Source organism: Citrobacter sp. MGH103 (genome assembly GCF_001034475.2).
GTDB lineage: Bacteria > Pseudomonadota > Gammaproteobacteria > Enterobacterales > Enterobacteriaceae > Citrobacter > Citrobacter freundii.
In genome coordinates this window covers 1-57,671 of sequence record NZ_CP073044.1, presented here as the reverse complement: position 1 = coordinate 57,671, position 57,671 = coordinate 1, and the positions used below count along the sequence as shown (strand labels likewise).

Annotated in this window: 55 protein-coding genes (2 of these 55 only partly in view); 5 read left to right on the top strand and 50 right to left on the bottom strand. The window is 42.8% G+C overall.

All coding sequences use genetic code 11. From position 1 onward, the window contains the following. Positions 1-50, bottom strand: partial view of a hypothetical protein gene (locus SK33_RS23960; RefSeq protein WP_015063150.1) — the beginning only. Its footprint begins 295 nt before the window's first position; 50 of the gene's 345 nt are visible here — the first part of the coding sequence; it begins with the start codon at positions 48-50; its stop codon lies off the left edge, out of view. After that, positions 1-894, bottom strand: partial view of a hypothetical protein gene (locus tag SK33_RS23955; protein ID WP_022652181.1) — the 5' portion only. 15 nt of this gene lie to the left of the window's left edge; 894 of the gene's 909 nt are visible here — the first part of the coding sequence; it begins with the start codon at positions 892-894; its stop codon lies beyond the left edge, outside the window. Before SK33_RS23955 ends, SK33_RS23960 begins: the two co-directional genes overlap by 65 nt. A 10-nt stretch (positions 895-904) precedes the next feature. Continuing rightward, on the bottom strand, positions 905-1,864 hold the full coding sequence (locus tag SK33_RS23950) for a DNA replication terminus site-binding protein (RefSeq protein ID WP_022652180.1): 960 nt from the start codon (positions 1,862-1,864) through the stop codon (positions 905-907). Then, positions 1,854-2,462, bottom strand: coding sequence for a hypothetical protein (locus tag SK33_RS26515; protein ID WP_015063147.1), 609 nt, complete (start codon positions 2,460-2,462; stop codon positions 1,854-1,856). Before SK33_RS26515 ends, SK33_RS23950 begins: the two co-directional genes overlap by 11 nt. Beyond that, complete coding sequence (locus tag SK33_RS23935) at positions 2,455-2,901, bottom strand: hypothetical protein (protein WP_015063146.1); 447 nt, start codon at positions 2,899-2,901, stop codon at positions 2,455-2,457. The genes SK33_RS26515 and SK33_RS23935 overlap by 8 nt, the downstream gene beginning before the upstream one ends. 16 nt (positions 2,902-2,917) lie before the next feature. Continuing rightward, positions 2,918-3,454, bottom strand: coding sequence for a hypothetical protein (locus SK33_RS23930; protein WP_015063145.1), 537 nt, complete (start codon positions 3,452-3,454; stop codon positions 2,918-2,920). Positions 3,455-3,527: 73 nt separating this feature from the next. Beyond that, positions 3,528-3,785 (bottom strand): hypothetical protein, encoded by a 258-nt coding sequence (locus SK33_RS23925; RefSeq protein ID WP_015063144.1) that lies wholly within the window; start codon positions 3,783-3,785, stop codon positions 3,528-3,530. Positions 3,786-3,792: 7 nt separating this feature from the next. Further along, entirely contained in the window at positions 3,793-4,329 is a 537-nt protein-coding gene (locus SK33_RS23920) for a hypothetical protein (protein ID WP_223203164.1), read from the bottom strand. 109 nt (positions 4,330-4,438) lie between these two features. Further along, positions 4,439-4,708 (bottom strand): hypothetical protein, encoded by a 270-nt coding sequence (locus tag SK33_RS23915; protein WP_015063142.1) that lies wholly within the window; start codon positions 4,706-4,708, stop codon positions 4,439-4,441. Positions 4,709-5,116: 408 nt separating this feature from the next. Next, positions 5,117-6,073, bottom strand: coding sequence for a hypothetical protein (locus tag SK33_RS23910; protein WP_022652178.1), 957 nt, complete (start codon positions 6,071-6,073; stop codon positions 5,117-5,119). Between the two features lie 176 nt (positions 6,074-6,249). Beyond that, positions 6,250-7,185 carry a hypothetical protein gene (locus tag SK33_RS23905; protein ID WP_022652177.1) on the bottom strand — a complete coding sequence of 312 codons (936 nt, stop codon included), beginning with the start codon at positions 7,183-7,185 and terminating at the stop codon, positions 6,250-6,252. 73 nt (positions 7,186-7,258) lie between these two features. Next, positions 7,259-8,179, bottom strand: a complete 921-nt coding sequence (locus SK33_RS23900) for a hypothetical protein (RefSeq protein ID WP_022652176.1) — start codon at positions 8,177-8,179, stop codon at positions 7,259-7,261. Between the two features lie 77 nt (positions 8,180-8,256). Continuing rightward, positions 8,257-9,192 carry a hypothetical protein gene (locus tag SK33_RS23895; protein ID WP_015063138.1) on the bottom strand — a complete coding sequence of 312 codons (936 nt, stop codon included), beginning with the start codon at positions 9,190-9,192 and terminating at the stop codon, positions 8,257-8,259. A 67-nt stretch (positions 9,193-9,259) separates the two neighbouring features. Next, the gene (locus tag SK33_RS23890) at positions 9,260-10,138 is read right to left on the bottom strand and encodes a hypothetical protein (RefSeq protein ID WP_015063137.1); all 879 of its coding nucleotides are present in this window, start codon (positions 10,136-10,138) and stop codon (positions 9,260-9,262) included. 77 nt (positions 10,139-10,215) lie between these two features. Then, the gene (locus SK33_RS23885; protein WP_022652175.1) at positions 10,216-10,740 is read right to left on the bottom strand and encodes a hypothetical protein; all 525 of its coding nucleotides are present in this window, start codon (positions 10,738-10,740) and stop codon (positions 10,216-10,218) included. A 273-nt stretch (positions 10,741-11,013) separates the two neighbouring features. Next, entirely contained in the window at positions 11,014-12,246 is a 1,233-nt protein-coding gene (locus tag SK33_RS23880) for a DUF7146 domain-containing protein (protein WP_032610499.1), read from the bottom strand. A 114-nt stretch (positions 12,247-12,360) separates the two neighbouring features. Beyond that, positions 12,361-12,582 carry a hypothetical protein gene (locus tag SK33_RS23875; protein ID WP_015063134.1) on the bottom strand — a complete coding sequence of 74 codons (222 nt, stop codon included), beginning with the start codon at positions 12,580-12,582 and terminating at the stop codon, positions 12,361-12,363. A gap of 70 nt (positions 12,583-12,652) precedes the next feature. Beyond that, positions 12,653-14,665 (bottom strand): vWA domain-containing protein, encoded by a 2,013-nt coding sequence (locus tag SK33_RS23870; protein ID WP_022652174.1) that lies wholly within the window; start codon positions 14,663-14,665, stop codon positions 12,653-12,655. Between the two features lie 77 nt (positions 14,666-14,742). Beyond that, positions 14,743-15,870 carry a DUF3150 domain-containing protein gene (locus SK33_RS23865; RefSeq protein ID WP_015063132.1) on the bottom strand — a complete coding sequence of 376 codons (1,128 nt, stop codon included), beginning with the start codon at positions 15,868-15,870 and terminating at the stop codon, positions 14,743-14,745. Positions 15,871-15,941: 71 nt separating this feature from the next. Beyond that, positions 15,942-16,211: a hypothetical protein gene (locus SK33_RS23860; protein WP_032610391.1), complete on the bottom strand. Its 270-nt coding sequence runs from the start codon at positions 16,209-16,211 to the stop codon at positions 15,942-15,944. A gap of 38 nt (positions 16,212-16,249) precedes the next feature. Continuing rightward, positions 16,250-17,302 carry an ATP-binding protein gene (locus SK33_RS23855; RefSeq protein ID WP_022652173.1) on the bottom strand — a complete coding sequence of 351 codons (1,053 nt, stop codon included), beginning with the start codon at positions 17,300-17,302 and terminating at the stop codon, positions 16,250-16,252. A gap of 59 nt (positions 17,303-17,361) precedes the next feature. Next, complete coding sequence (locus SK33_RS23850; RefSeq protein WP_022652172.1) at positions 17,362-18,348, bottom strand: hypothetical protein; 987 nt, start codon at positions 18,346-18,348, stop codon at positions 17,362-17,364. A 60-nt stretch (positions 18,349-18,408) separates the two neighbouring features. Then, the gene (locus tag SK33_RS23845; RefSeq protein ID WP_022652171.1) at positions 18,409-18,786 is read right to left on the bottom strand and encodes a hypothetical protein; all 378 of its coding nucleotides are present in this window, start codon (positions 18,784-18,786) and stop codon (positions 18,409-18,411) included. A 58-nt stretch (positions 18,787-18,844) separates the two neighbouring features. Then, a complete protein-coding gene (locus SK33_RS23840; RefSeq protein ID WP_015063128.1) occupies positions 18,845-19,720 on the bottom strand; it encodes a hypothetical protein in 876 nt (291 codons plus the stop codon). A 373-nt stretch (positions 19,721-20,093) separates the two neighbouring features. Continuing rightward, entirely contained in the window at positions 20,094-21,902 is a 1,809-nt protein-coding gene (trhI, locus tag SK33_RS23835) for an IncHI-type conjugal transfer helicase TrhI (protein ID WP_015063127.1), read from the bottom strand. 182 nt (positions 21,903-22,084) lie between these two features. Between trhI and SK33_RS23830 the strand changes: the two genes are divergently transcribed. Next, a complete protein-coding gene (locus SK33_RS23830; RefSeq protein ID WP_015063126.1) occupies positions 22,085-22,957 on the top strand; it encodes a hypothetical protein in 873 nt (290 codons plus the stop codon). 28 nt (positions 22,958-22,985) lie between these two features. On the opposite strand, the gene trhN is transcribed toward SK33_RS23830, so the two are convergent. The 11 genes from trhN to parM all read right to left on the bottom strand — a co-directional run bounded on the left by trhN (position 22,986) and on the right by parM (position 37,826). Then, entirely contained in the window at positions 22,986-26,162 is a 3,177-nt protein-coding gene (trhN, locus tag SK33_RS23825; protein ID WP_015063125.1) for an IncHI-type conjugal transfer protein TrhN, read from the bottom strand. Between the two features lie 18 nt (positions 26,163-26,180). Beyond that, positions 26,181-27,236: an IncHI-type conjugal transfer protein TrhU gene (gene trhU / locus SK33_RS23820; protein ID WP_022652170.1), complete on the bottom strand. Its 1,056-nt coding sequence runs from the start codon at positions 27,234-27,236 to the stop codon at positions 26,181-26,183. 11 nt (positions 27,237-27,247) lie between these two features. Continuing rightward, positions 27,248-27,379: a hypothetical protein gene (locus tag SK33_RS26700; RefSeq protein ID WP_022652169.1), complete on the bottom strand. Its 132-nt coding sequence runs from the start codon at positions 27,377-27,379 to the stop codon at positions 27,248-27,250. A 1-nt stretch (position 27,380) separates the two neighbouring features. Next, positions 27,381-28,889: an IncHI-type conjugal transfer protein TrhW gene (gene trhW / locus SK33_RS23815; RefSeq protein WP_015063123.1), complete on the bottom strand. Its 1,509-nt coding sequence runs from the start codon at positions 28,887-28,889 to the stop codon at positions 27,381-27,383. Beyond that, entirely contained in the window at positions 28,876-29,388 is a 513-nt protein-coding gene (gene trhF / locus SK33_RS23810; protein ID WP_015063122.1) for an IncHI-type conjugal transfer protein TrhF, read from the bottom strand. The genes trhW and trhF overlap by 14 nt, the downstream gene beginning before the upstream one ends. Positions 29,389-29,666: 278 nt before the next feature. Further along, entirely contained in the window at positions 29,667-33,965 is a 4,299-nt protein-coding gene (gene rsp / locus SK33_RS23805; RefSeq protein WP_022652168.1) for an IncHI-type conjugal transfer protein RSP, read from the bottom strand. Positions 33,966-34,086: 121 nt separating this feature from the next. Beyond that, positions 34,087-34,644: a hypothetical protein gene (locus SK33_RS23800; RefSeq protein WP_022652167.1), complete on the bottom strand. Its 558-nt coding sequence runs from the start codon at positions 34,642-34,644 to the stop codon at positions 34,087-34,089. Positions 34,645-34,646: 2 nt separating this feature from the next. Beyond that, positions 34,647-35,081, bottom strand: coding sequence for a hypothetical protein (locus SK33_RS23795; RefSeq protein ID WP_022652166.1), 435 nt, complete (start codon positions 35,079-35,081; stop codon positions 34,647-34,649). Then, positions 35,071-35,523 (bottom strand): hypothetical protein, encoded by a 453-nt coding sequence (locus tag SK33_RS23790; protein ID WP_015063118.1) that lies wholly within the window; start codon positions 35,521-35,523, stop codon positions 35,071-35,073. Before SK33_RS23790 ends, SK33_RS23795 begins: the two co-directional genes overlap by 11 nt. Positions 35,524-36,087: 564 nt before the next feature. Beyond that, positions 36,088-36,765: a hypothetical protein gene (locus SK33_RS23785; RefSeq protein WP_015063117.1), complete on the bottom strand. Its 678-nt coding sequence runs from the start codon at positions 36,763-36,765 to the stop codon at positions 36,088-36,090. Positions 36,766-36,791: 26 nt separating this feature from the next. Then, entirely contained in the window at positions 36,792-37,826 is a 1,035-nt protein-coding gene (gene parM, locus SK33_RS23780; protein ID WP_015063116.1) for a plasmid segregation protein ParM domain-containing protein, read from the bottom strand. Positions 37,827-38,198: 372 nt separating this feature from the next. Between parM and SK33_RS23775 the strand changes: the two genes are divergently transcribed. The 4 genes from SK33_RS23775 to SK33_RS23760 are packed head-to-tail and all read left to right on the top strand — an operon-like array spanning position 38,199 to position 40,888. Further along, positions 38,199-39,146, top strand: a complete 948-nt coding sequence (locus SK33_RS23775) for a metallophosphoesterase (RefSeq protein WP_015063115.1) — start codon at positions 38,199-38,201, stop codon at positions 39,144-39,146. Then, positions 39,146-39,985 carry a hypothetical protein gene (locus tag SK33_RS23770; RefSeq protein WP_015063114.1) on the top strand — a complete coding sequence of 280 codons (840 nt, stop codon included), beginning with the start codon at positions 39,146-39,148 and terminating at the stop codon, positions 39,983-39,985. The genes SK33_RS23775 and SK33_RS23770 overlap by 1 nt, the downstream gene beginning before the upstream one ends. Then, positions 39,978-40,499: a hypothetical protein gene (locus SK33_RS23765; RefSeq protein WP_015063113.1), complete on the top strand. Its 522-nt coding sequence runs from the start codon at positions 39,978-39,980 to the stop codon at positions 40,497-40,499. The genes SK33_RS23770 and SK33_RS23765 overlap by 8 nt, the downstream gene beginning before the upstream one ends. Beyond that, entirely contained in the window at positions 40,496-40,888 is a 393-nt protein-coding gene (locus tag SK33_RS23760; protein ID WP_022652165.1) for a hypothetical protein, read from the top strand. The genes SK33_RS23765 and SK33_RS23760 overlap by 4 nt, the downstream gene beginning before the upstream one ends. 185 nt (positions 40,889-41,073) lie before the next feature. Here SK33_RS23760 and SK33_RS23755 read toward each other — a convergent pair whose 3' ends face one another. The 14 genes from SK33_RS23755 to SK33_RS23690 all read right to left on the bottom strand — a co-directional run bounded on the left by SK33_RS23755 (position 41,074) and on the right by SK33_RS23690 (position 57,671). Next, entirely contained in the window at positions 41,074-42,078 is a 1,005-nt protein-coding gene (locus SK33_RS23755; protein WP_022652164.1) for a ParB family protein, read from the bottom strand. Further along, positions 42,075-43,328 (bottom strand): ParA family protein, encoded by a 1,254-nt coding sequence (locus SK33_RS23750; RefSeq protein WP_015063110.1) that lies wholly within the window; start codon positions 43,326-43,328, stop codon positions 42,075-42,077. Before SK33_RS23750 ends, SK33_RS23755 begins: the two co-directional genes overlap by 4 nt. A gap of 2,360 nt (positions 43,329-45,688) precedes the next feature. Beyond that, entirely contained in the window at positions 45,689-48,370 is a 2,682-nt protein-coding gene (trhC, locus tag SK33_RS23745) for an IncHI-type conjugal transfer ATPase TrhC (RefSeq protein WP_015063109.1), read from the bottom strand. An 8-nt stretch (positions 48,371-48,378) separates the two neighbouring features. Then, complete coding sequence (locus SK33_RS23740; protein ID WP_015063108.1) at positions 48,379-49,329, bottom strand: TraV family lipoprotein; 951 nt, start codon at positions 49,327-49,329, stop codon at positions 48,379-48,381. 9 nt (positions 49,330-49,338) lie between these two features. Then, on the bottom strand, positions 49,339-50,091 hold the full coding sequence (gene htdT / locus SK33_RS23735) for a protein-disulfide isomerase HtdT (RefSeq protein WP_185757620.1): 753 nt from the start codon (positions 50,089-50,091) through the stop codon (positions 49,339-49,341). A gap of 105 nt (positions 50,092-50,196) precedes the next feature. Next, positions 50,197-50,703, bottom strand: coding sequence for a hypothetical protein (locus tag SK33_RS23730; protein WP_015063106.1), 507 nt, complete (start codon positions 50,701-50,703; stop codon positions 50,197-50,199). Between the two features lie 8 nt (positions 50,704-50,711). Further along, complete coding sequence (gene trhB, locus SK33_RS23725; protein WP_022652153.1) at positions 50,712-52,070, bottom strand: IncHI-type conjugal transfer protein TrhB; 1,359 nt, start codon at positions 52,068-52,070, stop codon at positions 50,712-50,714. Next, positions 52,060-52,500, bottom strand: a complete 441-nt coding sequence (gene htdO, locus SK33_RS23720; protein WP_015063104.1) for a plasmid transfer protein HtdO — start codon at positions 52,498-52,500, stop codon at positions 52,060-52,062. The genes trhB and htdO overlap by 11 nt, the downstream gene beginning before the upstream one ends. A gap of 1 nt (position 52,501) precedes the next feature. Next, entirely contained in the window at positions 52,502-53,740 is a 1,239-nt protein-coding gene (locus SK33_RS23715; RefSeq protein ID WP_015063103.1) for a TraK domain-containing protein, read from the bottom strand. Between the two features lie 2 nt (positions 53,741-53,742). Continuing rightward, complete coding sequence (locus tag SK33_RS23710) at positions 53,743-54,528, bottom strand: TraE/TraK family type IV conjugative transfer system protein (protein ID WP_022652152.1); 786 nt, start codon at positions 54,526-54,528, stop codon at positions 53,743-53,745. 11 nt (positions 54,529-54,539) lie between these two features. Further along, positions 54,540-54,857, bottom strand: coding sequence for a type IV conjugative transfer system protein TraL (locus SK33_RS23705; protein ID WP_022652151.1), 318 nt, complete (start codon positions 54,855-54,857; stop codon positions 54,540-54,542). A 51-nt stretch (positions 54,858-54,908) separates the two neighbouring features. After that, a complete protein-coding gene (locus SK33_RS23700) occupies positions 54,909-55,262 on the bottom strand; it encodes a hypothetical protein (RefSeq protein WP_015063100.1) in 354 nt (117 codons plus the stop codon). 289 nt (positions 55,263-55,551) lie between these two features. Then, positions 55,552-55,737, bottom strand: coding sequence for a hypothetical protein (locus SK33_RS23695; RefSeq protein WP_032610388.1), 186 nt, complete (start codon positions 55,735-55,737; stop codon positions 55,552-55,554). A gap of 1,058 nt (positions 55,738-56,795) precedes the next feature. Further along, positions 56,796-57,671: a RepB family plasmid replication initiator protein gene (locus tag SK33_RS23690; protein WP_015063098.1), complete on the bottom strand. Its 876-nt coding sequence runs from the start codon at positions 57,669-57,671 to the stop codon at positions 56,796-56,798.

The window sequence follows — 57,671 nt, the reverse complement described above, 5'->3', positions numbered from 1 at the left end:
GCTGCCAGTGAGAGTAACAACACGATGCACACCATAATGCCCAGTTCCATGATCCTCACTCCCCGTCGTTTTTATATTTTGTGTTTCTGATTTGCCTGCTTTGGTTTTGTTTTTCGCCTTCTTTTTGGGTTTGATATGGTGGAACAGGAAACAATCCACCAGCACCCAGCCATTGGCATACCGGGCCAACAGCAATTTCTGCCCCGGATAATGAGCATGAAAAAGCATTTTCACATCGGCGGTATTCATGATCTGTTGCTTACGCTTCAGCTCCTCCTCAGGCATCTCATATTCCTGAATAAATGGTGATGACAACCGCTGGCGAAGCATACGAATAGCGCTGGCATTTTCATCGTGTTTAGCCAGACGGCCAAAACGCACAAGCGCCTTATGAGACACCTGGACAGGTCCCAGATGGGAATCAACCAGTTCATACTGCCAGAAATATCGCAGATCCACTTTCACCCAGCTGATACTGTCTTCCTGTGCAGCTTTCATTATGGTTCCCGACATCGGGACCATTGTCAGTTTGGTCAGACGTATGTGAATATAATCAGCCAGGGTCCTGAGGGACTCCGGTACATTATTGTTCAGCAGAAGCTGCTGAAGCCCCGGGGTCGACGTCTGCCAGCTCAGGTTGCGGCCGTCAGGTAAAAATTCAAAGTTTTGATCCGCTGGCGCCGATTTCGCATTGTTTTCCTTCCTCATGAGAAAGTAATGGCCACACAGTAACTCGGACCGTACCTTATCCTCTCCCGGGTCATGTCGGGCTTTACTGAGATCCACCGTCAATACAACACGGTTAATAGCGTCCTCGTGGTATTTTTTCACCCAGACACAGACACGATAAAGTCTCTCATCGAGCTTCTGGCTGGTAGTGGAGATCCATTGCATGCTTTTCTCCTCAGACCTTACTCATAATGAAAATGCCAAGATCCGCACCGGGTACAAGCTCCGTGTAGCTATGGTTGATCCTTCGTGCATTTGACGGTGCGTCATCCGACGCAGGCACCCAGTTCTGAAGACCTTTAAATGCTGGCTTTTGTCCAACAGCGAAAATGGGCAGTGAGGCTTTCACCACCTTGTAATCCGTCTCGGCGTATTTGCTACTTCCACGCTCCGTGCCTTCAGGACGGTATGAGAACAGATGCGCGATCGGAACCGGGAAGGTATTGGTCCGACAAAGACGTAACGCATCCCCGTCTTGTAGGACCTTTCTTTCAAGTAATGCCTTCGCCCTATCGATGTTCGCAACCACTGTCAGGTCAGTGGTCGCTGGCGATTTGACCGCTGCCGTACGACGCTTATCCAGCATCGCGATGAGCTCACTGGCGTTGGTTTTTACCTGGTTCCGGTTTAGTCGCCAGCAAAAAGTAACTTTTTTAAGCCGTGCCTCCACAAACATAATTTTGCGAGTAGACGCCACTGTCACAAGGCCGGGAAGTTTACGGTGAACTTCCTCAAAGCGGATGTGTTTCTGATCATTTACCCTTTTCATAGCTGAGGCAAAGTCAGTTTTGGCGTCGTTGATATCGCGAATAATTCTGCTCAGCAGTTCGGCACCCTCAGGAACAATAATCAGCCCCGGATATTTGGTCGTTACTTTCGTTGAATTCCTGCTGAGTACATCGATGTCATCGATACAAAAATCCTGAAATACACGGATAATGTCATCTACAGAGGCATCAGAAATAGTACTCACCTCAATTGGGGTAACCTCTTTCAGCCGCTCTTCGTGGCGCGTGACGGCCCCCACAGTCATCAGTTCCGCCATCACCGGCTGATGGTTATTCAGAAAGGCTCTGAGCTGTTCAATTCGCTCCAGAATCCGATCACGGTAGAAAGGTAAATTTTCACTGGACATTCATCACTCCGGTTTCAATAAAACAGCGCAACACCGTTACATCCTCAACCACTTCTGAAGATGCGATACGCAGCCGGTAGCTGTACTTTTCCAACACCTTCCGCAGTTCATCGGAATTGCCTGTTGTATAAAGGGGCAGAGGTTCAGCCTGCTGGCCGTCATGCCTGAAACAACGATTAAGGTCGGACAAAAGGCCAAAACTGACAGGCCTGTGTTGCAGATTGATACGCTGCCAGTCCAGCGGTACACCGAACTTCACCCACCAGCCCAGTCCAATAAGTTCATTTCGTATACTCTGCACATTACCCAAATCCGATACTGTAACATCCGGGATAACGCCATTACCTTCCACCAGCAAATGCATCACGCTCTTAAAATCAGGCTGACGACACTTTCTGGCTTGCTTCAGAATGGTTCGGATCGAACGCAAACACTGACGAGAATGCAAATTACGACGTTCAGCCGAACTAAGCCATCTGTTGATGAGTTCATTCGAATACGCCACCGGGCATTCCCCGAGGCCTGACCTTCCGTTTTCACGGACATACAACAGACAGGAGGTAGCTGCACTCACTACAGCGTCATATTTTTCATTCATGTTTACCCCCGTTAATATCAGAAATCTGGTTATCCGGAGTCAGGAACAAAGGCTGATAATGCAAGCGCCACGGATAATGTACCGTTAGGCCATCCGTGCCAATACGGTTCAGCCTGTAGCGGCCGTTCATTCGATCAACAGACCAAATGCCGGGAACTACAGGACGGCTCCACCGACAAACCGGTAAACCTCCGAGCTGAAGGGTATTCACCAGCCCTTTATCAATCTCGGTCACGCGTACCTTCAACAAGAAGCATAACCAGGGAGAGCACCAGATAAACAGCCAGACGGGCGCTAGGACAAACTTGTTTAGCAAATGCCCTGTCATCAACATCGCAGATAACAGCATAAAACTGATGATCAACCAAAAAACCATCCATCCTAACCAGGCTCGTGTCTCACAAAGTTTCCATTCCAACAGGTAAAGTCGCTTTTTCATCCAGAGCCCCCGGAACTCAGTGAATGACTGAGGTGTGCTGCATCAAAATAGGTGTGCGTGGCAAGATCTCGTTTCGCCACAGCTCTTGCGCTGACGTCCATCCATGGAGAATTCCGTTGCCACAGTGTGAATTGAACGCCATTACCTCATCATTTAGCTGATAGACAAGCCTGTCTGGCATCTCAAGGTACTCAGGCAGAGAAAGCAGTACGCCGTGGATCATTTCGCCAGTCAGCCTGGATAACGTCTCTTCTTCGTCGAGATTTACTGTTGGCATTGCAGATAGTGGGATAGAGAAACAGCAGAGATCCATACCCACAGCGTCATAACCAACATCAAAACCATCATCATTAAGCACAAATCGAAAGATAGCCTCAGGTGCCTGACCCAACTCGGGCATCGGTGCTTCAGGCACCTCTGTGCCGGTAAAATATTTTTCGGTCCAGTTGCTAAAGGGACTGGTAAACATCCAACAGAGCAGCGACAACGCAATGTCCGTTTTGAGTACTCGTTTCGTGCCAGACGCTCCAAAAGGATGAAGATTGCTTTTCATGATTTACCTGTAGATTGCTTTATTTACAGCTATTTAAACACATTCCGGATTTTCCCCAATAGGTTGCAAAACGCTAAAATTCGCAGATGCTGGTCCCCTTCTGTTTTAGTCGATGCTCAAGATAGATGCTGGCCAGATCGAGAGGATGATTTTCTTCGAGGCATGCCCGAACGAGATCTTCAGTTGATACAGATTCCAGTCCCCGGGTTTCAAGAATTTCTTTCGCCGTCGTCAGCGCCCGGGAGGCACTTCGACTTAACTGAATTTTCACCTGAGAACTGCTTTCACACAGGGTGTCAGCTGGTACGGTCTGTGAATCGGTATTGTACATAGGGGTATCACTCCATATCAGGGATCGAATGAAAATTGACTGCAAGAGACGTCTCTGGTTCACCGTTTTCCACAGTGCTTAGCCAGGTTCGGGCAGGAAGTTGTTGCTCACAGAGAAGCAGGTAACCTTCGCCCATAAGATGCTTTTGTCCCAATGCATGCAGTAGATCCCCTGAATATGGACCCAGAGCAGTTTGGGTATAAAACAACGCGCCTGCGGGTATTTTTTTAGACAACATGCTCATTAATACGATCTTCTCGTCCTCATTTTCGGGTAAAACGAGGATTATCCTGAACCCCTTGTTAACGTGTGATTGCAGACCTGCAACCAGCGACCGAAACCTGAGCGCATAAATGACCATCCTGAATCGGGTCATTAACAGTGTTGTAGCAGCAAAAATAACGACGACTGAGCCGAATTTTGACCGGTAAAACCACCAGTTCAGGCCACCGGCCACAATCAAAACAACCAGAAGCACAATGCTTCCGTAAAAAAATGCAGCCGGGAAACGGGTTCTTTTTCCTTCGAGGAGCGCCGACGCCATTATTACGCCCGTGATGCAGTACACAACCCAGTCATAGAACGATTCAGTCATCATTAGGTGCTTGTGTCTCGTATTGTTATAAAATCGGACGCCTGCCTTTATAAAGCCCTCAGCAATCGTGTCCCATACAGCCATAGACTTCGCTAAAATTGTCGCAACTGTCTGTTGTCACAAAGAGTTCCCCACGGCCTAAACGACGCTGTAGATCGGCCTTTACTTCAGCTGCCGGTTTGAGAAAAAGATACTCCAGCTGTGAGTCACTTCCCGAAGAAAGCAGCAACTCAATACTGAAATCAACATGCCGATAAGAGAACTGGCTTTGGTCGTGGGAAAAGACCGAGTTCACAGGGATATTGCTCAGACTTATGGTGGCAGGCATAGTCACTCCTTTGTTTTAAACAGTATACAAATCTCTATCGTTCCATTTTTCGGATAAGAGACCTATTTTCGCGAAACTAAAACAAAGTAAGTAAATTTTATTTATGCAGTCTCCAGCATGTAGACTGATTGCGGCCGGAAACGGAAACACGTGTCAAAAAATTGAAACTAACCGGAGCAGGAAAGGAAGCAGCAGAAAGAGTGTCATTTTGGATTGGAGTTGATGCGGAAGGTAACGGATGGTTTATGAAGAGCTGTGACCGGAGAGCAATGCAGTTAATCATATCGGTCAATGAGTACGTTGAAATATAGCGGATTAAAGAACAGATTTGAGGAATAAAAAAAGGCACGGATAACCGTGCCTTCTTGGGAGTATAAAAAACTGAAGATATAAAACTATCTTCAGCACTCATGCCGCAACGGAGACTTTAACCTCTGTAGCGGGGATGAGTTTACGTAATGTGGAGAATACTTCATAAATTAGATCCTGACGGTCATGGATTTTAACCCGGCCACCAGTCAATTCAGATACATTCACCCCTTGGTAAAGTTCATTAACGACTTCACCATCTTGATCAAGGACTCGAACATGAGCAACCATATGAAAGTAAGATTTTGCAGCATAACTTTCATAAATATCAATAATCGATTCATTATTACGACGTAAAACTACTTTGCCGGACGGCAGCGTTGTTTCATCCATATAACAATCGGTTAATTGATCGTCGAAATCGTCCTCTTGAAGTGAAATATGCAGACTCAGTTCGTCGGTAATTCGACGTGAATATGAATACTCACTAAATGTATAAGCGGCCATGCTTATATCACTGAAAGTGCGATAAGCATCATGAAGACCGGATGTTATTTCATCTGATACATAGTTGATAAGCCCAATAAAATGCGTATTCCAGAATTGTTCCAGTGCAAAACGGGCGATTAAAACCTGTCCATCAACTTCCATCAGTTTTTTGTATTCTTCACGATCATAGCCACCAGGTTGTGTGCTATCCGCAGAAAGACTTAGGATATCACAACAGACATCATCGTATTCAAAGCGGCTAGTCGCGTAGTGTTTACCAGAGATATCCAGATACTGACCGGAAACTTGGTCGAAGACCTCAAGGAAGTAAACCAGGCGCTTCTTGAGGGTATTAGCATCCAGTCCATCCAGTTGAGTAGCATTAAGCGTTTCCGCATAATGGTCCACAGACTGTCTTAATTCACTGGCTGATATACTGCAAGAAAAAGAAACCTCGTCGCCCTGGCAGTGAGAGACATTGATATGAATCTCTGTCTCATCAAAATCAATGCCAATGTCTGCCAGTACTGCACGAACGTAGTTTTGATTATCAGTATAATTAGTCATTTTCACTTCCTCAGGAAAATTGAAAGGAAGTGCCCCATAGGGGAGCAACTTCCCCAGTGGGTGGATAAAAATATGTTTTTCTAAATCATTCTATCCTGCCAGTTAAACAGGAAAGTGAACGCAATCATTTAGTCGAACAAAGTTACTTTTTACGATGAGGTGAGAATGAGGACCGGTTAAACACCGTCCCGAAACTCTTCAATCGCTTCATGGATCAACGCTGCTCTGTCACAGATTTGTACTCGGCCACAAGGTCCCACAGAAGAGAAGGTTCCGTGCGAGGATTCACACTTAACACTCCCATCACTGCCAGTGAAACGAACGTTCATCATAACCGGCACATCGTGTCCGGAACTTACGCAGGTATAAAGACGAATGAGTTTTTCATCATCGCAATACGCCCCCGTCGTGCCTTCAGACTCATTGAAACCAATGTAAAGATCAGGCATGCAAGCCGGGTATTCATCAGTGTTCAGCTCAAGATGCAACATCAGTTCATGATTTACACGACGGTGATATTGATATTGACCTAAACTATGAAATGAATTTTTAACAGACTTGATAACCTGAAGAGAATTAAATAGACACTCTGTTATTTTTTTCTCAAACTCATAGATAAAGTCGCCAAAATCAGAATGGAAAAATTGCTTCAGTGCATACCGGGCAATAAGAACTTTCCCGTCAACACTCATTCTATTCTGATAAATTTCCTTTCTGAGACCTTTCTGAAATTCATCATATTCAGGCAACGATTCTGAGGCCGCCAATATTGATGTTGCTATATCGAAAAATTTCATAGTGCTATGCGCATTATGATAACCACGAATTGTTATTTTCTGAAACCCAGACTTTTCATATACTTTAAAAAGGTATTTGATTTTATTCCGGAGAACTTCGGTTTCAGAATACGGCGCTTTATGTTTTATCAACTCTTCGATATATGAATCAAGATAGAATAACAAATCATCAGTCGCCACTTCTGCTTTGAATGAGAGTTGTTCAAAGAAATTAGACTTATCAAACAGTTTAATATCCTGTTGAATTACTGTCAGACCAAGTTGTTTTTTAAGCATGGCGCTAACAAAATTTATATCATCGTTTTCATTAAACATATCTACTTCCTCTTGAAAGAATAAAGGAAGCATCCCCTAAAGGGATTGAGCTTCCCTTAGGGTTATTTATTAATTACATGTAAAGCAGATCATCCGAATGCTCTGGAGCATACGAATTGATTTGCTTAAGCGAGTTATTTATAGCCTTTCTGTACAGCGATGAAGAATGCGATTGAACCATTTTGTACTCAGTGACGAGAAGAGGTGAAGTAAAGCAACCTAGATTCGCGTCGAGAGTTAAAGGGCCATCGTTGCAAGATTCAATAACAGCGTAAATGCGCCGCTTCATCACCCTACCCGACAGGTAACGATTAACATGGTTCAGGAACTTGTCAGCCCCAGAAATACTACTCACATCCCAGTTGGCAGAAATTATCTGGTCTGCAACTGAAACGGGTACCGGTTCAACTACTATCTGAGTATTGATTTGATGGTCAACACTGAAGAACCTGGTTAACACTTGTGGAACTGAACTTTCCGCAACCTTTTCTGTAACTGCGAAAATAAGCGGAAGAACCTGAGATAAGCGTGACCGTAACTGGCCATGAAGATGGCTGATGAAATTGTGACCGTTTTCAACCATACCAAGGATTAAATCCTTGTCTGCATTGCTGGAACGATAATAGACATAGTCCAGTTTTTCACGGTTCACACCTTCATTCAGCCAGTCTGGCTCAACATCAACAAGACGCAGGTGAGCTGCTGACACTGAAACCTCAAACTGCAAGGTTTCAAGAGTGACCGGCCCAGCCTTCAACAACGCAGCTCCTGAGCAATATTGTGCAACAGGATGGTTATCCACGTCAGGGCCCCATAAAGGCTCCCAGTCGCGCAGATAACGCATTAAATGCGGTTTTAAAGTCCGGACTGGAATATCAACCTTCACAACAAGACTCTGAATGACTCCGGTTTCCAGATTGACACTTTGGATCGCAGCACCTTCAAAACCCATCTTCACCAGCATCGCTTCAATTAATTTATAAATAGCTTTCATTTTATTGCCCTCGGTTAAGAGGGAATTCTCCCCAAGGGAAGAGTTCCCTCAGGGATTAGATAAGTTGAAAATAAGTTTTAATACCCGTAACGAATAGCGTGTTGTCTTTCTTGAAGGTAGGCTTCGTATTCATCTTTTCCGGATGCGAAGCACTCTTTAACAAAGACACCGCAAAACATTTTAAGATCATCTCTGGCATGCATTTCTTTATCTGACATGACTTTAGCATAATCAGACGTGTCGATATCCGCTAAGCGCCAACCGTACTTCATGTAAACACGATTACTGTGGGCAAAGCCTTTAAGATAGCGGCGTGCATTTTTGATGATCTGACGACTACCAGACATGTCGGATGACAAAAAGTCAGGTGCGATCATCGTTTCCAGAATATCAACTGGCAACCCCTTACAAAATATTTGAACATTATAACTATTGTAACAGTCATGATATTTAAAGTCCTTTATAAGACGGTCAGGTTGGTCAGTTGTTATCTTATTTAAAACATCAAGTGCTAAACGAATACCTTCCTTCATAGTTTCATGTAATTCTACATTCACAAATGAAAAGAAGGGACTCAGTCCTTCTTTGTACGTGAGATAGTCTTCACCAAAACGTCCATGTCGAGTTAAATGCAGCAATCGTTGCTTGTTATATTCACTATCAGTCACGTCGTAACTACCACCGCGCTGTAGAGTGAATCCTTCCTTGACAGTAACCGGGAATCTAATATGGTCAATAAAGAAAGACCGATTCTGCTTATTTTTCACTACATCTAACTGACGTTTAACACAATCCGTAATGTTCTGGTCTTCGAACCCAGGGAACGGGATATCTAAAAATATTGAACTGTATGCGTTAGCATACGAATGAAGAAAATCAAATGAAACATCGGCGTCACAGCGTATACCAGTAAATTTACCGTCACAACCAGTTAAGCAGATAACATTGCTGACCTTCACAGCGTGATTGCGTGACATCAGAAATGCATTAATGATTTTCTCGATAATTTTCATGTAATCCTCTCGTTATAAAAAGGGATTACGCCCATCAGGGGAGTAATCCCCAGATGGGTAGTGTTAATCAGAAATCAGAAAGACCTAAATCTTTATTTCGCCCTGATATCGTGGAAGATATAAGACGATTTACTCGTTTCTGTATACTGTATTCAGACGTCTCACTTATAAAAAGTGGTAATGACTTACCAAGAGACTGTCCATTTCGATAATAGTGACAGACTATATAACCATGTCTCCACCCTGTACTGATATAAGACTTAACACATTTGATAAAACCCGAAGCTGCCGCTTCTGTTCGTAAAGAGGTAAATGATTTCAGATACCGGTCCATTGAACATAGTGCAATAGCTTTAAGAGTTACCTCCAGCATTTCATTCCCGTACTTCACTCTCTTAATTAACTGATCTTCATTACGGTGCAAGAATGCATTCCGCAGTCCGGCAATCAGTATTAAAACTTCTCTGAGTAAAGTACAGAGTCTATTACGCACATATCTCATGAAGTCATCAAAATATAAAAGCCAGAAACAAGCAGCCTGGCTAATCAAGAGATCATGGGAACAAGCTAGCATCTTAGCCAGCTCGATATCTTCGGAACGAAGAGAAAAGTTACTTTCCTCAAACCGTTGTTGCTTTGAATTACACGTATAGAGTTCTATCCATACAGAGATAAATTCAAGCGATTCCATGTCTTCGCAGAGCAATTCAGCACTGCTGATACACTGCTGAAGTTCAAGGCCGATATCATACGATACCGGACAATCTTTCAGAGTCTCGACATAGTCAGGGACGAACCGCGATAAATGCGTTGTTTTCAGGTACAGGCTGAGATGCACTTGTGTCAAAGGATTTACAAGAGACTGTACAGGCATCTCAGTAATGGAAACCGGTACAACACCATCCTTTATCAGAACTGCATTGACAAGATCTGTAGCTAATTTCATAAGGCCTCCAGGTTAAATGCTGAGGGCCCCCCCGATGGGATTGGCCATCAGGGATGTAGTTAAAATATGTGATATGTTTATGCGCAAAGAGCTATGACATTGTCGATATAACTGACAAGAGATGGTCGCTCATCCTTTACTGCAAAATGACGAAGTCCATCCAGATTATATGCCGGTAGAAAATCGGCATAACCACGGGTACGAAGATCATCAACCACAAGTTTTAAATAATCAAATCTTCCAAGAGAACCTCTCAATGGGGGCCTTCCCGGTTTGGACAAAACTTCTAAAGCTTGTTGCCACGTGATATCTTCCGCTTTTCCTGTAGCAAGATTAAAATGCACATAAATGAATGCTTTATAATCTCCACGACAGGTAAGATAGTAATTCGGAAAAAAATATTTATCACAGCGTAACAAACATGTACCTGAAGGGCGAATTACATACAACAGGTTTTTGTCCTTATCTATTATGCTGTGTTTTAAAATCGTAAGGTCAACTTCACTATCATGAAGATAATAGCATGATGATGGTTGCTCAACGATACGAGATGAAATCACAGCAGCAAACTTATTAAATAAGTCTTGATTTTCAGTTTTCATAACAATGCTCTCTTATATTAAACGATGAGCATCACCCTAACGGTAATACTCCCGTCAGGGGTTTTGAGTTATATGGATATACCACGTCATACAACCGACCGTAGCCAGATGTACCGCACATTTATTTAACTGAGCAAGCATCTCAGCCGTAAAAAAAACCTGAATAACAGGTGATTTTCACGAAGGAAATCTAATTATCTGTTTAGTATTTATGAAATTAAACACTAAAGAGATAACCCCCCCCGACCTAAAAAGGCGGGGGAGTTATCGGGTTTAAAGCTGAGCAAGACATTCAGGAGCCCATTTTACTGGGAAGCCATCAGGTCCTGTTAATTTCAATACTTCGTTCCAGTCGATTCCTTTCGTCCCTTCAGGAATATCGAAATCTGGTTCAAAGACTTTAATTGTCAGCTCTGAAGTGGGATATCGCTTTGCAAAAAACTCTTCCATTCGGGCCTGAAGTCGTATTGCTGACTCCATACCCGGGCAAGCGCCTCTTGAATTCACAACATCCTTATCCGCCCAGACGTAAAACTGTATTTCTTTCACATCCGGAGGAGGCAGTAGACTATCCGGCACTTCAACGTTTTCAAGACACCAGGCAGAGCTCGCAGCCCAACACGGTGTTGAAGTCGCTTCAGTTACTGACAGCGCGTTTTCTATGCCTTCAGCCACACCTAACGTCCAGGTACGGGTACCTGAGTTGTAGTGTGGGTCGTACAGCTGAATTGAGCCGCCGGTCATATCGGCAGGCGGTTTCATCATCAGTTTCGGATTCTCTACCCGAGCCTTATCACCATTTTTCTCTACGAACGTTCTATGGATTGTCAGAGGACGTCCCCGTGTATCACGATAAATTGCGATCATTCCCGGGTAAGTTGACGGTTTCTCTAGTGACTTATCCATATAGTAAAGTCGGTTGTTCAGACCAAGATCCTTAGGCAGATTACTCAGAATTCGTTTAAGACCACGATTTCGGAGATACATGCCCACAGGACTCCCTGGCTTGATTTCACCTGTATAGTGATATAACACTTCAAGTTTACGCAGCCGTTTTTCAACTTCATCGCTATCAAGCGTTTCGGTTGCACGAACTGTTGATTTATAACGCCGTTCACTTTCGAGATCCGCATCAGTTAACGGAGCGTACAGATCCATACCAAAGAAATCAGTCAAGATCTTCTTACAAGTCTGGGTTTTGCTCAACTTGTAATACTCTGCCAGCACATCAATACCGTCACAAAATGCATTCACAGGGAAATCATTGTGAATAGCACAACCGGTATAGAGGTCTTTTTTTCGGAAACGGAACTTTGATTTCCCGTCCCCGGTGAAGGGGCAAGGAACCTGGCTAGGTGCTTTATCACAAGCATCTTTAAATGCCGGTATTCTATCGAATACATAGCGCCAGCCAGAGGCTTCCGCAACACGAGCGTGAACCATTTTAATAAAGTGCTCAGATACTTCATGTGGTGTACGCTTAACAGCCGGTGATGCATAAGTCATTTTGTTCTCTCTTATCTGGCATTGTGGGTTTCTCAATGCCCTCTGCGATGCAGAAAACAGGGAGAAACCCACAACGCAGAATCTAAGAATAAGGGCCATAATGGCCCTTAACAATTACGCTTCAGACTTGAAGCCATTATTTTCAAGACGCTGGATAAAACCATCAACCATTGATGTTGCCATTTTTACATTACCCTCCGGTATAGATACATCCCGGAGAATTACTTCTTTTGGCAATTCACTTTTGACAACTTCACCCATGCGACCAAAAATACGGACACGATGCATCATCCCGACTTTTTCATACTCGACACGGTAAGTCTTTATCTGAGTCATATATTGCTCCTTAATCCTTCAGGGAGCAAAACGACCCAACCGGGCGTCATTTTGCCCCGATTGGGTAGAGTTAATTAGATAGAATTTGATGTACTAATTTACTGACCACATTCGGCAGTAAAGAAATATCATCAACATTTACGAAGGTGCCCTCATCAAAACCAATTAACTCATCAGTTTTAATGCCTACACCAGCGATTTCAATACCGTTACTTTCAGCTACCGTAAGAACATCACTAATGGTGTAATCAGACTCTGTCGGATAACCATCAGTAATAAGGAAAACAATTTTCCTGTCAAACTGGCTTTCAAGTAACAATTCTACAGCAGCCATTAAGGCGGAACCCGTTGGGGTATTATTCCCTTTACAGCCGAGTGAAAATTTTGAAAGCGTCTCTTCCGCGTTTTCATCAAACGTTTTGATAACTTCAAAGTCTTTGTCGACAAACGGATAAATCACATTAGCAACGTGCATTTTTGAATTAGCTTCAATCGCCAAAGTTAATGCAAGGTCAGTCTTAATTGCGTGGATATAACGGTGATCCAGAATCATAGAACCTGAAATATCACGAACAATAACCAAGCCGACGTGGCCCCGGTTTTTAGATTCGCTTTGCGACCGGAATACATCCCTCACACCCATCGGAGACTGGATCAATCGATTAATGTCGAATGACAAGCCTCTATCACGGGTTTTAAATTGACCACGCATTTTTACCTGCTGTAAAACAGATAAGTCTGCCCCAAGAGTCTGACTGATATTTAATGCTTCATTGTAGACATTCAGATCAATAAGCAAATCTGGAAGATCCCACTCATTTGCACCAAATTCAGCTTTAACCTCATCCGACACACTGGCAGCAATTACGGAGATTTCATTTGCAAGAGCCTCATGAAAATCTTCACTTTCCTCATCGCTGTTAAGAAAATCATCCAGCAATTTGGCAAGGATACTCCACTGCTCAGGAGAAAAGTTACTTTCCCCATCGGAAGGATTTCCATTGGAACTGTCGATTTGGGAAGGAGTTCCGTCAGCATCATACGAGTCAGGGTTAGCCGATTCATCGGTTTCGGGCTCTCCATCAGGTTCACCGTTACCGCTCTCAGCACTTTCTTCATCCCCTTTAGATTGCTCTGACGGCTCATTATCTTCCATAGGTGCTTTACCATTACCAGCATCATCGTCTTGCTCTTCGGAATCTCCATCCCCTTCACCCTGGTTGTCACCATTGGTTTCGGAATCAGGTTCATTCTCAGAGCCAGATGAATTGTCTGTGTCGTTTTGCGGGTCTTTATTCTGATCCTCTTCTTGCTGTTTCTCTTTGGCTTCATCCCGTAAACGCTCTAAAAGAGCCAAGGTTTTACGCGCCAGAGAATCGCAATTTTGCGTACTTTTGCAACTTAGAGCCTGATGAATAATCTCATCAACTTCTAAAATTACAGGCTCAAGGATTTTCTTTGCATAATCGAAAAATGGATCAAGCGTTTCTTTATGCCCTTCTTGCTGGAGAACGTTAACCCGCAATGTATTAAGCAGGAACATTTCAATAAACTGAACAGGGTTTTGAGGGCTTGAAGAAACATCAACCGTCATTCGCCCAGCTTCAACCATCAAGGCATAACTTACCGCGAGGCGCTTTTTTGCCTCCTGATAGTTAATACCCGTTTTCTCTTCCATCTGGACATCATCAAAGAGATTAATAAGTCCATGTAGACGGTAAGCCCGGGCATATGCGATTTTCTTTTGTTTAAGGGTTTGAAATTCAGCGTTCAGCTTATCATCTATACTGATGAAGCCATCTGCATTAATCAGTTCCCCAACAAAAGCTTCACGGTATACTTCATGTTCTGTATAGCGACCGTGTCCAGCTTCATGACATATAAACCCTTCAATTAGCTTGACGAATTTCTCATCGCTATAATCACCATTAGGTAATACACAAACGTTCTTTTCGCTGTTGAAATAAGGTGTATGTACCTTATTGTCTATTACAACATTAAGACCACTTATACCGCTTATCACGCTGGCTATATTCGTCAGGCGTTGAATATGGCGGGGTGAAGATTTCAAATCAAATTTCATTTGAGTACCTTTAATTAATAAAGGGTACTCACCCAGATGGTGAAGTACCCATCTGGGGTTATTTTTACAAGACTAAATCACCAGCCGTTCAGTTCGAGTTCGCTGTTAAAAGCACTATTACTACCACTGGCCTGAAGGGAAACATCTTCTTCAGGGACAACAGCAGACAAAGGTGCAGTTACTGCGTTTTTCTCAACTTCTTCAAGCGGATCTTCTCTGAACACATTTGCTGAAGAAAAAACATCATCCTCAAAAGCATTCTGAGAGTTAGCCGTATTATCCTGTGAATCAATATTGAATGACCGGGTAATGGAATCCAGCCAATCTGTTACTTTCTGCTCACCAGAAATAATACGTTTCAGCATTGACGCATCACTCATGAAATAGAACCATTGCTTTAACACCGCAACATCACGGGGAGAAGAAATGGCGCCTTTGGGTAAATTATTCATGACGTGCTTGATAGCTTCTGCAAGAACAACCGCCTCTTTATGAATGAACATAAAGCTAATGATTTTATCTTGCATCTGTTTTAATCGGTCAATCGTGCTGGAACGCAAATTATCATTTTTACTGATTTTTGCATAAACCTTCATAGCTTCATCGGCCAAATCGATTATCAGTTGTTCCTGATAAAAGTCCTGTGTTTCATCCCCCTCCACACTAATCGGTGAAAACGGAATGAAATGCGCCAGATTAAACCGGAATGATTTAATAAAATCATCTTTCGTTAATTTCAACTGGTCGATTAAATCTGACATCAACGGACTGCGATCTTTCTCAGCCTGAATATGAGTGTCATAGTTATCAACCACATTCTGGATACCGGCTTGAAATTCACGTTCAATTTCTTGTGCCTCTTCCAGAAACTCCTCCATTCTTTCGACAGGCAAAATCCACATATTGCTATAGCGGATACACAACCGTGAACAGAGTGTTGAAATTCGACTAGTGATAGTGCTTTTGAAACTCAGTGCCTTTATGTCTATCCAGCGAACTTCACTTTTAGACACGCTCTTCTGGTCCGTTATATCATCGCCGCCATAGGACAGTTCGATTTTATCGGTACGCCGAGAGCCCTGACAACCACTGATTTCGATTTTTGTTATAACAGCACCTTCCAACAAATCAGGATGTGCTTTTACAAAGTTATCACAGATTTGCTTAGCGGAAACTTTATTAAGTTTAGAAGTATTGAAAGTCATAGGTTTTCTCCAGATTAAAAAAATGGGAAAACCTCCCTGTCGGGAAAGATTTCCCGATAGGGTTAAGATTATTACTTCTCAAGTGTTGTTAAAAGAATTCCAGGAAATTCACTCTCGACAGACGTCGATTGAATACTTCCTTGATACATGAATCCTTTTGATTCAAGGCCCTTAATCATGGCTTCCATATCTTTGTCACAATCTTGATAACAAATAAATGAATAGTCATTATTGTGCTGCTTAAGACCTATATATTGATTTCCTTCCTGTGCAATCGCGAAAGTTTCATCCCCGTCTGCACTCAAAAAACCGTAAAACGAAAGATGAGCAAAGTCTGTCACAAGGCATTCAGCCTTCTGATAACTCGTCCCATCTATAACTACTTTTTTGCAGTGTAATACTCCATTGTACGGTTCTTATCGTCACCGAGTTTTAAATCGATGGCTTCCAGCACCATACCACTGGCATGTGCAGGCAGAGCCGACGCAAAAGCAATTTTAAACGTATCCAGTAAGGACATGGTCTTTAACGTCATCGACGTTCCAACCCATGCCACAAGCTGACGAATATCCATTACACTGTCTTCAGTTCCTATGTTGTTTACTGCAACGGCTACCGAAACGAATTTTTCAATTACCAGCATAGGCAGGCTATTGTAGCGTTTAAGCAAAACGTTGGTTAATGCAACCTCTGAAGGCCTTTCCATCTCCACAATCAGGAAGCGTTTAATAAACGCTGCATCCTGCCGCTGTGATGAAACGAACTTACGAGATCCCCCACTCATGTTTGTGTTTGCTGTACCCATAAACCGCGTAAACTTATTGGCATTAACCACTTCGCCACCGTTGGCGGCTAGTGACCAGGGCTTACGCTCTATAGGCATATGCAGCTTCGCGGCGGTATCAGGGTCAATCTTGTCCACTTCATCCAGAAGAATGAGGTGGCCTTCCTGAAACGCCGTTACAAGCTCGCTGGGCACAAAACTGGTGTTTCCGTTAATGAGACTACGCTCACCTTCAAGTTCATCAGCACGAATATTACTGTTGATTTGCTTTATGGTTAGCGGCCAATTCAGCATATGGCTAATGTACATTGCCATTTCAGTCTTACCAGAACCAGACTCCCCTTTCAGGCATACACTTAAATCTATATCGTTACTTACGAGCAATTGTACTACTTGCTCAAGTATACGAGCATTCGGTATATAATCCTTATTCAGGTTTGCACGATGTGGAGATAAACGTTTAAATACTGGAACTATCATATCCTCGGACATTTCAGGAATACCAAACAAATCTTTGGCCTTAACCAGGTAATATTGTTCCTTATTCGCATATGCTTTTGTAGATATAACATTTGCGGGTAACAGATTACCAATATTTTCTTCCAGTAATGAATTTTCGGTTTCTAATATAGTTGCGGCGTTAGTCATTTTTAAAACTCCGGTAAAATGCAAACACCGCCCGCTGGCAGATGTTTGCCAGTGGCATATTAGTTGAAGGTCATCTTACACGCTGTAACCATCTGTTTTCTGATAGCATCAACGTTGTAACCAAGATGAGTCCCTACAATTTCGAATACTTCAGATTCAATCCATTCGAACTGGCGCTCAAATGTAGGGTTTACGATAACCCAACCTGATGTATCCCTTAATGTTAACTTGTTATTTACGACAAGTTTTTCAAACAAATTAATTGTTGATTTAAATGCTTTAGAATAGACATCCATTATATCCCGATCAGTCCATTTTACTGCCAGTTTATTTTCTGCCAATAAATAGTCACGGTCGAAAAAGATATCCCATCCCATATCTTCCTTACAATCATGCAAAATAATCTCTTTATCCTGATGATATTGAGATAATTTAACATTTTCACTTTCAAAACTGTGCGTGTATTCATACAAGCTTTTTTTAAGCTCTGACCTAAACTCAATAGCATCTATACCATGAGTGGCACATGTAAGCTCAAATGACTGCGACATATACCAACGTGTTTCTGCTTCAAGAAGCGGATTCACTTTGATATTTCCGAATTCATCAGTTGTATAGAGTGATTTTGTAAAGACAAGATATTTAACGTTTTCCAACGACTCTTCCATTGCGACGACGTATAACTGATATACATCTTCAGGAGCCCAGTCGATAACCAGACCACCTAATTCTGCATTGTATTCTTCTAAAGTGAAGAGATAATCAGTTTCAGAAGCAAAACTAATTCCATGCAGAATTTGATTGTTGAGTAATTTGGAACAATGACCTAGCAATGCAACATCATCCGACACATGAGGCACCAGTTCCGGGCCAGAATGTTTTTCTTCTGATTGCATGCTTTGCTTTTGGGCTATTGCATTATTTATATATTCAAGCGGAGACTCAACTATGGGTATTATTTCATTTTCCTCTTCTTCAAAATCGAATATAGAGAAAAAATCCATTTGTTTACCAATAAATGATGTCGAGCTAATTTTTTGTTTCATGGGGCCTCCAAAGGGAGATCTCCCATGAAGGGATTTCTCCCCTTTAGGGTGGTTTAAATGTCAGATCTGTCTAAAGCTACTTTGCCCAAAACCCTTGGGGGGTTTAGGTATGTGAGCTAACTTACTTGTTGCAACGACTCTCATGTAGTCAAGAGGGTGCTCTCTCCCTTCCAACGTGACAATATCCACAACAAGATAACCGGAGACCATTAACTCATCACCTTGATTTATACCAGTGAAACAGCCTGAATACATTTCTGGTGACACTTTGATTTGAATAGAAAATTCTCTCTCAGCGATTTCACCATTAATTTCAGTCTTCATTCTGTTTTTGAGCTTTATTAATAACCCAACGTTACCGTCAGTCATTTCTTTCTCCATTGCACTGATAACTATCCCGGACACTTTAACTTCATTAACATATTCAAGATGTGACATTTCTTCTCTCCTCATTTTAATCAAAGAGAAGCCCTGTCAGGGTTCCCCCTTAACAGGATTAAATAAATTTATTTACAATGAACATCAATGACATCATGCCAAGAACAGCAAAACAAAACGTCTGACCAAAAGGTCTTGGTTCTTTAGCTGTTTTAGCGCTATTGACTTGAGTCAAAAGTTCATCAATTGTTAACTGCCGTTTTTCTGCCTTCATTTTGTCATCTAAATATTGCGCTTCTCGTTTTGTGAGAAATTCAATTTTAGATTTGATAGCATGGTCCCAGCCTTTGGAATCGAAAACGCTCAATTCACTAAAGGTATGTAGCATGAGTTCATCAGGAAAACCTAATTCTTTCATTAAGGGACGGACGGCTGCATACAATGCATCTACAGTTTCATAATGTGCCTTTGTCACTTCATTAAAGCGATTACGCAATGCTAATTTATCGCGCTTCACAATAATTTCAGAAACCCAGGCAATCAACTGATCATTTTTTAACTCTCTGGATTTATCGAGTGAATAATCTAGGTCATCCACATCAAGGAATGTGTTCAACCCATACTTTTCAAACTCTTCATTTAAAAACTTATCCAGTTCAGCTAAAGTTTTAAACATGGGAATTGCAGGTGCTTCTTTGAGTAGCTTATAAGCCTTCTCAAAGTCAATTGGATTGACATGAATTTGCTGCATTTCTACATGATAATAAGTTGAAAAAGCTGAAAGCTTTTGGGCCAGCATAGAAACCGATTTTAAAGAGTTCAGTTCAATTATAGTTGGTCCGTCTTCATTCAAAATAACAATAAGGTCATTATCATGCCCTGAGTAAATAATCAGAGATTCCAATAACTTCTTGTTAACTGCCTTGTCCATATCCGGAATCAGATCGGCGAAGGCCAGAAGAAGGGCTTTACTGCGTGCTTTGCTTTTAGACATTTGGGGTCACCTATATATAGTAAGAAGGAAGGAATAATGGAATATTCCAACACAAAGGCAAAGCCTGTCATTCATCTCCCGTAAGCTATGAACCGCCTGATTTATACTTTCTGGCATTAGAAGTACGCAACGAAAATAGCTCAATCAAGAGCTAAATTAGTTACGATTTGGTAAATTCGGTTTGCCTTTTTACGGGCATAGGAAAGGCACCAGCGACAAAGGTGACATTTTGCCGGTGGTGCCTTGCAGCTTAAGTAAGCTGGCCGCTTTTCACGGCTGAATCCGCGCTTAATGCGCAAAGTAACTTTTGTCAGTTACTTGAAATGTGGGAGCGATAATACAAAGCTCAATATTCTTATACAACATAGAGTCATTATTGTAAATACTGATTGGAAAATTCTTCTGTTAAATTTGATTCTATTCTCATATTCGCTGCCTCTTTCAATTTTTCTTCGGCGCATTCGCTTAAAAAGAAGGACGGATCACCGTACCACATTACATGCAGCTGTTGTTCTGCTCGTGTAAATCCTACAAATAGAAGTCTTCTCTCTTCTTCAATCGCTTCCTGCCCCACTGATCTCTTGCTTGGGATCTGGTCAGCATTGCAACTCATAATAATGACTTTTTTCCATTCTAGCCCCTTCGAACCATGCAATGTCGATAAAACTACTTTATCCGGCGTATATTCCTCATCCTTCTTTTTAGGCCCCAAACACATCGCCGCAGCTCGATTTATCATGTTTTGCCAGCCATTTTTCTCAGCCCATTGCTTACAGGTATCTAACGCAATTCGTGTCAGTGAAGGTGAACCTTTCTGAGTCCTCATTTTTATTGATGACAATTCCATCCATTTAATCAGATTTGCGAAGCGCTTTTCGATTTCAACTTTATCCCGAGTCTCCTGTGTAAACCGGGTGAAGTTTGAGTGAAGTGTTCTTGTTTCCAGGGAACTTGCATCTGGGATGCTCAGTTCACCAAAAGTTACTTTTCTCCCTTTCATGCTAAATGCTGTTTGATCCAAAACTTCTTCATTTTCACCGAAAAGCGCCAGCACCCTCTTCATTAATCGAACATCGTTGGACTGCCGAAAGAAAGCCATCAGATGCAGTACGTCGCTCGTCTCTTTCTCATCCCAAAAGGACTTGCCTCCATAACGAAGAACCGGCTGCTCTATGAGGCTTTCAAGCTGATCAAGATGTGCATTACCTCTGCTAAGGATTGCCCAGCCATTTGGGTCTTGGTTAATTAGATTGAGGATGCCTTGAATCTGTTCATCCATATCAACATATGAGCGGAAATTAACTTTTCCACCACCACTTTTAGCTGAACGCAGATCCTTAACGTATCTGTAAACATTTTTTTCAATCAATGCCCCTGCAACCTTAAGAATTTCTGGTTCACACCTGAAACAGGTATTTAGATAAAATATGTTTGGCCTGAATTGTTTTTCAAATTGCTGGAATATTTTTACCCCGCCGGAGGCCCTGAAAGAATAGATTGCCTGATCATCATCCCCTACGATGCTCGTGTTAACACCACCCCTTGTATGTAGTGCGATCCAGGCATACTGAATCGAGTCGGTGTCTTGCACCTCATCTACAACTAAATGCGTCAAATTTAGTGGCTGCATTTTTCCTGAGTGCATCTGGCCCACGACAAAACGTGAGAGTGCATTTAAGTCAGCTACGTGGTCTTTCTGACATATTGCCTGGTATGTGTTGAACAAGTGGATTTGTTGACGCGTATGGCGAACTGAAATGATGTCTGTATCCATTTCCCTTCCAATCGCATCAATAGCAAATTCAGCTTCCGGGTAACGGAAAGGCGCGCCTGACTCCTTTAACGCACGATGAATTACAGAACGCTGTGCCGAGCTAATCAGCATCTTGCCCTTCCAGTTGACCATGTCCAGTTGCATCCGGATAAAGCCGTGGAAAGTATTTACCAGCACCCTATCCTGGTCTTTTTTACTTAACCGACTTTTCAGCTTTTCAGCCAATGAATTTGTTGCAGCGCGAGTAAATGTGACCATTCCAACCTTGGCATATGGGAACTGCCTGAGGATTGAGATCACAGCCTCGATCATCGTAAATGACTTCCCAGACCCTGGTGCTGCAATAACCATATTATTTGCGTTTGCATTTTCAATGATGACCCTTTGCTCATCTGTTGGTTTACCCATAAAAGCCTCTGAATATTTAGTCCCACTGATTATACGATTTAATTTAGAGGGATTTTTCTTTACAAGGCTGGTTTTTGTTCGCTTCACATTTTTTCATTTTTTCTGCATTTTGGTTGTTTGAGAAACTGACGAGTATGAAATAATGCTTCTAGACAAAAAAATCATTCAAAGAAGGGTCTCAAATGAAAACTAAACGTTTTGTATCTCTGGTTTCTGCTTTTGTTGCCAGTGCATCGCTGGTTGGTTGTGCCCGGGATGCTGGTAAAACCCCGAATTCTGCACAGCACAGCGACACTCATGGGCTCTACTGGCATGCTAATTCTAAAGACTCGGTAGCCAAAAATGCTTACTCTTTGGCCGGTTTTGACGTTACTTTTAATGAAGAAACAGTCCAGCCGGGTGGCGATGCAGATAACTTGCTTTCCAAACTGCTAATTAGTGGCTCTATGGGCTATGTTACAGGAGGGCTCAGTGGATTAAGTATTATGAGTTTGGGATCAATGTACAGCTCCTCTGACGCTGAATATATCCAGGTTAACCAATACGTCGTCTTTGTCCCGAACCCTAAAAAACTTCCTTATAACGATGAAAGCTTAGTACGTGCCGGTGCTGCATATGTTTATAATCACACCAAAGAGTCACAGGTGGCACTCGGGTTCAATCCTTCGAAGCAAAGTGCGGCTCTGGCTTCATGCAAGATTGATATGGCAGTGATGAATAAATGGAGTACCTGCGACCTCCCTTCAAAGCCAGCTGCCGACGTAATGCCGACTAAGTCCATGTACAGCTTCCAGGTTATTCGCCCAGCGTCTGGATCTGAAATCCCTCAACTTAATCTACCTGCCGGTGATTATTCAGTAGTTCGTTACGTATTCATTCCATTTAAAGGCAATGAATCTAGTACTAACTTCTCAGGTATTATTTTCCGTTCTGACAGTCCAAAATTCACTACCCCAGGTGGCGTTGCTGCATCTATTAACGGTAAAGATTATTATCTTTTCGCAGGAGAATATGGTCAGAAGGGTTTCCCTGAAAAAACTCTTAAAGCAAAATAAAAATAAAGGGGCTTTACAGCCCCTACATTTAGTATTTTGGTAATTCCTTCCCAGTAATTGGGTCTACATAAGTTGACCCAACTTCACAAATCGCGGGCCGTGGTAGATAGCTACAGTCCACATTCTCCTCTTTAATTGCCTGATTATTTTCCTGTCTAGCTTTTATCATATTATCCTCACCACCCATTGATTCTTTCGTTCTTTGGGATGGAAGTTGGTAATTTTCATTTTTAAATGGCAAATTTTCTGTTATCGATGACTCGGAGAATGTAGCGTACTGATCAGGAACTTCTCCGACCTGGACGGCATCGTTAATCCATTCAGTTAAATCGATCTTATCAAAATCTAATCTCTGTATTTGACTAATTGATAATCCAACGCAACTCGAAGCAACCGGATCTATTCCAAGTTGAGGATACGCCTGCTGCATAATCACGCGAGATAACATTGAATTGTAGCAGCACATGTCTGTTGCTTTTTTAACACACTTCTTTGTAAATCCCATATTGAGATATTTAACACAGCGTTCAGTATCCAGTGTGAAACAGGATTTCTGATTTTTATGAATAGACGCTTCCATTTCTTTTTGATCACAGGCCACAAGCATTTCAAGCAACATTTTTGTTATTTGATATGCGGTATAAATCCAGCCAATGACATTTAATGCAAGCATAAAGTTTTGAATTGCTGCTGAAAAGACTACTTCGCCACCCGTTGTCGCTACATTTTTAAAAACGAAGTCCCTTACTGTATCGGGAAGCAAGTCATATGCTTTTTCCATGGCCATCTTCTTAAGGGTACCAAGCCCGAAAGAGCTCATTGTCTCCTTAGCAAGTTGACCACTTCCACCAGCAGTGGATGAACCTACTGTTCGCCCAAGGTTACCGGCCACATTTTCGTAGACGCTGGTTAGCGAACTGGTGACATTGTTCCACATCTGACCAACAGTTTTACCTGCCGATGCTGTCCATTCACCAACCGAGTTAGCCATTGAAGCCCAGGTTCCACTCTCCCCACCGGTCCAGCTTACCAGCTGAGCATTCACTCGTGTCCAGTTCGTGTTTCGGATCATCGACCCAGCCAGCATAATCGCCTCTAGTGAGCCAGCGGTACCCTGTGGCTGTTCGCAGCAATCTGTTTTGGCCAGCCCGTTCACAAAACCAACGGACCTGCCGCACCATTCTGCTTTCCCCTCAAAGACGGAGCAGGAATTAGGGTCGTTGGGATCTTCGCATTTTGCCTCACCCTGCATGTACTGAACCATGTTTGAGTACGCGGCCACTTTCCCAAAATCATTGTTTTCCTCTTTTGGGCCGGTTTCGCATGTTCCACCAGAACATGGGATCATACCTACACAGGCGTTAGTCTGTGACTCTACCTCTCTGACGACGTCCTTACCTCTGTCACACGTATATTTCTGCTCATACATGTAGCATGTATTTGTGCCTTCATCGAACCAACCTTCTGCACAAGTCTGTGTATCGAGCACACACGCAGCATCATTTTTATATGTGCCGCAAGCGTCAGGCATATTTTTAATGTCGTCGTAGTTGTAGCAGAGGTCTTTTCCTGCGGCGTCTTTCATGATGTTTCCCTTCGCATCATATGAGCACAGCTTTTCCTTCGCCAGGGGATCACAGAAGTAACCTTCAAGGTTTGTTTTCCAGGTTAAGAACCCGGTATCGCCTTTATAAAGCGGTGTGGCCATTTTAAGCACAGTTTCCGGGAGCCGCTTTGTACCGACATCCATGTTCACAAACCGGTCAAACCGACAGAATGAATTCGGCGTTTGTACTGCATCAAAACAACCTGCGGGTTCCTGTATATGTTTATCCTCCAGCTTCATATTTTCAAAAGTCAGCTCAACTTCAAAATAGCCTTCCCCACCGCCACCTACCCAAACGCGTGACGCCATTGTCACTTCACGGTCCACCTCCTGATATACAGAGTTTCTTACCTGGTCGGTAATATCGTAGACTTTGTCAAGCTTCCATGATTTTTTCAGCTCCCATGGCCCTTGTGGTGATGGATAATTGCTACTTCTATATTCTCCATCTATGTGAGCAAAAATCTGCGTTCCATCAAGCGTGACCCTCATATGATCATCCCACTCTGCATTAATTATTTTCGCAGTTGCAAGCTTTGCATCAGGATGAAATTTTAAGGTTAATGAGTTGTCATATACTCCATCGTTCCAATAGTTGTCGTCTCTTCTGCCGAACCAGACCCTCACACAATTATCCCCGCACATAGACATATCACCATTACCACCTGAGATATAAACAGGTACGGAAAAATCACGAGTTATTGTGCAACTATTAAAGTTATCTTTCTTGGGTGAGTTGCAGTAAAACTCTTTATAATCTGGATAGTGTGTAGTAATAGTTTGTTTTTTTGTTTCCGTATTGCAACTCTGTAGCCAGTTGCCTGTACCGGCTACAGCATTACCAATTTCATTTCGGCCAGCATTGAACATAGGGTCGTTAGGTTTAATATTAGATGCTGGGTTGTCTTTATTTGCATTCACCAGTGTACGGTAGGCAACCCCATCGTAACTCTGCGCTTCAAACAGCTGACTTTTTCGATTTTTGATGTCATTGATGAATCCATCCTCATCTCCATACCGGCCACCGGAATTAAACTGAATATCACTGTGCTTCTGCTCTGAGCTGAATAGCTCTCCTGTACTGGTTTTAGTTCCTGCCGTTGTATTCGTGTTGTTACTTATACCAATGTTACCGCTACTGTCTCTGGAAAGTAACTTTGCCCCCTCTTTCGTATAATTAGAGTTGATCGTACCGCCCGTCATGCTCGGTAACTGTACGGTCTTACCGATCGACTTGCCGTCAGATGCAGCATTACTCATAACACTTTCGTTTGAGTTCAGCGCCCCGTACTTCCCAACGTCTAAGTTTATTGAATCTGCTTTACCTACATATTTATCTGATATTTTTCCGCTCAGGTTTTCCCCGGAATCAGCATTCTTGTACTTCTCTACAATATCCTGAGCACTTGTTGTTGCATTTCGATTTGCGTTGGGGTTCGCAAGGTCAAAATTGTTTTCCAACTGATCAAATATCGCATCAGCTGCGTATATTTTTGGTGTCATAACCATGTTAATGAGCGAAACGTAAAATGCCCAACTCATAGTATTTGCGAGCATAGACGCAATAATTGTTGAAGCAATTAATTTCCTAGTTTTCATATTAAAAGCCTCCTGCAATTAAGCGCCGGGATTAAAACGCACGCAACAGTCATTATATCTCCATAGCATATAGACATAATTATCTATGCCTATTTTCTTTCGTCCACCTTTCAGCGTTGACCAATCATGTACGGAGTCACCAAGCCTATGGCAGCAATCAGGCCCTTTAGCTTCTGGCGTTGGGTAAAGCATTGAAAGTCTATATTGTGAACGAGGAGTGAAGTATTCCCATGTTTTCTCACACATTGCATCTGCTCCCATTGTTCTCATTAGCATTCCTTGCCGATGTAACTTAGTTAGTAGTCGTTGTGTAATAAGGGAACTGGTTCTGACGGCATCATCATTCGCATAGACGTGCCCTGTAAGCGGGTACAAGTTACCATCACAACCGGCACAAAAATAGGCAGCCAAATTATCCTTTCCGGCAGTCACTGCCACGCAGTCAGCAGCACATACCATTGAGGCAATAGGGTTTGCAAATACCACAGCTTCGGGGTTCAGCACGAGCGTCAACAGATCACTTTCCCACATTGGATCAACTTCGCTGATATACGTCAGACTGGCATCAATATAAGGTTCTGCTGTACATTCACCGATTATCAGCAATTTCAACATTGTCATGATCGGGAATTCCCAGAGATGTACGTCGTAGAATCCGGCTTCTGTAGCAGTCATAGGCTGGTTAGTATTGCTCTTGCCAATATCGAACTGTGATTTTTGCAACATGGTTCCCTCCAAAAATGGGCTGCACCATGGGCTTTTCACTACTTCTACGATTTTAACTGGCTGGAAAAAACTTAACTGCCATCCGATTTCTGGTATCCCATTTTGGTCTGTGCAATAGCAGCCGGGGCGTGAGGGTGCGGCACCTTCAGGTGCCGCACCAATTCCCATGATCCGCATCGGGAAGATGCAACTCCAGCAGATATTTTTGATTAGTCCCTGCCACACACCAGCTGACTGGCACATTGCTCCCGGGACGCCGGTATCTGCGGCCATGGTCATTGCAGGCAGGGAAAATGACAGCATGACAGCAACCAAAATTTCCAAAAGTAACTTTTTTAGCTTCTTCACCGGCACGCTCACTATTTAGTAATGAATGTTGTCACGCTTTCCATATACGTAACCACTTTGTTGAAATACTCTCTCATCAGGTCCGGGTAATTCAGAGTCAGCCATGTGGCCAGCAGCGCCCCTAAAATAAATCCGATCTTCATATCAGTTCTCCTCTGCCGAGATTTTTTCTCCAACACCACGTATTTCAGCTTCACTGAATTGCGTTATCCGGAATTTATCTTTTTCAGTTGAAATCAACACTGGAGTGTTTTTAATCTGGAAGCGGGAAATAATTTGCTCATTGACTTTGAATACTTTCCCGTTAAATTTCTCGCGCAGATCATTCAGATGGTCCCAACCATTTTCCTGTTTAATTCGCGTAAACATCGGCATAACCTGTCCGCTGCCAAGAAGTTGGCGATATTGCTTCTCAGCCCAATCAAGCTGCCCCGGATTCAATGGGTCAAAAATTATCATGGTGAGGTTCTGCGGGAACCTGCTCAGCGGGTTAATCAGCTCGCCCGCAGAAGCAATGACGCGGCCCTGCTTATCTTTCACGTCCTGAGTGACCCTGATAGTCGGGTCAATTAACCATTCCTTGTGCTCCTGAGCCGGAGGCAGATTAACCATGAATTGGTTCTTCCATGTGTCTGCAACAGCTCGCTTCTTGGCGCCCTCCCAGTCATACTTTTGTGCTCGCTCTTCGAGCTCTTTAATAATGCTTTTCTCTTCGACCGGATAGGTCGTACCAGCATTAGGTAAAATATCCTGATCGGGATTTCTGGCCAGTTCTCGCTGGAAGAAATCAACGTTAAACGAACCGACCATTTTAGCGAATCGGGATTCCTCACGGGAGATAATTGTCGGGACCTGCGTGACCTGGTACTGGTCAAACGCATCAGGGTCAATCGTAATCAGTGGAGAGTCAAACTTCCCCTTCACCACCAACTGATTGATTGCAGCCTGAGTCTCCGGAAGACGCGTCGTGCCTTTCTTCAGACCATTAAAAACCACTCTCGCCTTATTTTGTGACGCGGTACGGAGTAGATCTTCTAGGACGTAATCAGGCAGGCTAAATGACGCAAAGATAGTGATACCGTTTTCTGTCGAAAGCACCTCTTCCCGTCTGCTATCTATTTTTCGTTCGAAGTCAGCGGCGGTGATCCCTGAGGTACCAAACATTTTTTCGATATTCGTCGACTGGCTGCGCATTACTTCTGGTTTATTTTCGACAGACTTCAGTGCTGAGTCGTTCAGCTGAATATTTCCCTGAATTTCATCACGTCTGCGAATAATGTCATTAACTGCTTCAGAATTATTATTCTGAGCGCGTATAGCCTGAGTATGATCGATAACCGCCTGCACACTGTCAGCATTCATACCCGGTACATAGCCCCGATTCGTTGGCTGACTGATGTCCCTGTTTTGCTTCAAAGCTTCAGCCTGGCGGACGTACTTCTGGACATCCGGAGAATCCAGAGAGCCTGACGAGAGCGGGCCTTCTGCTGTTTCCGGCGGCGTTGACTGAGCGCCCAATACTTGAGCTTGCCTAGCAATGTCGTCAGCAACCTGTTGATACTGGGGGCTAGCCGTAGCGGTGGACATCAAGGCGTAAAACGCCAGGCAGGTGGCCAGAGGCTTAATCGTTGTTTTTAATTCAATAGATCGCATATGTTTTCCCAATAACTGAAGTCAACTTAACCGGCCCCCAAAATCGTGAGTCCCATGAGTGATCCGTTTGGCCAATTAAAAAAACTTCTCCTTTCGGAATAGTTAATTCTCTTTCAATAGACTCAGCAGGTATGTTGTATTTCATTGAAATACGTCTGGCATTAGCTTTATAAAACTTGCTCCCGTTATAAACGCCATCCATTGTGACTCTTAGGCGATCTCCGCCTACCCCCGCCACAATTTTAATAACCTTCTCATTTTCACGTATAAATCGGACTGATTTTGGCATATGAAATGCAATGATGTTTCCTGCCTTGACAGATTTATCCTTCAAGTCAATCATGTAAAAATCAGCAGGTAAACAACCATTTAATAGCCCATGTCCAAATGTAAATCGAGTAAAGAAGATGGCCAGTACCAGTATCAGAATTGCCAAATTGATCGGCACGTACCAATCAAAACTCAGTAACCCACGCTTCTTAGGTATGTATTCGCTCATAACCTGCTTCTCTCAGATACCGGAACCAAAGGACTAATTTTTACATTACCTTAATACCTATTATCCATGTTTTGGACCGTCATTATTTCTACAAAGCCAGTTATTTCTGATAATTTACGCCCCTCTTTTTCTTTCATTATTGCCATTGATTGGTGATTCATGAGACTTGTATCACCGTTCATGCAAAGTAACTTTTCCGACGAAATCAATTCAAAAGACCAAAGACAAAAAGCCGGGACATTACTGTCCCGGCTTCTATTTCAGTACATAAATTTGTCTTACTGCGATGTACCAGTTGTTTCTACAGCCTTTGATTTTTCCTCATCTGGGCCATATACGACCGTGCGCTGTGTTGCTGAATCTCCACTATCATCATATGCGACTACACGGATATCTTGCTTCCCACGATTAAGATTTTTCGATAGTGTCGCAGTGCTGCCAAAAACATTCCTTAGTTCATCATTGATATACCATTCATAACGAACCAGTTTGCCATCAGTATCGACACATTTATTTGTGAAACTCCAGCTCATATTGGATTCTGTATGGCTTAGCACACATTGCGGAGCGGCGTTTTTTACAACATCAAAATCTACTGATGCTGTACCACGCTGTCCCATTTTACTGACAACATCCAGCGTGATTTCATATTTTTTCTCAGTAAGACCGGGAATTCCCTGAGCCCAATAGTTTTTACTACCCTGGACAACCTCTCCATTTACTTTATACGTCACCGTATCAATACTGTCAGCAGAGTGCGCCAGTTTAATATTAGATCTTAGTGTGACATCAAGAGGAGCCCTCATGAACTTATTAGAGAATTTTGGGGTCATTTCAACAGTCATCGGAGTTTGCTCATCGACGACGAAGGTATTTTCAATACGCTGTTCGTTATTACGGTTATCGCGGAAAACGATCATCAACGTATATTTACCCGGCTTCGCAATTGCAAACTCTTTCGTATCTCCTTCATCTTTTGAAATGGAGATATTTTCCTTATCGTAGATCCACTCCCGTGAATAAGTTACTCCCGGATAGTCACCGTCTTTTATTCCGGTCAGGGCGACGTGTAAGGTCGACGGGGCCATAGTGTATTTTAGCTTCGTACTGACTTTCATTTCAGGGAACTTATACACCCAGGACTTAATCGATACTTTCCGCGTGGAAATGGTACTTTCCTTGCTGTCAGCGAGCCATGCACTGTATGTAAATGCCGCATAGCCTTGCTTATCCAGCATCTCCTCTGTCAGCGTCATCGACAACTTAGGCCCTCTGATTTTCTGTCCGTCAGGGGCAGTCCATTCTTCAATGACGTCATTTCCGTTCTGGTACCGACTGTTCGGGTTGGAGTATTTACCATCTAAAGTAACTTTACTTCCCACCTCTACCTTTGAAATGCTGCTCACTGAAACGGAAAGGCGCTTGGGTTTAGCGACCGTTAACCGCGCAGACGTCTCTTTCCAGGAGGACTCTTCAGCCAGGTCGTCTGAATCCAGATAGCGCATCCGGGCGTAGATAGTTGGCGGAAGCTTCTCAGCGGCAGTCACGGTATAGGTAGTGTCACCCGCGACCCAATTAATTTTATCTTCCGACCACATTACTTCAGCCGTACCCTGCGGAATCGGCTCATCATTATCCAGCAACGAGACTGGTAAATCATCGCCTTCAAGAATTTCCGCAACATCAATACTTAGCTTAGGCTGTTTGTACGTTACAACTGTCAGCACGTCGCTATAAGACACTTTTGACGTAAACTTGTTGGTCATCTTGGCCCTGTAGAGCCACTTACCGACGTCAGTTTTTCTGATTGAAATACTTCTCTTCCCAGTCATGTCCGAAAGCATCGTCCATGTCTGCCCATTGTCTGACGACTCCTGCCACTCGGTAGGAGCAAGCGCATCAGAGTTAGCTGTGCTGGCCGATTTGAAGTTCACAAGCGTACTGAGCGGGATACGGCCGATAATCAGGCTCTTTGAGAGATTACCCTCCAGCTCTTCACCCTTATACACACGTATGCCGACCGCACTTGTTTCCCGGGTCAATTCAAAATCAGCGAAAGGCGAACGGACTTTAGCTATCCCGACAAGACGCATGTTCCCAAGGTCCATATTCTCGATTTTGATTTTTGTTTCGACTACCCCGGCATCATTCACCGGCAATGCCTCGGTTAATGGGGTACGTTCATACGTCGTTTTAAAACGGCCTGTTTCTGGATCTTTACCATAGATACTTTTCTGAGCGTAAATGGTTACATCCCAGTCACCCATTGTCGTCCGGCTAAATGAGCTTTTGCGAGTTGAATTGTTATAGCGCCCAACTGACACCTTCAACGGTAATTCCATTGTAGTAGCCGTCTTTTTGTCTTCGACTTCCATCGTAGCCCGAATGCTGAAGTCGGGGACCGTATACACGTTAAGTGTATCGGCGGTCCGCATTGTCGGGTCCTTCGAGTACTCTACAGCAATGTCGAATACATTTTTCGTCCACAGTGGGGCTGCGGCTACTTTCAGACGCTGAACGAATGTAGTTGCATCGTTGTTTGATGAACGGTTTTTAAACGTCGTTTTTGTGTTCTCACCCCCGTTTTGCGAAACATAGACTGTCACATCAGCAGGTACCACTTTTGCCAAGAGGCGAGCAGCTTCCCCACCTGTCGTGTACGCTAGTGCAGTGTTAGGGTTGATCCCAGTTACCAACTTATTTTTCTTGTAAGTAAGGATTGGGTTATATGGCAGTTGAGTTGTCAATACGCGGCGGTATTTGGCCGACACAGCTTTAGAGCCTCTACCGTTTATCATATAGACTTGGTAATCGAGCAGGTTTTCGCCAGTTTTATTGAAGAACCCCGTAAGTCCTGGCGTCCTGCCTTTAAAGTAAAATTCAAGCCCGTCCGGTACATTGTTCCACTGAGGGTAACAGGCAGTGATATCAGATTTGCCGCCATACCACTCAAGATAAGCCTGCGCGTTCTCTTCCGTAGTAAAGAGAGTGCATTTATCACCGGCTGTCTGACTCATCAGATCGGTATATTGCCGAACGCGAGAATACAAGGTGACGTCTTTTTCTAAGTTTTTAAGCGCAAACCCTGTCGGTTGATACGTGAAAGTGGTATTGAATGTCACAATCTTGCCATACAGGTTTTCCGCCACGACTGTGATTTCGTGGTCAGCATTCACATCTAGATCATCCCCCACCGGCAGATAATAAATGCCTTTGTAGTTCGTTGGGGTGAGTTCAACAACTTTGTTATCGATAGTAACGGCTTTAATATCCGCAACCCCGGCCTGCCCCTGGAATGCGGCAACAATAATTTCATTTAAGAAATAAACAGGTGCTCGTTTTGCCAGCGCTGCCCCATCCTTAAGTACCATGAGTGTGGGGTTATCAGAAAGCATCAGTTTGCTTTCGGGCTCATTGTACGTAGACGTATTCTTGCTAGTATTCTCTATAGTGAACGTGGCGGCATAAGAGCCATTCGTCAGGTCTGTTAAGTCAAAGATATACAGATACTCATCGCCGACCTTCTGGGGTCCGCTCACGGGCTGGAGGGTACGCCGTATCGGTGTTACCCAGGATTGCTTAAAGTCGATAACCGTACCGTCATCCAAAGTTACTTTTGTTGTCGGCTTGAAAACCCCGTCCGGCACCATCGTCAGCGTCATAGCTGTTGGTAGCCACCACTCGCCTTCAGTCTCTTCCTGGGGCACTTTGACGGCTACAGCTACCGTTTTAGCGCCGGTATAGATTTGCTGACCGCCAATACTGATAGTTTTAGCTTCATCAGTGAAATTCCAGAGAGTATGGTCAACAACAGGAGGACGGTAGTCCCAGGTCAGCGTAAGCTTTTGCGCTTCAGGAGGGGCAAAGTAATTATTTTTCGAATTAGCGGTGACAGTTATTTCCCGTGAACCTATCAATAAATCCGAATCACTTACTTTAATACTTCCTACATCGATCGTGCAACTGGTCCCACCAATAGGGACTTCACAGGCAGAACCCGATCCGATAGAAATATATTGCACAAAATTGCGGGGTTCTACTGAGACGGCAAAACTCCTGATCACTTCATCCTTAATATAAGATTTAAGTGTGTAACCCTCTTGAACCAGCCCATTCATAGACGACTTTAGGCCGGTGATCGTCGGTTTAACCGGTACGAGAGCATTAACTGTATACTCCCCTTTCACTACTTCTACTTTTTGCCTTTCTGTACCGGAAAAATAGGAAATTTTGTAAGGGAGTTTTAGGTCTCCTGAGCTGTTTGGAATCCCGGTTAACGTGAACCCGTTAGCAGTAAATCCAGAGCTATTTGGAAGCCACTCAAAGAAGCAGACAAGATTATCCACCGTTGATGTCGCACGATCATCAACCGTCACATTACATGCGGTTCCAGAGCCTGAGGCAGTAATTATATTATTGTTTACGAATGCAACAAAATCGCCCGGGTCGGGATTAAACGTGACGGCAGGCATATCAGCCTGGAGTTTTCCGGAAATCATAATTGCCTCGGCATGTACCGACTTAATCGAGGCAATTAAAGAAAACAACAGGGTTAAACATAAACCTGATTTTCTCATGACGAACACCTGTTTTTTTTACGCAGAATTAAAATTACTCTACGATAAAAAAATCTGAAATCTTGTTCGTTAAGAGGAAAAAAAAATATTAATTTTTTGCTAAAAATTGAAGATTTTTAACTCACTGACAGCTTTTCGACTCCGAAAGGCGCAGAGCAGTTATTATCGATTCTGAGGATACCCATGGCATCTTAAGCGTCAAGAATCCAAGCAAAAAAAGTCCTGTTGAAACACAATCCATTTGCGTTACGGGAAGATTATAATTTATGGGTTTAAATGAACCCCTTTCGACCGGAACAATGCCTGACGTGACTAACAAGCCCCCACGGTCATTTGGGCCGATAGTGATATTTTTGTAAGCCTGGTGTGTGCGATGCGTGGTTTTTCTCTTTTCAATTTTAAGTGTAGGTTTAATTCTCAGGAAGACAGAAGCCAGCGCCATGGCTTCGTTTTGGGATAGTTTCATGAGAATACTTCCCTCTGAATTCCACCCATATTCTCTATTGTCAGCCGGAGGGGCGAATTGGAGAGTAAGGTAATATTTTTCAGCCTCGCTTATGAAGGCTGAATTATCAGCAGACCGACTTATGTCGACGTTCACTTCAAATGCCATCGCCACTGACTGGCTGAAGACCCTAGCCCGTAGAGCCTTCGTTCCAATAGCTTCCAGTTCTTTCATTGCTATGCTCTCTTCTTAAAGAACCATATACCGGAGATGACTTCATTATCCTGGATGCGTATCAAATCCGAAATAACAAAACCACCTTTTCCTTCCGAAATTATCATGGTGTAAGAGCTCGTATGCACAAGCCGAGCATTTTTGATTGGTAACCCAGCACACTTAACAGAAATTTCATCAGGCGAAACTTTTTCAACAAAAGTAACTTTTGATGCAACACCATTGATATGTATGTTTCCGTTATCTGCAATTTTAACGTTTAACGAAGGTGTGGATTCTTTATCACAGGGTTGGAAAACAGACGTGGCTTTAAGAACTTTGCCAGTAAAATCGTACAAGTCGGGCTCCGCCGGTCTTGCGTTGAAAAGCGAGTAAGCCCCCGCAATTGTTAAACCGAGCACTACAAGAGGTAATAGTTTCTTGTAATTAACTTTCATCCTCCAGTTCCTCTCCAATCAGGTGTAAAGCACTCACGCACATAAGCCTAAGCTGATACAGCAAATTGTCGGCGGTGATACCACCAACAAATGTCACTGTACGGCGTATCGATACACCACCAGGCTCGCATTGAATATGGCCAATACCCGCATCGCGAAGAAAATCATTCTCGGCGCTTACGAGGTCTGCTTCCGCAGGTGGAATGACCACTTCGATGAGTATTGTATCAATTGGAGCCCATTCCCAGTCGTACTTAAGGGAGGAAATTGGAGCGATAGAAACATGAAATTCATCAATATTAAAAATTACAGGTTTTTTGCCCGTTGATTCAGGCTGAATGAAGGGATTCTCGACCAGGACAACTGGGAATTCAGAAATAGACAGAACTTCGATTAACTGATCTCGACGTAAACCATGTATTAGTGAGTTGCGTGATAACATTCAGTCAGCCTTCATTATAATAATCAAACAGTTACACATGATGCCGTTAGTTTCTTTACGCTCATCCAGATTGCACGGCAGAAACTCTTAGGATCATAGGGTGCTAGGGTAACAAAAAAACCTAACTTGACCAGTAAAGCATAGAGATTTTTTACATAAAATAATAAATAAGTACCAATTTTAGTAAGATATTTCTTACTTCAACCAATACTTTAGGACAAATCTGTACCCGTTTTAACACCTGTTCTTAAATCGTGCAAACGAACAACCATAAACAGGAGCTAAACCACCTTTTTTTTAGTAGTATACATAACTAAAATTAGGTTTCATAAAACAAACTGGTTAGACCTGAAACAACCAAAGAGGTTCATAATGAGTTTTTGAGTTGGATCTATAATTCTACGAAATTATTTAACTTGCTATGCAGCATTGAGTGTTCCATTAACTACATGTAACCGGTTCACCATCCAACCTCATCTACTAATAATATACCAACAAAAAAGCCAGCTGGTAAGCTGACTTTTTTGAGAGATTACAAATTTTAATCAATTGATACTTCTATATTTACTTTGCAAGATTTGCGAGGTTTGCATTTGCCCTTTTCTTCTGCTTTGTTGTCACACCCTGCACTTGCGCTTGTTCACTGAGCGCCATGGTTTCGGTTTGAGCTAAGTTAACGTCCGGAGAACCATGATTAGTTTTTAGAACTGAATCATTCTGATTTGCGATCGCAACAGGCGGCAAGGTCTCTACAGTCACAGGCATGGAGTTTTTGGCCAGTTCTGTAGACATTAATTCCAACCGCTGTTCCTTTGCTGTCTCAGGCTTTACTGCATCACTGACATCAGTTTGACAATTAGTTGAAAATACAGCAGCAGGATTCTTGCAATTATTAATCTTTAAAATTAAATCGTTGAATTTCGAATCAAGCATAAGACTTATTTGTTCTTTCAACTGTTCATTACTTAAATCACTCTTTTTAAATTCATCATTAAAAAACCGATTTAGATCAGCAGCCGTTAATCTCTCATTCAGTCCATTAATAAAACTTGATAGCTCGGGGAAGAGGTTATTTAGCACTAACCCCGTAGTGATTGCAGACCTTATTATGGAAAGCTGTTCGCCACGATGTGTTAAGTCACTTTTTTTTAGAAAATTATAGGCATACGGAGATTGCCTTTCCGATAACCAAAACGCGCTAATCTGGATGCGATCGTTTTCCTTCTCAGTTTTTTTTGTCATACCCCCCCCCCTTTACAAAACCATCATCACGCAAAAACAGTATCTGCAATAGCCAGTGAGAGAGCGAATTGCGGATTATCTACCATGATGATTTTCGATTTATCAAAATGTTCACGCACTGCCGGTTCAATCAGGTAAGAACCCCCACCGACTAGGAATACATTGTGCGGACGTTCTTCCACCTGAGTGACTGCTTTGATCACTTTTTCTTGAAGTTGCGCTACGGCACTATTTACGGCTTGGAAGACACCATCAAGATCATCGGAAGAAACCTTTAGTGAGGCTTTGTTATCACGATTGTCGACCAAGTGTTGAATATACGCGTAGCTTGCGTTCAGCTTTGAAGAATCCAGATAACGACGGACTTCATCATATACGATAGAACAACCAATACGGTCAAAACCCTTGACTCGGGAGATCTGTTCCAGCTGACCAGTAATGCTTGCTACATCAAGTGTTGTCCCACCTAAATCGATAACCAGGCTTGATTCAAAAGATTCAATTAACTCAATTTCATCTGCACGAGTTACCGCCGGAAGTGACTCAGGAAACACGGTAACTGAAACAACATTAAATGAAACACGCTTACCATCAATATAACGTTCAACCGGCTTCATCAGGTTGTCTTTTTTCCGTTGGATGTTTTCGTCATTGGTTTCACCCAAAGCGGTATAAAACTGACTAAGTGGCAATGTTACATAGAGATGAACATCCTGCGGCTCTAAACCAGAGGAATGAAGAGCATGGTGAACATTCAGACGACTGATCTCATCGTACTGATGCGCAACGTCGGTAGTTTCAAGGGCATTACTAGATTCACTGTGATGAGAGAATCGTTGAAGGCCATCAATAAGGTAATTAAACGGAATAAGCCCGTCATGGCTTACCCGGAAATCTGCAACGAAACTATTTTGAGTCAATAAGGGAACAAGGTCACCTTGATTGTTAACACAAACCAGTTTTGCCGCTTTACTACCATCATCAATAACAACTTTAAGTGTCTCTAATTCAGTAGAGTTTGATTCAGCTACAGCCAGTTTTGTTTTTACTAATTCAGTCATGCAGAACCCCTCGAATTGGTTTAATTAACCCACCACTTTTGATATGGGATTTATACACTAATGGTTGCTTTAGGTCAACAAAAACGAGGCAAGAAACACACGTAAGTTATTGTTAAAAAAGAATCCTTCGTTTTTAAAAATTGTCTTGCTCTACTTTATGTACACTTGATAAAAACACACATAAATGACGTTTTCTTCAGCTTTACGACACTAAAAAATCCTATCCAAAGACGGCACTTAAAAGTCTCTCTGTGCGGATACTACAGATGAATTCAACTTCTATTTTGCCTAAGCGCAGAAATTAGCCCTCTTAACGAAAATATTGCCGACACTCATCCGGTATTATTACTGTACTTTCTAGAAGAGGCATTTATGGCATCTGAGCACGTCCAGACAATTGACCTGACTAATTATTCCGGAAGGGTTTTCTTTCTGGCAGACCCCCATGGACATTATTCGACGCTTTGTAATCTTATCCATTCGATATCGAGCCCAGATGAGGAACTAATCATTTTCCCTACCGGGAATCTCTTTGATTATGGTCCTGAGCCCATGGAGTTAATGACAGCGATAAACACTGGTATTTTTGATGGACGTTCTGTGCGAGTGTTCTCAGCAGCCGGGGCTGGTGAAGAGATGATGAAGAAGCTCTTACCCACAAATAATGATCGTAGGACTTATTACCCAAGCACATTTCTTAACGAACGGTGGTGTGCAAGAGGCGGACGTTGGCATAAACAAATTAACCGCAGTTATCTTGAAGAGGAGATCAGCAAACTGCTCTCCACCCAGCTGGCCACGGTGATGAAGGTGCTTTTTAAAGGAAATATTACTATCGGTGTTTGTCCATCCGACTACACGGACATACGACAGGGTTTCGACAATACCTATAACGCTCTCCTCGCGTTTAATCAGGCAAACGTGAATATCTTTCAGAGTCAGTTTCTTTTTGGTATGGATCACGCAGTCAGCCCAATGAATATTAGCGATGTCAACCTCGTTGTACTGGGTCGGAATCCGGTCAATAGCATCAGAAAGGCTCATGGGTTACCTTTGACTAACTTACCTGTACTCGTCGGCAACTGTCTCCATATCAATACTGGCTCGCTGTTCATGTCAGCAATTAGCGATCCAGCACTACTAGCCCCAGGTATACCTCGTACTACAGTTCCGGCAATAACGCTGGTCGAGTTGATACTGGCCTCAACACCAACCCTAATTTGCCACCAAATGATCCTTAATAAGAACGGCATTTACACACAAAACACAACACCACTTGACCTGGATTTAAAAGATAACAACATAGAGGCTGCTTTATAATGCAGAAATTAAAACTGATAATTTTACCGGTGCTGGCATTTGTGTGGCCATCAATCAATGCAACCGCATCGACTAAAACACCAATGCCTACTTCTCAGCAGTCAGTTGCTAAATCTGAGGCTAACTATGAATTTATTTCTATTTCTGCAAAATATGTCGACGGTATGTGGCTTGTTAATGGTCAACAAAGACCTGTAATTAAAACAAGCATGACTAAGCGTAACTATCTCCAGATCGCAAATCAGTCAACACTTACGCCTTTGAACCTTGTGATACCCAAAATTGCATTTGACGTTATAGCCAAAAATGGCGTTTTGTTATCAAATATTGTATCCCTGGATGAAGATGCAGCCGGTAAAAAAATTCTATGGTTAGAGCCGGGTTCCAGCCTGACAATCTCTTTCGTCAATGACCTATCCAGTACCCCATTACAGGCGATAGTGTCCGTAAGTAAATTGAATAAAAGCGTTATTGCGATTTTTGGACCAGACCAGGGTAAAAAATTCACCCTCCCCCAAACTTCAAAATCACAGGATTTTTCAAAGGAGTATGACCCTTCACCAGAAGTCGCACTACGTCTCAATGTGCCCAAAAAAATTCACTCTTCCGTCACAATCCCAGATGTCGCGACTGCATCATTACCGTCCTCACATACCTACGAGATTATAGCGACTGATAAACTCAGGTCTTTTATGTTTTCAGAGTTTGTTTGGGTTGGTAAACGTAACAGCTTCCTCGTTGGTTCTAATTATTTCTCCAAAAATTTGACGGTTTACCCAGGTGAAGAATTCGATATCAGCACCATACAGAAAACGATTATGAGGGCTAGTAATGATTAAAGCAGCCGGAGTGATTTTTATCTGTCTTTTGACTGGCTGTCAGTCGGTTGGAAGCAAAATTGCAGACCTCCCCTCAGTAGGTTTCGACCCTGTGATGAGCAACAAAAGTGAATCCTATACCGACGGAAAAGTTACTTTTCTGATTGAGAGTTCAGGCACTGATGTCTGGCTGCTCGCCAAGAATGGTACCAAGGAATTTATTGAGTTATCGGATCTAAATCTAGCCGGAAGCCGTTGCACCTATTCATCGCGTGGGAAACTGTTATTAACACCTGGTTCAGTTTCATTGTTTACTGTTCCGACTGTTGGTTTACTCGGCCTTTGCTACGACAACACTGACCAATTAACGTTTATTAATAACGCATTTACCAAAATTTCACAAAAGTCGAGTGATGGACCCACATTGCCATTGTTGTTCAGTATTAGATATGAATTTCCCGGCTCGGGTGAAACAAACACAACGCTAGTTACGCAATCATTAAGTCTTGCATTTTTGGAACAGGAGCAATCATGAAATCTATATTGGCCGTCATCTGTATTTGCTGCTGCGAGGTGGCTTTTGCTTATCCTTATCGCATCTACACAGCACCTGATGGTGCCATTGTGAAAAATATACTGACCAATGAAGTGATCGGTAGGACACCGGTTGAAGTTGATGTCAGTAATACTGAAGCAGGCTCCACGTTCGGGATATCTATGTATCGGCATGAGAATGTTGCAATAAAAATATTCACAGTAATGCCAAGCGCGGAAAATAACTTTACTGTTTCAGGTCCCGACGTTGCAACAATGTCTTTACCAGGTAAAGCCCCTTTAAACGTAATTAATGACAGTAATGCAGCAGCAGTTCACATAGATCTCAGGCCTTTTCTTTCTGAACCTGTACATCAACCCATTCAATAGTTAATTTAGGTCCCTGTCATGGGGACCTGCAATCTCATTTATAAGGATATTTGTTCTAAAGATCATGCAGTTACACGCATCTAGAATGATTAAGGCTTTACAGTATTGATAATGGAGGGAATGAAATTAAGGTCAACATAGTAATAAATCCGCATCCTTGCGATGCGGATTAATGCAAAATTTAATTATTCTTTTTCTTTCAACTTCGATTTTATAAACTCCTCAATTTCTGCGATCAATTCGCTATTAATTCTATTAAATTCAAACCTAATTTTTCTTCCAGACGCATTTTTGCTAATCCTTGCATATTTATCTTTATTATCAAACACGGCTAATTCACGAGTTTCCCACCCCTTGCTAGGAGGTTTTATGTCAAGCTGTTCAACTACTGTAGTAATTTTATCTATTACTGTCTTCTGTGCTTCGGAAATATCGGTTACATCCAAGCTCCTTATTTCCTCCCGAACATTATCTACAACTTCCTCAAGAGAGAATAAATTCTTTTCGACGTACTTCTGTAGTCGGGATAAGCGATTGTAATACGAGTTAGGAATACCTTCATAGTCAGGAAAGAGAGCAATAAGAGAATTATCTATCTTCGCCGCCTGGATACGCTTAGAAACAGATACATGGCTGATTCCGAGATAATTAGCAAGCTCTTCATTAGTTGCAAATCCAAGGTCTTTCATTTTCTGTAAATACTGGAATCCAACTTCACGGTAAGAAAATCTCCGTGATGTCTGTGCTGCTGTAATGATGGAATTAATATCTTCCGGGGATAATTCATCCGGCAACACCCATAGTGGCAAATCCTTCGCAGATTGAATACAACAGAAACGCCTACGACTGCCCTCTATAAGCAGATACACCCCATTTCGTTTGACAGCAACGCCTTCTGTATCAACACCACGTACCTTAATTTGTTCCAGGATATCTCGAACTGCATTTACAGTGAGAGCTTCCTGGTTTCGTGGGTTCATAGGGTGTACTGCGGTTTCCAGTTCCACCTTCTCAGCCGGTACAATGATGTGTTCAGCTTCCAGCTTACGTCCATTATGTAAAGCAAACAGCTTCCTCAGTCGAGGCTGTGATTTCAGGCCTGGAAGCCCGGAGCGATGGCTGACTTCAGTACGCTTAGGTGCATTAATATAACGGGATTTGTCATTCCCGATATGCTGCTCATCACTCATGCGTTACTCCTTTCTTTCACAGAAAAACTCTTAATCTCATTTATAAATTGCTGGTAGACCGCCATTACAGATTCTTCAGCCACATCAAGCTGCTTAGGTGAGCAAAGCTCTTCAGACTTTTTAATATCCAATACGGTTCTGCCCCTTGATGCTGCGGCTTTAAACGCTTCGGAATTTTTAATATTTGCAGACATAAAGAGTTCCTGCACTGTTCTTACCAGTTTATCCAGAACAATTTTTTCATATGGACTCTTATCGTCTACGTTAACAGCCAGCACTTTGAACCACCTCAGATTTTCGCCCTTGCTCGGCGATTGTTTGAAACGCTCGCTGATGGTCAACATGAAATCAGTTGTGGAAGCATAATCGTATTCACGAGGTGATACGGCAACAAGAATGCCATCAGCGGCTTCATCAGCTGCCCAAGTGATTGGCGAATCCTCTGGTGGAGTATCGATGATAATCAGGCCGTATTTTTTCTTCAAAACAGGCAGAATAACTTCTTTGAATCGAAGTAATAGCTCTGTTCGTTCTTCTCTGGAACACTGCCAGTATTTATCTTTAAATCGCGCATCTGTAGGAAATGCTGTAATAACATCAAGATTCGGTAGGTGTGTCGAAAAAGGCATACTCTCAATGATTTCTTCTTCCGAATACCCTAAATCAAGGTATTTTTTGTAATCTGAGTCCTCTTCATAAACCCCTAAGATGGCGTCAATAGCAGTGAGGAAAACATCATCTTCCGCTACACTTTGTATCATCCCGCTACCAATTGAGCCTTGTGGGTCCCATTCGATCAAAAGTGTCCTTGCGTTTAGATGCATATCAAGCGCTGCGGCTACAGCAAGAGCCCCTGAAGTTGTACTCTTACCCGTGCCGCCCTTATGGTTCTGCGTTACGATTGCACGGCTATGGTAATAGTCGCTGTACCGAGGACAGCCCAGAGCATCCATGATTTTTTGGACGTCCCACCTGGTATAGAGATGGTTTTTGTTCTGAAAGATAGGAGCACCAACCAGACCTCTATCTTCAAGATCGGCAAGGATTTTATTAAAGGTGACGCGTGACTTGCCAAAAAAATCTGACAGATTTTTTTTATTCAAACAATGGTTATAGATGAGGCGATCTACACCTTCAACACTATCATCCGAGACCGAAACCCTTGAAGAGACCAATAATGACTCCTTCAGGGAAATCTGCTCGCTCTTCATTCGTTGACCGACAAGGGCGATCTTATCAATTAGATTCATTCTCTTCCGATCCCTTTTAACCTAAATAATGAAATTAAACGCATATATGTACACTTTACGCATAATGCGTACATTCGTGCCTTATGCGTTTAATTGTAACCGTAATTCTAACTATACGCTAACGTTCTGTTTCTTTTTCGTCGATTATGGGATATCAGCCTCATCGGTTTACTTTGTTATGTGTAAAAAGAGAGTTATAAGGAATGACTTTCAACATTGGCGATAGCAAACTACCGACTTAACAAGAGTCAGCTATGTGGCAACTAACGTCAATTCCCCTGTATTCAAAAGCATCTCTTTTTGGGCTGGCGATTAACGGGGTTAAATGTTCCGGCACTCAAACAGCATCCCGCCCTGGGCTGGCGATTAAGGGGGTTAAATGTTCCGACACCCGGACAGCGTCCCTCCCTTGGCTGGCGATTAAGGGGGTTAAATGTTCCGACACCCGGACAGCGTCCCTCCCTTGGCTGGCGATTAAGGGGGTTAAATGTTCCCGCACCCAAACAGCATCCCGCCCTGGGCTGGCGATTAAGGAGGTTGAATGCTCCGGCACCCGGACAGAATTCGGCCTTGAGCTGGCGATTAAGAGGGTTCAATGTACCGCCGCTCCGACAGTATCCCGCGCTGGGCTGGCGATTAAAGGGGTTAAATGTTCCGGCACCTGGACAGTATCCGCCTTGAGCTGGCGATTAAGGGGGTTAAATATTCAGGCACCCGAACAGTATCCCGCCCTGAGCTGGCGATTAAGGGGGTTAAATATACAGGCACCCGAACAGCATCCCGCCCTGGGCTGGCGATTAAGGGGGTTAAATGTGTTCCGGCACCCGGACAGTATCCCGCCTAGAGCTGGCGATTAAGGGGTTATATGAATCAGTTCCCGGGAGGGATCTATACATGACCTACGATAAAAGCAAAACAACATTAAAGTTTGGTTGTAAGAACTGAAAAGTACAAAGTTGAAATATGAAACGCGGGTTGGACCTCTCTAACGTTAGTGGTAATGACTTATGGTGCAAACATAAATCTACATATTTATGGGAAGCTGGTTAGACGACGTCCGGTCTGAAGCGCACAGACTGAAAGAGTACCGTGTGGTTCGGCGTGAACCCAGACAATAATGTTAATTCTTCGCAGCAAAATAAGAGGGCGTTCTCACAAAAGTTGTGGAGACTTGTGCAGATTACTTCTTCTGAAATCTCGTAGGCCGTTCTAATTATCTCTATGTTACTAACATTTAATTTCCTTTACCTTTTCTAGTGTTTTCGAAATAAGGTTTCGGTGTGCTAGAACTTTGTTGGAATTTAAAGCCTGGACTCTAATACCGGGCAAAAGAGTAGAATATGCCAGGCCCCCGCAAAATTTTCGACGGCTAAGGCGCCATTCAGGAATGAACTAAATCCTTCCTGCTTACCTCGTGATCCAAAAGATGGCATTCAGAATACTAAGAAAGCACGCCGAATCTGAGCCTATAACCCTTTGGCTAAATTATGCAAAGCAATGTTACTCAACACCCGGGATAAACTTTAAGGTGTTTATATACCAATTTTGGAGATTAAGGCGCACATACCCGGCGGAGCGAATTGGTTGGATCGTCAGTAAATTGTTTTATTAGGAATAAACTTCCCCAATTTCAAGATGCGAATTTCAGGTTTTTTGGTAAATGGCACTACGCTTGTTTTACAGATAGCAACCAGTTACAACATCTCGATTAACCATATTCTAGTAATCACTTGAAGCTGAAAATGGTTGACTATACCAACCTAAATAGAAGGCATTTCATTTTAGTTCAAAACAAAACTGCAACTTAATAGTTATGGTTGGTTTAGATAACCACAAATACGAAAATTGACTAACAAAACAAAAAGAAACCAACTCACAAATATTATCTCTAACTTGTTAAACAAACCAACAAGACATGAGTTATTGTTTGTTTTTCAATGCCTTACCAAACTTTAAATCGATACATAAGAAATTATGGGTTGCTTAGCTAACCATAAAGATAGTGTTTATATCTAATATACAGTAGCGCGACAAATTTGGTTATCACTTGCAACCACAACATCCGTATCCAAGGCAGGAAATTTAGCTCAGCACAGGCCGAGCATGATTAAACATCAGCCGTATAAAAGCTACATCACCAATCAACTTAAGTAGAAGCCCCAGAGAAGCCAATCAACAGTATCTACAAATAAAATTTAGGGATATTTAGGGATATTTAGGGGAGTTAATTCGATCCAGAAATTCTGAACCTGAACAATTGTTGCGGGGGAGGGCAGTGTAACACAGTTAAAAACCTGTATTTTGAGTAAAGTACGGATACCTCATCCAGTAAAGATGAGGTATCCAGTACTACTTAAACGTTATGCAGCTGCATTGCTAGCAACTTCCTGTTCATACAGTATCTCAATTGCTTCGCCGTAAGAGCAATCAAGACGGCTTTGTATTTCCCATAGCTTTCCACGGTCGGTACTGTCAGTCGTAAAACAAAGCTCCATTTTCCTGTCTACATAGAGGCGACATATCTCCTGGAAATTCTCGAATCGGACGAGCATCTCAGAAAATGCACGCTTTATCGTTCGTATGTTTTTCATACGCTCATATTCAGCATCAGTCGTGGAGAAGTAGTTATTAGCCTTCATGGCTTCTATGCTCTCCTTTTCCTGCTTCATGATGATCTTCCACGGCGAGTTGGCCGTCAGGGCTCGACCTACCGAGGAGGTGAAGTAATCTTCAAAGGACTGGGTAATACAAATACCAGCACAGTTCGTTTTCCTGAATCGGCGCCAGGCAGCTTCAAGGAAAGATGAGAAAAACTGATTTGACTGATTACTGGAGCCTGAAGCATTATCCGGGCGAATATACTCCCATGCCTCATCAAGGATGAACAACCGGCGGCGACCGTCCTTTTTGATAAACATTGCATGCTGAGCAGCTTGAATGATCGACATGAGCACGACTGTCTGGAGGTGAGGGGTACCCTTCAACTCTTCAAGCTCAAGAACTATAAACCGACTACCGAAGTTTATTGGCGGGAGCTTTTCGGTAAATCGATTTCCGTAAATGCCTCCTTCACACCATTGCCCTAATTGCTCACCGATATCTTTAATACGCTTATCTTCATGGGCAGAACAGCGGCGTGCAAATCCTGTAATAGAGCCTGTACTTCCGACTTTACGTGATTCGTTATATTCATCACCAATCAGTTGAAGCATGACCGATTGTTGAAAGTCGTCAATATTTCCTTTTTCAGATGCCATTATTTTTAACTGATTCAGGACCATAATGGTCTGTGCAACTTTATCCTTTTCTTCATCGTTATTATTTGAGTCGTCATTGAAAACAGGCGCTTCATCAAAAACTCGGTCTGCAACAGTGACATCGGTCAAAAATGCGAACGGATTCAGAGTAAAATCAGGCTTTTTACCAAAATCTATAAACTGACTATTTGTATATTGCTCCGAAATACCCTGATACGAGCGACCAACGTCAACTACAAAAATCTGGGCTCCATCAGGGTCAAATGCATCATAAGCATTGTTTTTGAAACCTTCAAAAGTATCACGATAATGGATCAGATTATTAGAACGCGGCCCTGCACCAAGATAGTTATTAATGATGTATGCAACCCAGAACGATTTGCCTGCACCAGAAGTCGCCCCAACAACCATATTATAGCTGGCAGAAGTCTTGAAGATATCAAGCCCCAACAGCTGGCCCTCTCGTGAGACGAGGTTAAGTACAGGTCTGTCAGTATTACCTTTCCATGGGCCGAATAGAGGGGTCATATGCGCTGCACCAGTATTACTGACTACCTCAAAACGGTCCAGATCTAGTATCGTCTTGGGGTCATTACACATTGGAAGGCAAGAGACAAAAGATGGAAAGATGATGTATGAATCATCAGCCACTTTAACGCGACTTTCCAGATAAAATGATTTTAACTGGTCTGCGGCAGACTGGACATCTAATGCTGAATTCCCCATGACGGTAAATGTCAGATAACTGTGTAAAAGACGGGCCCCATCTTCCAGTTCACGTGTTACCGCCATGTAATCATTATCCATGTCCTTCAGTCTTGGACAAAACGTTAAGACGGTTGGGATACTAGCTTGTTTGTTAGTAATTGCCTTATATCTGACGTTATCTCTAGCTAATTTTAAGGGATCGGCGAAATGGACTGTTTGAGTTATCATAAATGGGCTAAATATAGTTTTACGCCCATTCATCCAATTCACTACAAGTTCATACATGCTTCCAAAATTTACATGTTCTGGGAACTTGACCACAGATAATTGTTTGAAATAACGATGTTCAGAAACATCAGTACTCTGCGTTGTAGATGAAAAATTATTTTCAGTTACTGTATATTTTCGCCCCGGAACATTTAGCTGTTCGTTAAGACGCCTCATAGTGTTGACTTCAACATGACCTTCAGCCCAACGTGATGTTTTTCCCGGATGCATTAATTTATCCATGCAATAAAGCCAGTTTTCGGCGCTAACTTTATGTGGAAAAAGGCCCAGTGTGTTCAACTTACTGATTAGGTCAGAGTACAGTGCATCGATGCGATTAATTTCAATTTCAGTAGGAAGCGCAGATTTCAACGGAATAGAAAATGACATCCAGATCTGAAAGTCACGAAGCATTAATTTATCATGATCCGGTTTTAAGGGTTCATTTAGACTTCTATCATAATAATCCAGCTGGTAGGCCGTGAGTAAGTCCCCCTTAAGCTTATCATGTCCTTCCATTCGACCACCACGAACTGCCGACCAGGCACTTAAATGCAAGGTCAGGTCCGGCAGTGCTGTTAATGAGGTCTGACAGATAGTGTCAGTAGGAAAATCCATTTTAAATAATTCAGCTAACACATCCTGCTGATTATCAAAAACACCAGGTGAGGGGTTACAAATAAACATAAACCCAAGCCGATTACCGTCTATTAGAAAATAATTCGTGCCAGGAATCTGGTCGTATACAGGAATAAACCCACCAAACTGGTGGCGACTTAATTCTTTATTATAGATGTTAGCAGATTTCATTCGCGACCTCAGAGTTGTCTGATAATACCGTTAGACGAAACTGCTTTCGTTGCTCGCTGTTGCTGTTGCATATTTTCACGAGCGGCATCCTGAACTTGCAAAGGAACTATTCGCGCCGGATTTGATGTCGAATTTTTACCCGCAATCCAAGTTTGGGGTTTGACATTCACATAGACAAAGCCAGGCAGGTTTAAAGCGTCATTATCGTCCGTGTATGGTGCAAAGGTGATTCTCATGACGCGGCCTTGCTGAAGTACAGCAAGCGGTTCTGGAGCTACCACAGCCTGTTTATACCCTTGTGTACGGTATTGCTGGATCTGGCCAGAGCTGAGCGTAGGGTTTACAGGCTGTCCATTATTAACGGAGTAAAGGTCTTTACTAGCACTGATATCGGAATTTGGCGCAACGTAGCGCGGTACAGGTGCCGGAGATACAACCTGTGTTGTTTGCTTCATGACATCAGCAGTCGGATGGATAAAAGGGTTACCGGATGCACCTGTTGAGCTGTAGCTCGTTGTCATCCTTACATTAGAATTAACTGGAACGCCGCTTATCGGCCGTGGCCCGATTGTTGATGTTGGCGCGCCCATTTTTAATGTCTCATCGTACATAACGGGGACTTGGCCAGCAGGTTTAATTTGCGTCGTCTTGTATGTCACAGGCTTATTTACCAAGACGGCAGACTTAGGGTATTGCACAGCGCCAGGCGGCGAAATTTGGGCAGGGTACTGGCTGTCATTGACAGCCGATTTCTCCTTTCCCGAATTAGCTTCTTCCTCCGCAAGGCCGGAAAGATCATCACGGTTATTCGTTAGTTCCATAACTTCACGAGGGCCTTTACAAACGACCCCTTTTTCAATTCCCGGACATTCTGATTCTGAGCTGCCGATAGTACAACCCGCTAGGTATGAAGATGAACCAACAACCAGAGCGCTGAAAATAACTTTTTTAATGTTCATTTCATTACCTTAATTAGTAGCAAATGGGTTTTTGAGTAAGGGTTCGACACTTTGTTTTAACCATGAATCAAAATCTTTCGGTATGCCATTACCGGCAAGTCCGTCTTGTCTCACAACTGAAGGTACGCCCTGTAATTTATAAATACCTGCCAGCATCAGAGATCCTACCAATGGCTCAGCCGGACATGTTTCTGCCTCTTTTTTTGTCAGGAGCCTTTGTTCTATATCGGTCTTATTTCCCATAAGCCAACGCAAGATATCAAGGTCATTCACTTTGCCTTTTTCTTTACTGCACCATAGTTGACGTAATTCTTGCTTTGGCTCACCGGGGGAGGGGATTAAAATGATGTCAACCCGGTATTTTTCTCTTTCGTCATAGAATTTTTTTATTAAATCTTGGCAACCATCACAATCAAGCGTGATAAAAATAGCGGCTTGTCTTTTTAGTTTTGGGTTTCCTAAAGGGATCAATGCCACAGTATCAAGAGGAAAGGGGGCGTCGTCTAAATTAATAAAGTAGGATTTTCGTACATCTTCTACGGATAAGACTGACTTTCTCTGAAGAATGTCCATGACGCTACCACCCGTTATTGTATAACGTCCATCAGTGGTCACAGCCATCAACTGCGAACGTTCATCCTGGAACAGATAAAGACCTCCAGTCGGGATGTAAATAACATCTTTAGGCTTATAGCTTTGCATTTTCGCCAGTACGCCCTCTAAAGGTTTCGTGGACACTCCACCTTCTTTTGCTTTTTCCATTAATGCAGCTGCATCAGTGTTGTTTAATACATTTTCAGCAGCATTTGTAAGGGGTGGACACACTGTGATCATAGAGACCAGCAGAGATAAAAGTAACTTTTTCAATTATCGTATCTCACTTTCTTTTGTTTCGCCTTGTAGAGATTGTACCTCACCAAAACTTCCACCAAGGTCGATATAAGAGACTATTTGAACATTATCTGGAATTGTTACTGCTAATGATGCATCAATAACCAAATAGCCACGAGAACGGTAAACTTTCATTAATGCTTTAAAGTAATTTTCAAAGTTGTTTTTAGACTGTACCAAATCCGGCTCAGGATTCTGCTTATTAAATTCTTTCCTTAAAGTTTGCATATCAAGTACTGCAATTTGGTAGGACGGATTCGACATTGCTTTGACGCTTTCATAAACAAAACTCGCCCCCTTGTATCCATAGATCACGAAAAGCACAGCTAGGCCAGCTAGCATCAAATACTTGAGGGTTTTCTCGATATCTATTTCCAAAGTTACTTTTTTGGTTGTACGTATACCCCCAACAGGTTTAGCCGCCTCAAGCTTCACGTTTTCAGCAGAATCACTTTTTGTTCCTGGTTCAATGTTATTTTCCATAATTAACCTCAGCGACTCGTCAGGTTTGTAGGTATTGTTGCGCCTGATTGAACGATAAACGTAATTGGGCGCCCTGGGCTAACTTCGACTATTGGCCACTGCTGCTCAGCAATTGATGTGTAGTAGTCCACAAGACGGTTTAGACCGCCCTGAGCTGCTCCGGCTCCGGCCAACGCTCCTAATGCCCCGATGTTCGGCGATTGGTATTCAGCCGTTGAGTTAGGATCGATATTTAACGAAGACACCTTAGATGGGCTCAGACTACCAGCCAGTGCTGACAGGCCTCCTGCAAAAGCAGAACCTGCGATCGCATTTCCATTTCTACTTATCAGATTTCCACGAATACCATTTTTCCCGTCATTTTCACTAACTGCGTATGCTTCCAGTTTGACGTCGAAAGCTTTTCCTTTCGAGTTCACACAAGATATTGATGTTGCCCGAATGTATGCTCGCTGTGACGCCAGATCACCCACAGCTGAACCCAACAAATTACAATCCCGCAAATCCATCGTGAAATTGTTTGGCATGATGATGTCTTTTTTAATACGCATAGTGACTGGCATGGGTTCAGCTTTAGACGACAGACTCGTTGGGGCTTCCAGACCATTAATTAGCACCCCTGTGATAATTGACGTCGCTGGGAGAAACATTTCGTCTTTACGTGCCGCATGCCGAGCTTTACTGTCTACAGGAGCGGTCCCGTCGCCGCGAATAGTTCGTGTCGGGGCTTTGTCACCGCCAGCAACGACCTCACGCCCCTCTCTTATCCGGCTTTCGGATATCGGCATAACCTGAATGACACCATCAGAACCATTTGTCTTAATTGAACTCTGCGTGATAGTCCGCATTGGGCTATTTCGGGTCGGTGTGATCGGAGCGTATCCGGAACTAGCCCCATTCACCGCAGCATTTGGATTTAGCTGGTATGGCGTTGCTGGGGCCTGCTCATTGACGTTTTTGCGTGACCCACCTGCGTCGAGATTACGATTACCGTTTCGTGAGGTCTGCATGTCAGTCAACTGCGTCGAGAGCTGCTGGACTTGTGAAGCAAGGTTGGCAATCTGTACTTTGCTTTCTTGCTGGGCCTTTTCAGCTTTATCACGATCTGCCTTTGCCGCATTCTGATCAATGCGGTTCTGCCTGACCATTTCGTTATAAGTCTTCTGGCTTTCCTCGTTACTCAGCTTAGTCATTTGTGAATCATCAATCAGGAACCCAGTTTGCATATCTTTTTTCTGGGTTTTCTTCTCTTTTTTAACCGGAGTGGAAAAAATTGATTGACTAATAACGATAATCAATACAATCAACGCAGCACCAATTACTGAGATTCTGACAGTTTTATTTTCCCAGGCATTTTTAATGTCCATTATTAACTCCACTCTTTGGTTGCTGGAAGCGCTTAACTTTCAAATTTCGTTCGTTTTCTGTCATCTGAGGCACGATATAAGGTTCACCCGCCCTGGGCCATTTATCTTTAAAATTCAATCCTGAATTATCGGATTCAACAGGGGCAAAATCCTTACCATTATTAAGCGAACCAACTTCTTTAATTTCCTTAACTCCGCGCCGACTTTCAAACTCGGTTGAGCTTCCAACGAATTTTTGCGCAAGGGTAGGGTCGCTTATAATTATCGTATGTTCTTCAAACGCATCGTCAACTGTCTCACCCGGTCGGTGGTCATCGGGAACTATATTCACTGTTCCTTTTGGAATGTACTCAGTTTGGTAGTAATAACTGGTACCCAAAAAAACGACTAGTCCAAATGAGACCCCTGTAAGAAAAGTAGCTTTTCTCATTTTATCTTTTAATCAGGCTTGGTCGTGTGGTTACACGAGTCTGGCGCTCTTTAAATAATTTATCCCGCACAATGTAAAGCTCGGTTTCCTCTCCAGGCTGAAGAAATGCTTTATCGAACAAAGCACTTGCAATTACTCCTTCAGTTATACATTGCTGATCAGCGACAACTTGTCCGTAAGGCTTGTCATTTTTAACAAGAATGACATCTATCAATTCCCTAGATCCCACAAGTCTTTGCCCTAACTTTGAATACATATTGAAATTACACGGGGACTGCTCTGAGCTCGGTATACGTGACAAGCGGTCTTCTTGTAAACTAAAACCAGAAGGAACCTCACCTAGCGCAACCGGAGTCAGTAAATCAATGATCCGCTGTTTATGGTCATCCTGACGAGGGTCAGATGGTGCCAACTCTTCTGACTGGGATCGTGCCAGCATCTCATCATAATTATGTTTATCCAAAGATGTCTCACGTTTCGCCTGCATTGTCGGGCTCAAAGAAGTTGTGACCGAAATCATTGCACCAGGAACATCCAGTGGAACCAGTGTCAGGTTATAAGTCGATTCAGGCACTGAATCTTCTGAAAGCATTATTCCAATTGGCTTATCCGTGTTTGTTGAAATAAATACATCGCCGCCGTTAACGAAAATACTGGCTTCATCACCTGGCGTTGAAGTACTTACAGATGCGTTTTTAAATGAAGTTGAAATTCTGTTTTGCAGACCCCGTGAAACTGGCAGTACAATATTCCCACCCGGTGGGACGTTTACTCGCTGCACTTCTTTGTAGCGATTACGAGCCTCTACATATAACTCATCTGCTTTTGAAGGGGCCCCGGTGCTTTGTGCATTTTGTTGAGGCTCTTTCCCTGCCGGTCTTCCGTAACTATCAAAATTTCCGGATTTAACCTGTTGCTGATAACCGACAAGCGTAGGGTTTTTTGACAATGCGCCAGTTATCTCATTGACAGCTGGGGAGGCACTACTTGCAGGTGAAAGACTTGGTAGTTCAGTGGTCGGTTTTGTTGCTTGTGACGTCTCAGGCGCGGGGCCGGTGCCAGATTCTTTAATAATCGCATTTTTCACACCATTCTGAAATTCATCTGCCCCGACAGGCATAACAACCGGGTTATTTACTGTCGCCGGTAACTGATAGTCTTCAGCAAAGACTACATTCGAAGTTGCCAGCAAGATCATTGCTGTAATCGCGTGACAGCGAAAGCCCTTTTTAGAAGTCATAATTAGTTACCTGTAGACGGCGGGGGATTATCGAGTGTTGCCAGTTGTTCTTTGCCGTTGATTGTAATTTTCTTAATATTTGGTGTACCAGAATACTGATTTACATAGGCTATGCGTGGTCGTCCGTTTTTCATACCCAGCACCCATTCAAACGTCCATTTTGATGATTCTGTTTTGTCCGGAACATTAATCAAACGCGTTGATTTCGTTCCCCAGACATAGACCATGTCATTTTTGGTGTCATAATACATATCGATCGGTTTAAATGACTGTTCAACACCACGAGCTTGCATAATATTGGTCTGCTGCTGTAATGACTCACGGGTTTTCGCCTGTAAATCCGGAGAAAGCGCATCCAATATGGTTGTTGTTACAAAGCCTATGTTTGTTGGGTTTATGTTCCCAATTAAAGTACTGAAGAATAAGGCCCATTGAGTTTTATATGACTCTGAGGCTTTATTTCCCACAACTTTAACTTCTTCCGTCATATTAGGCGGAAGCACAATAGTCACAGGATCGGTAAGAAATTGATTTTTTACCACTAAAACTGCGATGACTAATATAGCAATTGAATTCACACGTAAGAGTTTTTCGTCACGTTTAATCAATGCACTATAAGTAATTCCAATTTCAGAAGCTTCAATCTCTTTACTAAAGCGAGCTTTAGAATCCCGAAAGCGTCCTTTTGAGTCTTCGCCTCCATTTTGCGAAGTCTCGTCCTTTTTATCAAAATCGCCATTACTGGCACTTTTAATGAATGGAATTTTAAGCTTGCTGAGAAGTTTCATTCTTAGCTCCATCAAGAATAGAGGTTTCTGATAAATGGATCGGTAAAGTAACGACTACTAAACACTGATTTCCCTGGAAACAAGCCGAACCACCACAGTTTGTGTTTGAGTTTTCCTCTAACTCCTTCTTCAGCTGCTTTTTTATATGCAAACCAAAACACAACCGCAACAACTACAGAAGTTATAAAGAAATCAAAAATATTACCACTCGCGATAGTCACGAATGTTATACCCAATTGCTTTGCATCCCAGAATAGAATCAACAAAGGCATATTAATTCTGTAAGGGAAACGATAGGTATGTGGAGGTACCTCGTACTGACTTGTCATAAAAACTCCAGAGAGGGGGAATATCCCCCTCATCGTTATTGTTCTAACAAATCACAGCGGGATACCAGCATCCAGGAACGTGCTGATAATTTTTTCACCGTTTGCCATAATCAGCATCATTAATGCTGAAACCAGCGCCAAACCAAGGTTAGGTTTTACAACGCCGAAATAAGCTACGGAGAACAACATGCCGCAAGCGATGATTTTACCCGGCGCACCAGTTAATGCTTCGCTCATGTAGGCCCAGATATCGCCGAAGGCTCCGTCGTCGGAACCCGCGTACGCTAAACCGCAACTTGCTAAAAACAGGAGAATAAACAAAGGCACTTTTGCATGTTTAGACTTCAGAAATGCAAAAGCGTTAGTTTGTTCTCTTTCAACGTTAGTATTCAATGTCAGTTCCATAATTACTCCGTGTTGATTTGAGTTCACGTAAACGCATTTGCATAATACTTTTTATTTTTCTTTCATTTTTCTGTTAACCACCCTTTTTTTCCCTTAATTGCGCCTGGTGTTTTTTTAGCCTATGAATGTCACATGTGAATACCGTGTGTATATCGGATTGAAGAAGGTGAGGCAGGTTATTTTTTCTTTATAGGGAAGAAGTTCATCGTCTATCTCTTCACCATTTTTGTGATAACCATCCAGTCCGATATTTGAGAAAGCTCTGTGTAAGGATGTCATTCTAAAAAAGTCACTTTTCCCATTGATACAAGTGCTTTTCAGCCACATCCTGTGTGTCGCCCCATTCATGCAAATGCTTTTCAAACAATGCGCCTTTTCCAGCCTCATTCATGCAAATGCCTTTGTAGCAAAGACACATATCCGAAACCCATTCATGCAAATGCTTTTCGACCAAAGGAACCTTTTCCGGGCTCATTCATGCAGTTGCTTTTCGACCAAGGGCAACTTTTACTATTCCATTCATGTAAATGCTTTTTGGTGAAATTCAGCTATCGAATCCCATTAAGAGAGGTACTTTCAGTCCAAAGGCACCTTTTCAGGTCGATTCATCCAAATGCTTTCCGGTCAAAGACACCGTTACGGCGCCATTCATGCAAATGCCTGTCAACCAAAAGCACCTTTTACTATCCCATTCATGCAAATGCTTTTCGACCAATGCCCCGTTTGCTGCACCATTCATGCAAATGCTTTTCGACCAATGCCACCGTTTGCGGCCCCATTCATGCAAATGCTTTCAGCTAAAGGCACCTTTTTACTGTCCCATTCATGCAAATGCTTTTCAGCTAAAGGCATCTTCCCGCCTCATTCATGCCAGGGGTTTCCAACGTAGGCACCTTACACAAACTCATTCAAGCAAATGCTTTTATACAAAAGGCACTTTTCTGTCGCCATTGAAGCAAGTGCTTTTCACAAAGGTCACTTTTCTCCCCCCATTGAAGCAAATGCTTTTCACCACCACTATGGGATTTTTAAACGATTTGCTTTTATTTTCATGAGGTTATGTTTACTTATGGGACCTCTGTTTTGAACTGGATATTTATCAAAACGCCTCTGTTCTAATCATGTCCCAGACAATTACAGGCTTTAATTTTCTGTGCAAATCTCAGTGTGACATGAGAAGGACAGGGATTTTTCACGTATAGCCACTATGCACAAACGTTGATGGGTAGTTTTATCTAAAGGCATCTGGATGAATGACTTCTGATTAAATCATTCAAAATCAATTGCTTAGTATTCGTTATCTAACTCAGTGAAAATTAGTTAAATAAAGCATTCGATCGAATGCTCAAAATTCCCAGGGTGCTTAAGCAAAAGTAAGAAAGGAAGCAGGGAAGCAGGGAAGCAGGGAAGCAGGGAAGCAGGGAAGCAGGGAAGGGTATTCATATCAGCAGAGGCGTCCAAAAAAGCATTTGGATGAATGCCCGTACGCCTCATTACATCCAAAGTTACTTTTCTGCGAACTGAACCAGAGGATCAGCTTTGTTTTGCCAGAGCAAGCTTTGGACTTCTCTTAAAAATCTGGAACTGAATATCTCTACCTTTCTTAACCTCTTGATATTCAAGGTATCCTATTGATTTTAACTCCAGCATAGCCTTTCTGATGATCTGGTTTTGAGTACGTACTGGAGTCGTCAAAAGAAGCCGCTCACGCAAACGCTTCATGTTAACGAATAACGTTCCGGCAGGCATTGCCTCAAAATAGATGTACAGGCTCTGTGCAGCTTCTTTTTTGGCGAGAACCGACAGTACCTGTAAGCTTAATAGGGTTTTATGATCATACCGGTAAAGCTCCCACATCGAGGGATCACCCACGAGCTCTACTGTGTCCTTCTTAGGGTCAATCATAGCTTTCTGCACAAGGTGTGTGACAGTGAAGCGTTCAGTTTTAGAATCACGGAAAGAAATAACAACGGACGCGAGGTTTGCCAGCGCTTCCTGAAATCGTGAACGGGTTCGCTTGTTGATATTTGTAGAACTGATACCACACATTTTTGCAAACTCATTGAACGACAATGTTATTTTCTCGGAGGCGAATCCATATTTACTGAACGCCATAATGCACCCAAGCCAACACTTGAAGTCCGTGGACATCGAAAGCTTAAGGCCAGTGATCCGGATGTCATCGTATCCTTCTGACCGGGCCAGTTCCATGCTCGACAACTCATCAGAAGCATCAACCTCAAAATTTCTGAATCGCTTCTCTTTAGTTCCCACCGGGGTAAAAACACTTAAGCGCAGTAAAGCAATGGGTTGGACCGATTTCGAAGAGTTTGGACTCAGTTGATAAGTCCTCCCTGTATCCGTGTTGGTCACATCAAACGGATGTGCTAACTCATTGTTATCACTCAT

Bases quoted from the DNA above. Each gene is read 5' to 3' on its own strand.
- SK33_RS23950 (WP_022652180.1), bottom strand. From the start codon at position 1,864: ATGTCCAGTGAAAATTTACCTTTCTACCGTGATCGGATTCTGGAGCGA.
- SK33_RS26515 (WP_015063147.1), bottom strand. From the start codon at position 2,462: ATGAATGAAAAATATGACGCTGTAGTGAGTGCAGCTACCTCCTGTCTG.
- SK33_RS23935 (WP_015063146.1), bottom strand. From the start codon at position 2,901: ATGAAAAAGCGACTTTACCTGTTGGAATGGAAACTTTGTGAGACACGA.
- SK33_RS23930 (WP_015063145.1), bottom strand. From the start codon at position 3,454: ATGAAAAGCAATCTTCATCCTTTTGGAGCGTCTGGCACGAAACGAGTA.
- SK33_RS23925 (WP_015063144.1), bottom strand. From the start codon at position 3,785: ATGTACAATACCGATTCACAGACCGTACCAGCTGACACCCTGTGTGAA.
- SK33_RS23920 (WP_223203164.1), bottom strand. From the start codon at position 4,329: ATGGCGTCGGCGCTCCTCGAAGGAAAAAGAACCCGTTTCCCGGCTGCA.
- SK33_RS23915 (WP_015063142.1), bottom strand. From the start codon at position 4,708: ATGCCTGCCACCATAAGTCTGAGCAATATCCCTGTGAACTCGGTCTTT.
- SK33_RS23910 (WP_022652178.1), bottom strand. From the start codon at position 6,073: ATGACTAATTATACTGATAATCAAAACTACGTTCGTGCAGTACTGGCA.
- SK33_RS23905 (WP_022652177.1), bottom strand. From the start codon at position 7,185: ATGTTTAATGAAAACGATGATATAAATTTTGTTAGCGCCATGCTTAAA.
- SK33_RS23900 (WP_022652176.1), bottom strand. From the start codon at position 8,179: ATGAAAGCTATTTATAAATTAATTGAAGCGATGCTGGTGAAGATGGGT.
- SK33_RS23895 (WP_015063138.1), bottom strand. From the start codon at position 9,192: ATGAAAATTATCGAGAAAATCATTAATGCATTTCTGATGTCACGCAAT.
- SK33_RS23890 (WP_015063137.1), bottom strand. From the start codon at position 10,138: ATGAAATTAGCTACAGATCTTGTCAATGCAGTTCTGATAAAGGATGGT.
- SK33_RS23885 (WP_022652175.1), bottom strand. From the start codon at position 10,740: ATGAAAACTGAAAATCAAGACTTATTTAATAAGTTTGCTGCTGTGATT.
- SK33_RS23880 (WP_032610499.1), bottom strand. From the start codon at position 12,246: ATGACTTATGCATCACCGGCTGTTAAGCGTACACCACATGAAGTATCT.
- SK33_RS23875 (WP_015063134.1), bottom strand. From the start codon at position 12,582: ATGACTCAGATAAAGACTTACCGTGTCGAGTATGAAAAAGTCGGGATG.
- SK33_RS23870 (WP_022652174.1), bottom strand. From the start codon at position 14,665: ATGAAATTTGATTTGAAATCTTCACCCCGCCATATTCAACGCCTGACG.
- SK33_RS23865 (WP_015063132.1), bottom strand. From the start codon at position 15,870: ATGACTTTCAATACTTCTAAACTTAATAAAGTTTCCGCTAAGCAAATC.
- SK33_RS23855 (WP_022652173.1), bottom strand. From the start codon at position 17,302: ATGACTAACGCCGCAACTATATTAGAAACCGAAAATTCATTACTGGAA.
- SK33_RS23850 (WP_022652172.1), bottom strand. From the start codon at position 18,348: ATGAAACAAAAAATTAGCTCGACATCATTTATTGGTAAACAAATGGAT.
- SK33_RS23845 (WP_022652171.1), bottom strand. From the start codon at position 18,786: ATGTCACATCTTGAATATGTTAATGAAGTTAAAGTGTCCGGGATAGTT.
- SK33_RS23840 (WP_015063128.1), bottom strand. From the start codon at position 19,720: ATGTCTAAAAGCAAAGCACGCAGTAAAGCCCTTCTTCTGGCCTTCGCC.
- trhI (WP_015063127.1), bottom strand. From the start codon at position 21,902: ATGGGTAAACCAACAGATGAGCAAAGGGTCATCATTGAAAATGCAAAC.
- SK33_RS23830 (WP_015063126.1), top strand. From the start codon at position 22,085: ATGAAAACTAAACGTTTTGTATCTCTGGTTTCTGCTTTTGTTGCCAGT.
- trhN (WP_015063125.1), bottom strand. From the start codon at position 26,162: ATGAAAACTAGGAAATTAATTGCTTCAACAATTATTGCGTCTATGCTC.
- SK33_RS26700 (WP_022652169.1), bottom strand. From the start codon at position 27,379: ATGAAGATCGGATTTATTTTAGGGGCGCTGCTGGCCACATGGCTGACT.
- trhW (WP_015063123.1), bottom strand. From the start codon at position 28,889: ATGCGATCTATTGAATTAAAAACAACGATTAAGCCTCTGGCCACCTGC.
- trhF (WP_015063122.1), bottom strand. From the start codon at position 29,388: ATGAGCGAATACATACCTAAGAAGCGTGGGTTACTGAGTTTTGATTGG.
- rsp (WP_022652168.1), bottom strand. From the start codon at position 33,965: ATGAGAAAATCAGGTTTATGTTTAACCCTGTTGTTTTCTTTAATTGCC.
- SK33_RS23800 (WP_022652167.1), bottom strand. From the start codon at position 34,644: ATGAAAGAACTGGAAGCTATTGGAACGAAGGCTCTACGGGCTAGGGTC.
- SK33_RS23795 (WP_022652166.1), bottom strand. From the start codon at position 35,081: ATGAAAGTTAATTACAAGAAACTATTACCTCTTGTAGTGCTCGGTTTA.
- SK33_RS23790 (WP_015063118.1), bottom strand. From the start codon at position 35,523: ATGTTATCACGCAACTCACTAATACATGGTTTACGTCGAGATCAGTTA.
- SK33_RS23785 (WP_015063117.1), bottom strand. From the start codon at position 36,765: ATGACAAAAAAAACTGAGAAGGAAAACGATCGCATCCAGATTAGCGCG.
- parM (WP_015063116.1), bottom strand. From the start codon at position 37,826: ATGACTGAATTAGTAAAAACAAAACTGGCTGTAGCTGAATCAAACTCT.
- SK33_RS23775 (WP_015063115.1), top strand. From the start codon at position 38,199: ATGGCATCTGAGCACGTCCAGACAATTGACCTGACTAATTATTCCGGA.
- SK33_RS23770 (WP_015063114.1), top strand. From the start codon at position 39,146: ATGCAGAAATTAAAACTGATAATTTTACCGGTGCTGGCATTTGTGTGG.
- SK33_RS23765 (WP_015063113.1), top strand. From the start codon at position 39,978: ATGATTAAAGCAGCCGGAGTGATTTTTATCTGTCTTTTGACTGGCTGT.
- SK33_RS23760 (WP_022652165.1), top strand. From the start codon at position 40,496: ATGAAATCTATATTGGCCGTCATCTGTATTTGCTGCTGCGAGGTGGCT.
- SK33_RS23755 (WP_022652164.1), bottom strand. From the start codon at position 42,078: ATGAGTGATGAGCAGCATATCGGGAATGACAAATCCCGTTATATTAAT.
- SK33_RS23750 (WP_015063110.1), bottom strand. From the start codon at position 43,328: ATGAATCTAATTGATAAGATCGCCCTTGTCGGTCAACGAATGAAGAGC.
- trhC (WP_015063109.1), bottom strand. From the start codon at position 48,370: ATGAAATCTGCTAACATCTATAATAAAGAATTAAGTCGCCACCAGTTT.
- SK33_RS23740 (WP_015063108.1), bottom strand. From the start codon at position 49,329: ATGAACATTAAAAAAGTTATTTTCAGCGCTCTGGTTGTTGGTTCATCT.
- htdT (WP_185757620.1), bottom strand. From the start codon at position 50,091: ATGGAAAAAGCAAAAGAAGGTGGAGTGTCCACGAAACCTTTAGAGGGC.
- SK33_RS23730 (WP_015063106.1), bottom strand. From the start codon at position 50,703: ATGGAAAATAACATTGAACCAGGAACAAAAAGTGATTCTGCTGAAAAC.
- trhB (WP_022652153.1), bottom strand. From the start codon at position 52,070: ATGGACATTAAAAATGCCTGGGAAAATAAAACTGTCAGAATCTCAGTA.
- htdO (WP_015063104.1), bottom strand. From the start codon at position 52,500: ATGAGAAAAGCTACTTTTCTTACAGGGGTCTCATTTGGACTAGTCGTT.
- SK33_RS23715 (WP_015063103.1), bottom strand. From the start codon at position 53,740: ATGACTTCTAAAAAGGGCTTTCGCTGTCACGCGATTACAGCAATGATC.
- SK33_RS23710 (WP_022652152.1), bottom strand. From the start codon at position 54,528: ATGAAACTTCTCAGCAAGCTTAAAATTCCATTCATTAAAAGTGCCAGT.
- SK33_RS23705 (WP_022652151.1), bottom strand. From the start codon at position 54,857: ATGACAAGTCAGTACGAGGTACCTCCACATACCTATCGTTTCCCTTAC.
- SK33_RS23700 (WP_015063100.1), bottom strand. From the start codon at position 55,262: ATGGAACTGACATTGAATACTAACGTTGAAAGAGAACAAACTAACGCT.
- SK33_RS23695 (WP_032610388.1), bottom strand. From the start codon at position 55,737: ATGAGCCCGGAAAAGGTTCCTTTGGTCGAAAAGCATTTGCATGAATGG.
- SK33_RS23690 (WP_015063098.1), bottom strand. From the start codon at position 57,671: ATGAGTGATAACAATGAGTTAGCACATCCGTTTGATGTGACCAACACG.